The sequence below is a fragment of the Providencia sp. 2.29 genome, from assembly GCF_015832305.1.
Lineage (GTDB): Bacteria > Pseudomonadota > Gammaproteobacteria > Enterobacterales > Enterobacteriaceae > Providencia > Providencia stuartii.
Window position 1 is genome coordinate 57,672 of sequence record NZ_CP065420.1, and the last position, 57,671, is coordinate 115,342.

At 43.0% G+C, this 57,671-nt stretch carries 46 protein-coding genes, 2 tRNA genes and 3 rRNA genes (1 of these 51 only partly in view); 25 read left to right on the forward strand and 26 right to left on the reverse strand.

The window, feature by feature from the left end:
- The 3 genes from mnmG to asnC form a co-directional block, all read right to left on the reverse strand.
- Positions 1-1,584, reverse strand: the 5' portion of a protein-coding gene (gene mnmG, locus I3B46_RS00225) for a tRNA uridine-5-carboxymethylaminomethyl(34) synthesis enzyme MnmG (protein ID WP_004923968.1). Its footprint begins 306 nt before the window's first position; only the first 1,584 of its 1,890 coding nucleotides appear in the window; it begins with the start codon at positions 1,582-1,584; the stop codon falls past the left edge of the window.
- Positions 1,585-1,968: 384 nt separating this feature from the next.
- On the reverse strand, positions 1,969-2,403 hold the full coding sequence (mioC, locus tag I3B46_RS00230) for an FMN-binding protein MioC (RefSeq protein WP_104873098.1): 435 nt from the start codon (positions 2,401-2,403) through the stop codon (positions 1,969-1,971).
- Positions 2,404-2,494: 91 nt separating this feature from the next.
- The gene (asnC, locus tag I3B46_RS00235) at positions 2,495-2,956 is read right to left on the reverse strand and encodes a transcriptional regulator AsnC (RefSeq protein WP_004923964.1); all 462 of its coding nucleotides are present in this window, start codon (positions 2,954-2,956) and stop codon (positions 2,495-2,497) included.
- 161 nt (positions 2,957-3,117) lie between these two features.
- On the opposite strand from asnC, the gene asnA reads away from it, so the two are divergent.
- A complete protein-coding gene (gene asnA, locus I3B46_RS00240) occupies positions 3,118-4,110 on the forward strand; it encodes an aspartate--ammonia ligase (protein ID WP_004923963.1) in 993 nt (330 codons plus the stop codon).
- Here the strand turns inward: asnA and viaA are convergent, their stop codons facing one another.
- Together viaA and ravA are read right to left on the reverse strand one after the other, a co-directional pair.
- On the reverse strand, positions 4,111-5,568 hold the full coding sequence (gene viaA / locus I3B46_RS00245; protein WP_004923962.1) for an ATPase RavA stimulator ViaA: 1,458 nt from the start codon (positions 5,566-5,568) through the stop codon (positions 4,111-4,113).
- Between the two features lie 2 nt (positions 5,569-5,570).
- Positions 5,571-7,085 carry an ATPase RavA gene (ravA, locus tag I3B46_RS00250; protein WP_004923961.1) on the reverse strand — a complete coding sequence of 505 codons (1,515 nt, stop codon included), beginning with the start codon at positions 7,083-7,085 and terminating at the stop codon, positions 5,571-5,573.
- A gap of 280 nt (positions 7,086-7,365) precedes the next feature.
- Here ravA and rbsD point away from each other — a divergent pair, with 280 nt between their 5' ends.
- From rbsD to rbsR, 6 genes are all read left to right on the forward strand, one after another.
- Positions 7,366-7,785, forward strand: coding sequence for a D-ribose pyranase (gene rbsD / locus I3B46_RS00255; RefSeq protein WP_004923960.1), 420 nt, complete (start codon positions 7,366-7,368; stop codon positions 7,783-7,785).
- 7 nt (positions 7,786-7,792) lie between these two features.
- Positions 7,793-9,307: a ribose ABC transporter ATP-binding protein RbsA gene (gene rbsA, locus I3B46_RS00260; protein ID WP_060560762.1), complete on the forward strand. Its 1,515-nt coding sequence runs from the start codon at positions 7,793-7,795 to the stop codon at positions 9,305-9,307.
- Entirely contained in the window at positions 9,304-10,266 is a 963-nt protein-coding gene (rbsC, locus tag I3B46_RS00265; protein ID WP_004923956.1) for a ribose ABC transporter permease, read from the forward strand. Before rbsA ends, rbsC begins: the two co-directional genes overlap by 4 nt.
- 24 nt (positions 10,267-10,290) lie before the next feature.
- Entirely contained in the window at positions 10,291-11,181 is an 891-nt protein-coding gene (rbsB, locus tag I3B46_RS00270; RefSeq protein WP_014657139.1) for a ribose ABC transporter substrate-binding protein RbsB, read from the forward strand.
- A gap of 81 nt (positions 11,182-11,262) precedes the next feature.
- Entirely contained in the window at positions 11,263-12,192 is a 930-nt protein-coding gene (gene rbsK / locus I3B46_RS00275) for a ribokinase (RefSeq protein WP_004923951.1), read from the forward strand.
- A gap of 3 nt (positions 12,193-12,195) precedes the next feature.
- On the forward strand, positions 12,196-13,197 hold the full coding sequence (rbsR, locus tag I3B46_RS00280) for a ribose operon transcriptional repressor RbsR (RefSeq protein WP_014657138.1): 1,002 nt from the start codon (positions 12,196-12,198) through the stop codon (positions 13,195-13,197).
- On the opposite strand, the gene mdtD is transcribed toward rbsR, so the two are convergent.
- Together mdtD and I3B46_RS00290 are read right to left on the reverse strand one after the other, a co-directional pair.
- Complete coding sequence (gene mdtD, locus I3B46_RS00285; RefSeq protein WP_004923945.1) at positions 13,194-14,600, reverse strand: multidrug transporter subunit MdtD; 1,407 nt, start codon at positions 14,598-14,600, stop codon at positions 13,194-13,196. The two genes, rbsR and mdtD, sit on opposite strands and share 4 nt — an antisense overlap.
- Before the next feature lie 49 nt (positions 14,601-14,649).
- A complete protein-coding gene (locus I3B46_RS00290; protein ID WP_004923944.1) occupies positions 14,650-15,348 on the reverse strand; it encodes a FadR/GntR family transcriptional regulator in 699 nt (232 codons plus the stop codon).
- A gap of 513 nt (positions 15,349-15,861) precedes the next feature.
- Here I3B46_RS00290 and I3B46_RS00295 point away from each other — a divergent pair.
- The 6 genes from I3B46_RS00295 (at position 15,862) to I3B46_RS00320 (ending at position 22,205) form a co-directional block, all read left to right on the forward strand.
- Positions 15,862-17,401, forward strand: a 16S ribosomal RNA gene (locus I3B46_RS00295).
- 64 nt (positions 17,402-17,465) lie between these two features.
- A tRNA-Ile gene (locus tag I3B46_RS00300) sits at positions 17,466-17,542 on the forward strand.
- A gap of 180 nt (positions 17,543-17,722) precedes the next feature.
- Positions 17,723-17,798, forward strand: a tRNA-Ala gene (locus tag I3B46_RS00305).
- Positions 17,799-18,123: 325 nt separating this feature from the next.
- A 23S ribosomal RNA gene (locus tag I3B46_RS00310) occupies positions 18,124-21,135 on the forward strand.
- A 130-nt stretch (positions 21,136-21,265) separates the two neighbouring features.
- Positions 21,266-21,381 (forward strand): 5S ribosomal RNA (gene rrf, locus I3B46_RS00315).
- The 16S, 23S and 5S rRNA genes sit together here with 2 tRNA genes alongside, the layout of an rRNA operon.
- Before the next feature lie 395 nt (positions 21,382-21,776).
- A complete protein-coding gene (locus I3B46_RS00320) occupies positions 21,777-22,205 on the forward strand; it encodes a hypothetical protein (protein ID WP_014657136.1) in 429 nt (142 codons plus the stop codon).
- A 78-nt stretch (positions 22,206-22,283) separates the two neighbouring features.
- On the opposite strand, the gene actP is transcribed toward I3B46_RS00320, so the two are convergent.
- From actP to acs, 3 genes are all read right to left on the reverse strand, one after another.
- Positions 22,284-23,933, reverse strand: a complete 1,650-nt coding sequence (gene actP / locus I3B46_RS00325) for a cation/acetate symporter ActP (RefSeq protein WP_004916106.1) — start codon at positions 23,931-23,933, stop codon at positions 22,284-22,286.
- Positions 23,930-24,241, reverse strand: a complete 312-nt coding sequence (locus I3B46_RS00330) for a DUF485 domain-containing protein (protein ID WP_004916081.1) — start codon at positions 24,239-24,241, stop codon at positions 23,930-23,932. Before I3B46_RS00330 ends, actP begins: the two co-directional genes overlap by 4 nt.
- A gap of 67 nt (positions 24,242-24,308) precedes the next feature.
- The gene (gene acs, locus I3B46_RS00335; RefSeq protein WP_004916080.1) at positions 24,309-26,264 is read right to left on the reverse strand and encodes an acetate--CoA ligase; all 1,956 of its coding nucleotides are present in this window, start codon (positions 26,262-26,264) and stop codon (positions 24,309-24,311) included.
- 423 nt (positions 26,265-26,687) lie between these two features.
- Here acs and sodA point away from each other — a divergent pair, with 423 nt between their 5' ends.
- The 4 genes from sodA to yiiM all read left to right on the forward strand — a co-directional run bounded on the left by sodA (position 26,688) and on the right by yiiM (position 31,434).
- Positions 26,688-27,314: a superoxide dismutase [Mn] gene (gene sodA / locus I3B46_RS00340; RefSeq protein WP_014657135.1), complete on the forward strand. Its 627-nt coding sequence runs from the start codon at positions 26,688-26,690 to the stop codon at positions 27,312-27,314.
- A gap of 207 nt (positions 27,315-27,521) precedes the next feature.
- Complete coding sequence (locus tag I3B46_RS00345; RefSeq protein ID WP_014657134.1) at positions 27,522-29,219, forward strand: Hsp70 family protein; 1,698 nt, start codon at positions 27,522-27,524, stop codon at positions 29,217-29,219.
- Complete coding sequence (locus I3B46_RS00350) at positions 29,219-30,682, forward strand: J domain-containing protein (RefSeq protein ID WP_053110897.1); 1,464 nt, start codon at positions 29,219-29,221, stop codon at positions 30,680-30,682. The genes I3B46_RS00345 and I3B46_RS00350 overlap by 1 nt, the downstream gene beginning before the upstream one ends.
- Positions 30,683-30,753: 71 nt before the next feature.
- On the forward strand, positions 30,754-31,434 hold the full coding sequence (gene yiiM / locus I3B46_RS00355; RefSeq protein ID WP_004916078.1) for a 6-hydroxyaminopurine reductase: 681 nt from the start codon (positions 30,754-30,756) through the stop codon (positions 31,432-31,434).
- Positions 31,435-31,439: 5 nt separating this feature from the next.
- Here yiiM and I3B46_RS00360 read toward each other — a convergent pair whose 3' ends face one another.
- Complete coding sequence (locus tag I3B46_RS00360) at positions 31,440-33,071, reverse strand: ATP-binding cassette domain-containing protein (RefSeq protein WP_053110896.1); 1,632 nt, start codon at positions 33,069-33,071, stop codon at positions 31,440-31,442.
- Positions 33,068-34,750, reverse strand: a complete 1,683-nt coding sequence (locus I3B46_RS00365) for an ABC transporter ATP-binding protein (RefSeq protein ID WP_163761877.1) — start codon at positions 34,748-34,750, stop codon at positions 33,068-33,070. The genes I3B46_RS00360 and I3B46_RS00365 overlap by 4 nt, the downstream gene beginning before the upstream one ends.
- A 186-nt stretch (positions 34,751-34,936) precedes the next feature.
- Between I3B46_RS00365 and I3B46_RS00370 the strand changes: the two genes are divergently transcribed.
- Positions 34,937-35,848, forward strand: coding sequence for a LysR substrate-binding domain-containing protein (locus I3B46_RS00370; RefSeq protein WP_004916076.1), 912 nt, complete (start codon positions 34,937-34,939; stop codon positions 35,846-35,848).
- Positions 35,849-35,904: 56 nt separating this feature from the next.
- On the opposite strand, the gene I3B46_RS00375 is transcribed toward I3B46_RS00370, so the two are convergent.
- The gene (locus I3B46_RS00375) at positions 35,905-36,780 is read right to left on the reverse strand and encodes a pirin family protein (RefSeq protein ID WP_004916075.1); all 876 of its coding nucleotides are present in this window, start codon (positions 36,778-36,780) and stop codon (positions 35,905-35,907) included.
- A 266-nt stretch (positions 36,781-37,046) separates the two neighbouring features.
- Between I3B46_RS00375 and I3B46_RS00380 the strand changes: the two genes are divergently transcribed.
- The 3 genes from I3B46_RS00380 (at position 37,047) to I3B46_RS00390 (ending at position 39,619) form a co-directional block, all read left to right on the forward strand.
- Positions 37,047-37,724, forward strand: coding sequence for a hydrolase (locus I3B46_RS00380; RefSeq protein ID WP_004916074.1), 678 nt, complete (start codon positions 37,047-37,049; stop codon positions 37,722-37,724).
- A 97-nt stretch (positions 37,725-37,821) separates the two neighbouring features.
- Positions 37,822-38,388 carry a YceI family protein gene (locus I3B46_RS00385; RefSeq protein WP_004916073.1) on the forward strand — a complete coding sequence of 189 codons (567 nt, stop codon included), beginning with the start codon at positions 37,822-37,824 and terminating at the stop codon, positions 38,386-38,388.
- Between the two features lie 52 nt (positions 38,389-38,440).
- Positions 38,441-39,619, forward strand: coding sequence for a lactate oxidase (locus I3B46_RS00390; RefSeq protein ID WP_196993210.1), 1,179 nt, complete (start codon positions 38,441-38,443; stop codon positions 39,617-39,619).
- Positions 39,620-39,676: 57 nt separating this feature from the next.
- On the opposite strand, the gene I3B46_RS00395 is transcribed toward I3B46_RS00390, so the two are convergent.
- The 12 genes from I3B46_RS00395 to pilM all read right to left on the reverse strand — a co-directional run bounded on the left by I3B46_RS00395 (position 39,677) and on the right by pilM (position 50,330).
- Positions 39,677-40,414 carry a 3-oxoacyl-ACP reductase family protein gene (locus tag I3B46_RS00395; protein WP_004916069.1) on the reverse strand — a complete coding sequence of 246 codons (738 nt, stop codon included), beginning with the start codon at positions 40,412-40,414 and terminating at the stop codon, positions 39,677-39,679.
- A 174-nt stretch (positions 40,415-40,588) separates the two neighbouring features.
- Positions 40,589-41,632, reverse strand: coding sequence for a tryptophan--tRNA ligase (trpS, locus tag I3B46_RS00400; protein ID WP_004916068.1), 1,044 nt, complete (start codon positions 41,630-41,632; stop codon positions 40,589-40,591).
- 19 nt (positions 41,633-41,651) lie between these two features.
- Complete coding sequence (locus I3B46_RS00405) at positions 41,652-42,344, reverse strand: phosphoglycolate phosphatase (protein ID WP_104873096.1); 693 nt, start codon at positions 42,342-42,344, stop codon at positions 41,652-41,654.
- On the reverse strand, positions 42,341-43,015 hold the full coding sequence (gene rpe / locus I3B46_RS00410) for a ribulose-phosphate 3-epimerase (RefSeq protein ID WP_004916064.1): 675 nt from the start codon (positions 43,013-43,015) through the stop codon (positions 42,341-42,343). Before rpe ends, I3B46_RS00405 begins: the two co-directional genes overlap by 4 nt.
- 34 nt (positions 43,016-43,049) lie before the next feature.
- Positions 43,050-43,934 carry an adenine-specific DNA-methyltransferase gene (dam, locus tag I3B46_RS00415; RefSeq protein ID WP_004916061.1) on the reverse strand — a complete coding sequence of 295 codons (885 nt, stop codon included), beginning with the start codon at positions 43,932-43,934 and terminating at the stop codon, positions 43,050-43,052.
- Between the two features lie 80 nt (positions 43,935-44,014).
- Positions 44,015-44,920 carry an SPOR domain-containing protein gene (locus tag I3B46_RS00420; RefSeq protein WP_014657126.1) on the reverse strand — a complete coding sequence of 302 codons (906 nt, stop codon included), beginning with the start codon at positions 44,918-44,920 and terminating at the stop codon, positions 44,015-44,017.
- A gap of 319 nt (positions 44,921-45,239) precedes the next feature.
- Positions 45,240-46,334 carry a 3-dehydroquinate synthase gene (gene aroB, locus I3B46_RS00425; protein ID WP_004916059.1) on the reverse strand — a complete coding sequence of 365 codons (1,095 nt, stop codon included), beginning with the start codon at positions 46,332-46,334 and terminating at the stop codon, positions 45,240-45,242.
- Positions 46,335-46,368: 34 nt separating this feature from the next.
- Positions 46,369-46,890 carry a shikimate kinase AroK gene (gene aroK / locus I3B46_RS00430; protein ID WP_004916057.1) on the reverse strand — a complete coding sequence of 174 codons (522 nt, stop codon included), beginning with the start codon at positions 46,888-46,890 and terminating at the stop codon, positions 46,369-46,371.
- A gap of 503 nt (positions 46,891-47,393) precedes the next feature.
- Positions 47,394-48,431 carry a secretin N-terminal domain-containing protein gene (locus tag I3B46_RS00435; protein ID WP_014657124.1) on the reverse strand — a complete coding sequence of 346 codons (1,038 nt, stop codon included), beginning with the start codon at positions 48,429-48,431 and terminating at the stop codon, positions 47,394-47,396.
- The gene (locus I3B46_RS00440) at positions 48,421-48,969 is read right to left on the reverse strand and encodes a hypothetical protein (RefSeq protein WP_004916055.1); all 549 of its coding nucleotides are present in this window, start codon (positions 48,967-48,969) and stop codon (positions 48,421-48,423) included. The genes I3B46_RS00435 and I3B46_RS00440 overlap by 11 nt, the downstream gene beginning before the upstream one ends.
- Entirely contained in the window at positions 48,962-49,501 is a 540-nt protein-coding gene (locus I3B46_RS00445) for a PilN domain-containing protein (protein WP_040132636.1), read from the reverse strand. Before I3B46_RS00445 ends, I3B46_RS00440 begins: the two co-directional genes overlap by 8 nt.
- On the reverse strand, positions 49,488-50,330 hold the full coding sequence (pilM, locus tag I3B46_RS00450; protein WP_040132637.1) for a pilus assembly protein PilM: 843 nt from the start codon (positions 50,328-50,330) through the stop codon (positions 49,488-49,490). Before pilM ends, I3B46_RS00445 begins: the two co-directional genes overlap by 14 nt.
- A 116-nt stretch (positions 50,331-50,446) precedes the next feature.
- Here pilM and mrcA point away from each other — a divergent pair, with 116 nt between their 5' ends.
- A complete protein-coding gene (gene mrcA / locus I3B46_RS00455) occupies positions 50,447-52,978 on the forward strand; it encodes a peptidoglycan glycosyltransferase/peptidoglycan DD-transpeptidase MrcA (protein WP_014657121.1) in 2,532 nt (843 codons plus the stop codon).
- Positions 52,979-53,106: 128 nt separating this feature from the next.
- Here mrcA and nudE read toward each other — a convergent pair whose 3' ends face one another.
- Positions 53,107-53,658, reverse strand: coding sequence for an ADP compounds hydrolase NudE (gene nudE / locus I3B46_RS00460; protein ID WP_004916049.1), 552 nt, complete (start codon positions 53,656-53,658; stop codon positions 53,107-53,109).
- A 421-nt stretch (positions 53,659-54,079) separates the two neighbouring features.
- Here nudE and I3B46_RS00465 point away from each other — a divergent pair, with 421 nt between their 5' ends.
- The 3 genes from I3B46_RS00465 to hslO all read left to right on the forward strand — a co-directional run bounded on the left by I3B46_RS00465 (position 54,080) and on the right by hslO (position 57,590).
- Entirely contained in the window at positions 54,080-56,173 is a 2,094-nt protein-coding gene (locus I3B46_RS00465) for an IgaA/UmoB family intracellular growth attenuator (RefSeq protein WP_163761879.1), read from the forward strand.
- 51 nt (positions 56,174-56,224) lie between these two features.
- A complete protein-coding gene (gene hslR, locus I3B46_RS00470; RefSeq protein WP_004916047.1) occupies positions 56,225-56,632 on the forward strand; it encodes a ribosome-associated heat shock protein Hsp15 in 408 nt (135 codons plus the stop codon).
- Positions 56,633-56,717: 85 nt separating this feature from the next.
- Entirely contained in the window at positions 56,718-57,590 is an 873-nt protein-coding gene (hslO, locus tag I3B46_RS00475) for an Hsp33 family molecular chaperone HslO (protein ID WP_004916045.1), read from the forward strand.
- The last annotated feature ends 81 nt before the right edge of the window (positions 57,591-57,671 follow it).

Here is a 57,671-nt window from a genome sequence, read left to right on the forward strand (position 1 = left end):
ACGGCTTAGTGAAATTAATGTTTGGTAATCCATTTCAGGGCGACGTAATAAGTCTTCCCCGTTCGCTTCTTTAGAAAGCGGAACTGACAGTATCTGATTGATTTCATCATGACCTTCAGATTTTGGATGAACCCAAATATCTTTTAGGCGTTGACGCTCTTTCTCAATCAACTCAACTTTGTTGTTAAAGTGAGCCCAACGGACATCATCGACTAATCCTAACTCACGACCTTTTTCTGTTAAGCGCAAGTCAGCATTGTCCTCACGTAACATTAATCGATATTCTGCACGAGAAGTAAACATACGGTAAGGCTCTTTTGTTCCTAGGGTGCAAAGGTCATCCACCAGCACTCCCATGTAAGCTTGGTCACGACGAGGGAACCAACCTTCTAAATCAAAAGCATATTGAGCCGCATTTAAGCCAGCTAGCAACCCTTGCGCACCAGCTTCTTCATAACCTGTAGTTCCGTTAATTTGACCAGCAAAGAACAAACCATTAATAAACTTACTTTCAAGTGTTTGTTTTAGGTCTCTAGGGTCAAAGAAATCATACTCAATAGCGTAACCCGGACGTACGATCCTTGCATTTTCCATCCCTTTCATTGAGTGGACAATTTGCATCTGTACATCAAATGGTAGGCTGGTGGAGATCCCATTAGGGTATATTTCATTGCTCGTTAACCCTTCAGGTTCTAAAAAGATCTGGTGAGCGTCACGATCGGCAAAGCGCATGACTTTATCTTCGATCGATGGGCAATAACGAGGACCGATCCCTTCAATGATCCCAGCATACATTGGGCTACGATCAAGGTTATTTCTAATCACATCATGGGTTTTTTCATTCGTATGAGTGATATAGCAAGGCATCTGTTGTGGATGTTGATCCTGTGATCCTAAAAAGGAGAATACAGGCATTGGATCATCACCAAGCTGTTGAGCTAATTGGCTAAAATCTATTGTTCTAGCATCAATTCTTGGTGGTGTACCCGTTTTTAAACGATTAACACGTAAAGGTAATTCTCTTAGGCGCTGTGACAGTGAAACAGATGGGGGATCCCCTGCTCGTCCACCACTGTAATTTTCTAAACCAATGTGGATTTTTCCATCAAGGAAAGTACCGACTGTCAACACAACTGCTTTGGCTTTAAATTTCAGCCCCATACGGGTTACCGCACCAGTAACCGTGTTATTTTCCACAATTAAGTCTTCCACGGGTTGTTGGAAGATCATGAGATTTGGTTGATTTTCTAAAGCCGTTCTTACCGCTTGGCGATAAAGGACGCGGTCTGCTTGTGCTCGAGTTGCACGAACAGCTGGCCCTTTACTGGCATTGAGGGTTCTAAATTGAATACCCGCTTTGTCTGTCGCGATAGCCATTAGGCCACCAAGGGCATCAATTTCTTTTACCAGATGCCCCTTACCGATCCCACCGATGGCTGGGTTGCAAGACATCTGGCCCAATGTATCAATATTGTGAGTCAGTAATAGGGTTTGACGCCCCATACGTGCAGCTGCCATTGCTGCTTCAGTACCGGCATGACCACCACCAATTACGATGACGTCAAATTGCTCTGGATAAAACATGTGTGAACCTTAACGTTAGAAAAATGCTGAGTGTTGCATTCGAGGAGAGAATTCTACTCAAGTTTTAAGGATAGACCAAGCTAAGTTGATCCGAGCCTTATTATATAAAGATCTTTTTATTTAAAGATCTCTTTATTAGATCTTTTATTAGGATCATCGATATCTGTGGATAACTGACTTTTCACTTTAAAGATCATAAAAGTGTAAAGGATCATATACTGTGAATGATCCGTGATCCTTTTGCGTATAAGCTGGGATCTAAAAGGGGGGTTATGCACAGGCACCCGACCCTTTAAAACTTATACTATGGATAACTACGGGTTAATACCGCGATCTTACCAGAGTTATCCACATCTGTTCGTTGTTATTTTGAACAAACTAGAGTTAGTTTGCCCAAATTTTAACCCATTCCCCTGCCGGATCTTCCGGTATTTCGTGTTGCTGTACATCGATTTCTAGTGGCTCACCGATCCTTTTCGCCCCATGATCGACTAATAGGCGACTTAATTTATGGATCGCACCACAGAAAGTGTCATATTCAGAACTACCGATACCTACACTACCAAACAGCACCTGACTAAGATCAGGGGATTGGCTTTCAATTTGTTCAGCTAGAGGTTGAATATTTTCAGGAAGATCGCCTGCCCCATGAGTGGAACTCACCACCAGCCATAAACCTTCACGTGGAAGTGAGTCAAGATCAGGCCCATGCTGCACTTCTGTTTCATAACCAAGTTCTTCTAAGATCTCAGCCATATGTTCTGCAACATACTCAGCACTGCCCATTGTGCTGCCACTAATTAGGGTTACTTTTGTCATGGTGATTCCTGATAGCAATATTAGGGCGTTATTGTACGCTGTGAATGAGCTGGGATCTACCTGTGGATAATGTGGTTATATAAATTTTTTTCTATGGGGTGATTGTTCTCATGATCGGGTTCTGTAGCGAGATCAGCGTTTCTGTCGATTGAATTTCATCGATAGTTTGAATTTTGTTGATAAGTACGTCTTGGAGGGCATCAATAGATCGGCACATCACCTTAATAAAAATACTGTACTGCCCAGTCGTATAGTAGACCTCAACTACTTCTTCTAGGGCGTCTAATTTTTTGAGGGCGGTGTGATAATCTTTAGCACTTTTCAAAATAATGCCAATAAAGCAGCACACATCAAAACCGAGTTGTTTCGGGCTGATATCAATACGTGTTCCTGTAATGATCCCTGCCTGCTTCATTTTTTCTACACGGACGTGAATAGTACCTGGGCTAACGGAGAATTTTTTAGCAAGTTCAGCATAAGCTGTACGTGCATTGCGCATTAATTCGTGAAGTATGTCACGATCGAGATTATCGATTTGATAATTTTCAGGCATTATTACCTCCTTAATTTAACGGATTCTCATTTTTATACCCATTTTTTTAGATAAAATAAATGGGAAAGTGTTTTTTTAATGAAGTATATTGAATTCCACCCCTGTTTTGTTGCTTAATCTACACATCGGCTAACGCAGCTAACAAATTATGGGTAAATAAAATGGACAAATCATTCATCGAACAACAGCAGCAAATCAGCTTTGTTAAATCTTATTTTTCACGTTTACTTGAAAAAGAGCTTGGCTTAATTGAAGTTCAAGGTCCTATCTTAAGCCGTTTAGGTGATGGAACTCAGGATAACTTGTCAGGCCATGAAAAAGCGGTTCAAGTAAAAGTAAAATCAATTCCTGACGCAACCTTTGAAGTGGTTCACTCCTTGGCTAAATGGAAACGTAAGACATTAGGCCGTTTCGATTTTAAACAAGGTCAAGGCCTTTATACTCATATGAAAGCGTTACGTCCGGACGAAGATCGCTTAACACCAATCCACTCTGTTTACGTTGATCAGTGGGATTGGGAAAAAGTGATGGCAGATGAGGAGCGTACACTTCCTTATCTGAAGCAGACAGTGGGTAAAATCTATCAGGCAATAAAACAAACAGAAGCCGCAATTAGCAGCGAATTTGGGCTGGCACCGTTCCTGCCAGACCAAATTCACTTTATCCACAGTGAAGAACTGCTACAACGCTATCCTGATTTAGATGCAAAAGGCCGTGAACGTGCGATTGCTAAAGAATTAGGCGCTGTTTTCCTTATCGGTATCGGTGGGAAGCTATCAAACGGTGAAGCGCATGATGTGCGTGCACCAGACTACGATGACTGGACAACTGAAAACGAAGATGGCTTTAAAGGCTTAAACGGTGACATCATTGTGTGGAACCCAGTGTTGCAAGACGCATTTGAAATCTCGTCAATGGGGATCCGTGTTAGCCCTGAGTGCTTGACTCGTCAGCTAAGCTTAACAGGCGATGAAAAGCGCATGGAGCTAGAATGGCACCAAGCATTAGTCGAAGGCAAAATGCCACAGACTATCGGCGGCGGTATTGGTCAGTCACGTTTAGTGATGTTACTGCTCCAACGTCAGCACATTGGCCAAGTTCAATGTGGTGTTTGGTCTCCAGAAACTCGTGAATCTGTTGCGGGTATGCTGTAGTTAGCGACTAAAGCGGCGCAATAACCTGCTTTTTAATCCGGTATCAAAGCGCCAGATATGATCAAATATCTTCATGATGCCGGGTTTCCCATAATTTGAAACAGATACCGCATGGAAGCGGTATTTCCCTACCTGCTGAAGGGATCTTATCTTTTTGATTAATTCGTCAGGCAAACGTTGAGAAACAAAATCGGAAATCACCACCGCGTCAGCATCTGACCATGTCGGGGTTTCGAGTTTTTTGACCGTTTCTTGCAAACAGTTAGCTAAATCTGTTCCTCCACGAAATGTTTGGTGTAAAAAACGAATACACTGCTCTAAACCATCCACGGAGAGTAAATCATAATGGACGAGTTCAGTAGAAAATAACATGATGTGACATGAACGGTTATCTGCCAGTGCAATTTTTAATAATGCGAGGCAAAATGCTTTTGCACATCGCTCATTTATTCCCCCCATAGAGCCTGAAGTGTCAATACAGACAATAAAAGGCCCTCTAGGTTGCTCTTCATGATGATGGTGAGTTACGGGGCGCAATACTCGTCTTTCTTGCCAACTTTCTCCTTGGAGACGATAAGTGATTAACTGCTTTTCAAGCAGTTTTCGATAGAACTCAAACTCAATTTCTTCAAGCCCTAACATCGCTAATTCGGTAGGTAATAGTCGTAATACGTCATCACTTTGGCTTAATCCATCAACTTGCTCTGGTATTGTTTCAGGGACTTTCTCGAAGATAGTCATTGGCTCTAGCAGCACGCTATCTTCAGGCAGGGTGCGAGCAGATTGGCTGCGGCCTAATAATTGAGCTATCTTTTCCAATTCAGGTTGTTGACGTAAAAAATCACTATATTGATTCAATAACTTATCATTATAGGCTGATGCTGTATTTAGCCCTTTACTTAAATCCCATAACCGGCCAGCAGCCCGCTCATTTTCGCCTAAAATCTCTTCGAGATTACCGCTTAACGCGAGCCGTTGTTGTAGTTCAGCGAGTAACTGCTCTTTTTCTTGCTCTAATAACTCCTTATGTAAAGTTGTCACCTGCAATATCAAACTGATCCGCCAGCGTTGGATAAATAAACTTTGCCTAGCGCTTTTATTCTCTATTTTACCTGAACTTAATTTGCAGGCTTCGGCATAAAAAGGAGAGTCTATGGCTTTTAGTGTTTCAATAATCTCGGGTAATTGATTAAAAAATAACTCAGTCGCTTGACCAAGAGACTGTTGATAAAGTTGAAACTCCTCAGCGAGTTGAGCAGGCACTAAGGCATCTTGCAGCTTTTGTTTAAGATCTTTTTTCCATTCCGATAAATCTTTTAACAGGGCTTTTTTAAGTCGAGGGTGTTTTTCAAAGAAAACGGCGAGTTGAGGTGTGGCAAGAAGAGAGATAATAATCTCTTCTATAAGCTGGCTTTCATTAACGGAAAGCAATAAGTCTAGCGTGGCTAAACTCAGCATAGTTAATCCGCCATTTTTCCTGTTATTTGATTACGTAACTGAGTGAGCTTTTCAGTTAACTTCATAAAGCTTCCTTCGATTCCTGCCAGCCAGCTTGATTCAATAAATAAATTGGGCTGTTGTTGTTCAAATTGATAACGCGCCGATTGAATATCTTGTTGGATCTTATCAAGCTTTTCTAACCATTGTGTGTTATCCGTTTTATCGACGGTGGTGGTGGATTCTTGTAAATAAAGAGTGGAAGCTTGGTGACTCACATCTAATAGCTGAATCTGATTTAAGTTATTAATTTCAGCAGCAATTTCTTGTGCAAAACCAATACCATTGAGGTGAGCTGATAGAGTAGTACCTTTCGTTAGAAAATGAGTCAGTAACTTTTTATCCGTGGTAATAAACGTTACTTTTATATCATGTAACTGTAGTGGCTTATGCAAAAATAGCGTTAAACGCCCCTCTTTGATATTTTCTGGAAGAGTGTACGTTGGCTTACGAGCAAACATTGGCGTATTTTTATTGACCTTAAAAGCATTTTGATTGTTTTGATCTTGGGTTGATGAGGTCCACTCTTGGTAGAGCATTTCTATTTCACGAGAGAGTTTTCTCTGTTGCCAGCCATCTTCTTCTAATATGGACTTGAGTAATTGAGGTAAGGCATTCATCGATTGCATGTCATGCCATAAACAATCTTTTAATAGGATGATATCAAGGGGTGAAATGGTATTTCGCCCATTAAAAAACGCACTGGCTTGTAATAAATAGACCGCTTTTTTCCAGCGTCTATCCGAGACATAAAGGTGTTTATCGGTGGCATCCAGTTGCTGGCGGAGTTGATAAATAAGTTCAAAACAGTGATCGGGCAGCGTAATTTTAGGGATTTGCTGTTGCCACTCTTTATATTCATCATCACTGATTTTTAAGTGTTCAGGAACCAGTGACTCATCTTGGGGGGATTTACCTGTCAGCAACGCTCGGAAGTTTTGTTTTTCTTGTACTTTATCGAGCCAAATACGGATAAGCATTCGGTCAAATAGCGCTTCCAAGCTATTGTCTGCATCAGGAAGCTCGTTAGATGCGGTGACTAATAAACGCATAGGAATAGCACTTTCACCATCCCCATTACGGAATTTCCGTTCATTGATAGCGGTGAGTAGGGTATTTAAGATAGCGGGGCCAGCTTTCCAAATTTCATCAAGAAAAACCACCTCAGCATCAGGTAAATAGCCTTTTGTTAGTCGTTGATAGCGCCCTTCATCTTTTAAAGCTTGGATGGATAATGGCCCAAAAATTTCCTCTGGTGTGGAAAAACGGGTCATTAAATATTCGAACGCATTCGCGTGGCGAAACGCATACTTCATGCGGCGTGCAATTAAGCTTTTAGCGATACCTGGAGGCCCTAAAAGAAAGACACTTTCACCACTTAATGTGGCCAATAAACATAAACGAATTGCTTGCTGGCGTTCATACAAACCACTTTCAAGGTAATTGCTAAGTTGGGCGATTCTTTCCGCTAACTGCATATTCGTTCCTTTTATTATTTATGTCATTTATTGCTAGGTTATCCATCGAGGTGCCAATTTTGCAACGAATTTTGTCATTTTTCTTTGATTTAGACTCACTATCAACAAAAACGATTCAGCTATAACTAATTCAATACTTTCATCTTTTCTTCTCTTTTTGGCGTTAACGAAACGTTTCGATGGTGATCACAAATCTTAGCCAACAACATTGTGTTGTTCATTTTCTTATCTATGATTAGATTTAGCGAAACGTTTCGCTCATAAGGAAACGGCGGGAACAATGAAAAAAGGTATTTTGCTTAATTCCAATATTACATCCGTGATAGCAAAGTTAGGTCATACCGACCATATCACAATTGCTGATGCTGGGTTACCTATACCACAGCAGGTTGAACGTATTGATTTAGCTATTACACAAGGTTTGCCCGATTTGATGTCGGTATTGAGTGTCATTACTCAAGAGATGCAGATTGAAAAGGCAATTTTGGCTGGCGAGATCACGACCGTTAATCCTGAAATGGAACATGCGATATTGGCACATTTGCAGGCATTAGAGCTTGCCCAAGGAAAACCAATAACAGTGGAATATTGTAGTCATGAAAGCTTTAAAAAAATGACTCATGACAGCAAAGCGGTGATTAGAACAGGGGAGTGTTCACCTTTTGCTAATGTGATCCTTTGTTCTGGTGTGACGTTTTGAGGTGTGTATGCAGCCTTTATTAGAGCTTATTGGCATTGAAAAGTCTTTTCCCGGAGTAAAAGCACTAAACGGTGCTGCACTTAAAGTTTACCCAGGAAAAGTGATGGCGCTAGTCGGTGAAAATGGTGCGGGTAAATCCACCATGATGAAAGTGCTTACAGGTATCTATAGTAAAGATGCTGGCGCTATCCGTTATTTAGGGAAAGAAGTGGTCTTTCATGGCCCTAAAAATTCACAAGAAGCAGGGATTGGTATTATTCATCAAGAGCTTAATTTGATCCCTGAACTGACAATTGCTGAAAATATTTTCCTTGGTCGCGAATTTGTTAATAAATTCGGCAAAATCGACTGGAAAACCATGTTCAGTGAATCCGATAAGCTACTAAAACGCCTGAACTTGGATTATGACAGCCATCAATTGATCGCTGAGCTTTCTATTGGCGAACAGCAAATGGTTGAGATAGCGAAAGTGTTAAGTTTTGAATCGCAAGTCATCATCATGGACGAACCAACGGATGCCCTCACAGATACGGAAACAGCATCACTCTTTCGAGTTATTGAAGAGCTTAAAGCGCAAGGGCGTGGAATTGTTTATATCTCTCATCGCTTAAAAGAGATTTTTGAAATCTGTGATGATGTAACCGTGTTTCGTGATGGACAATTTATCGGTGAAAAACCTGTCAAAGAATTAGAAGAAGAAACACTGATTGAAATGATGGTGGGCCGTAAATTAGAAGACCAATACCCACGTATTCATGTTCCGGTGGGAGAGGTTCGCTTACAGGTTGAAAATGTATCAGGCCCTGGTGTCGATAATGCCTGCTTTTCATTGAGAAGCGGTGAAATTCTAGGCGTTTCTGGTTTGATGGGAGCAGGGCGTACTGAATTAATGAAGATCATTTACGGCGCTGCGACAAAAAAATCAGGTGAAGTACGCCTTGATGGCAAAAGTATTTCATTAAAAACGCCACAAGATGGTTTAAATAACGGCATTGTCTATATCTCGGAAGATCGTAAACGTGACGGTTTAGTACTAGGCATGTCCGTCAAAGAGAACATGTCGTTGACAGCACTTCGTTACTTTAGTCGTGCTGGCGGCAATCTTAAACATAAAGAAGAACAACAGACGGTCGGTGACTTTATTCGCTTATTTAATATCAAAACCCCTTCCATGGATCAGATTATTGGCAACCTATCGGGAGGAAATCAGCAAAAAGTCGCGATTGCGCGTGGTTTGATGACAAGGCCTAAAGTCCTGATTTTAGATGAACCAACTCGAGGTGTGGATGTTGGGGCTAAAAAAGAGATCTATCAATTAATTAACCAATTTAAAAAAGAAGGGCTGAGCATCATCTTAGTTTCTTCTGAAATGCCAGAAGTGATTGGGATGAGTGACCGCATTCTCGTTATGCATGAAGGGCATATTAGCGGTGAGTTTTCAGCTAAACAGGCCACTCAAGAAGTCTTAATGGCTGCCGCTGTTGGCAAAAGCTACGGCTCAGTTCAGGAGTTATCAGAATGACATCGAATACCACAACCTCAAAACGTTGGTTCAGTAAAGCATGGCTAATGGAGCAAAAATCACTGATTGCATTATTAGTGTTAATTGCCATTGTTTCATCCCTTAGCCCGAATTTTTTCACCCTTAATAACCTGTTTAATATCCTGCAACAGACATCGGTTAACGCCATCATGGCTGTGGGGATGACGTTGGTGATCTTAACCTCCGGTATTGACCTATCTGTTGGTTCATTACTGGCTTTAACAGGGGCTGTTGCGGCATCGATGGTGGGGGCTGATGTGAATGCCTTCGTCGCTGTTGCGGGAGCATTAGCCCTTGGGGCTGCTATTGGTGCTTGTACGGGGGTGATTGTCGCCAAAGGTAAAGTTCAAGCCTTTATTGCGACATTAGTCATGATGTTGTTATTGCGGGGGGTGACACGTGTGTATACAGATGGTAGCCCGATCAATACAGGTTTCAGTGATAATGCAGATCTTTTCGGCTGGTTTGGTATTGGTCGTCCCTTCGGGATCCCGACCCCTGTTTGGTTGATGATCATTGTGTTTGCCGCGGCATGGTATCTATTACACCATACCCGTTTGGGTCGATATATCTATGCATTGGGTGGAAATGAAGCCGCGACGCGCTTATCCGGCATTAATGTCGACAGAATTAAAATTATTGTCTATGCCCTGTGTGGATTATTAGCGGCATTGGCGAGTGTTATTGAAGTTGCTCGACTGTCGTCAGCACAACCAATGGCTGGTAATGGTTATGAGCTTGACGCAATTGCCGCTGTTGTTCTTGGCGGTACAAGTCTGGCTGGTGGTAAAGGACGCATTGTTGGAACTTTGATTGGTGCTCTTATCTTAGGTTTTCTCAATAATGGCTTAAACTTACTAGGTATATCATCAAACTATCAAATGATTGTAAAAGCGGTTGTCATCTTACTTGCCGTACTCGTTGATAATAAAAAGTAACTTATACCCTACAGGAATACGATTATGAAAATGAAAAAACTCGCAACCTTGCTATCAGCCGTCGCTTTAAGTGCTACTGTGAGTGTTAATGCGATGGCGAAAGAGAGTATCGCTCTGGTTATTTCCACACTGAACAACCCGTTCTTTGTGACAATGAAAGATAGTGCTCAAAAAGAAGCCGATAAATTAGGTTACGAACTAATAGTACTCGACTCTCAAGATAACCCTGCTAAAGAGCTAGCTAACGTTCAAGATTTAACTGTTCGTGGCACTAAACTCATGTTGATTAACCCGACCGATTCAGATGCGGTTGGGAATGCCATTATCATGGCCAATAAAGCAAAAATTCCTGTTATCACCCTAGACCGCGCAGCTAACAAAGGTGATGTAGTCAGTCATGTCGCTTCTGATAACCGAATGGGCGGTAAGATGGCGGCAGATTTTATCGCTGAAAAAACAGGTAACGACGCCAAAGTGATCCAACTCGAAGGGATCACAGGAACTTCCGCAGCTCGTGAACGCGGTGAAGGTTTTAATACCGGTGCAAAAGAGCATAAATTTAATGTATTAGCCAGCCAGCCTGCTGATTTCGATAGAACAAAAGGCTTAAACGTGATGCAAAACCTACTGACAGCGCATCCTACTGTGCAAGCGGTATTTGCTCAAAATGATGAAATGGCATTAGGGGCGCTAAGAGCGTTACAAACCGCAGGACGTGATGATGTATTAGTTGTCGGGTTCGATGGAACCAATGATGGTATTAAAGCGGTTGAAGGGGGCAAACTAGGCGCAACAATTGCACAGCGCCCTGATCAAATTGGCATTGTAGGTGTACAAATCGCCGATAAAGTTTTGAAAGGTGAAAAGGTCGAGCCAACAGTACCTGTAGAACTAGAACTGGTTGTTAAAAAGTAATAAAGATTAACCGCCGTTATCCTTAACGGCGGTTTGCTCTATTTGCGAATAAAATAAAAAAGGCAAAAGGAAATAAATGTTATGGGCGCAGCTAAACTTGTGGTTTTAGGTAGTATCAATGCTGATCATATTCTAAACATCGGGCAATTTCCGCAACCGGGAGAAACGGTTAGAGGGAATCACTATCAGGTTGCTTTTGGTGGTAAAGGTGCGAATCAGGCGGTTGCTGCTGGACGAAGTGGTGCTGACATAACATTTATTGCTTGCGTCGGTAACGATAGCATTGGGCAAAGCATCAAAACGCAGCTCAAAAATGATCATATTGATGTTGAATGTATTGATGTCGTTGATAATGAAACAACGGGTGTTGCACTGATTTTTGTAAACCAACAAGGTGAAAACGTAATTGGTATCCATGCTGGAGCCAATGCGCATTTAACTAAAGAAAGAGTGAACCACTATCAGCAAAAAATCATTGATGCAGATGCCGTACTGATGCAATTAGAATCCCCTATTGAAGCGGTTCAGTTAGCAGCGGAAATTGCACAAAAAAACAGTACAAAAGTAATCTTAAACCCTGCACCTGCCCAAGCTCTTCCTGACTCGTTACTTGCTTTAGTCGATATTATTACGCCAAATGAAACAGAAGCGGAGCATTTGACTGGAATTACCGTCAAAGATGATCAGAGCGCACAAGCGGCAGCTCAAGTATTGCATGATAAAGGTATCAGTAAAGTCATGATTACGTTAGGGGCGAGAGGCGTTTGGTATAGTGAAAAAGGTTCAACAGGTAAAATTATCGCTGGATTTAAAGTGAAAGCCGTCGATACAATTGCGGCAGGGGATACCTTTAATGGCGCTTATGTTACCGCTTTACTTGAAGGGAAAAGTGATGCTGAGGCTATTGTTTTCGCTCATGCAGCGGCTGCAATTGCGGTAACTCGACCCGGTGCACAACCCTCTGTACCATGGCGCAATGAAATCGATGCATTTTTAACTCAACAGGAATAGCTTGTGGCAACAATGAAAGATGTTGCGCGCCTTGCTGGCGTGTCGACATCCACCGTTTCTCATGTCATCAACCAAAATCGCTATGTCAGCGAAAGTGTGACATTACGAGTCAAAAATGCGATTGAGCAGCTAAATTATGCTCCATCGGCGTTAGCTCGTAGCTTAAAAATGAATCGTACTAATACGATAGGTATGTTACTAACAACCAGTAATAACCCTTTTTATGCAGAAGTGGTTCGTGGGGTTGAGCGCAGCTGTTATGAACGTGGTTATAGTTTGATCCTCTGTAATACTGAAGGCGACCTTCAGCGGATGAATCATAGTTTAGAAACACTATTACAGAAACGCGTTGATGGTTTACTGATGATGTGTACAGAAGTTCAGGGGCCATCAAAAGAGGTTCTTTCCCGTTATCCCGCAGTGCCTACCGTGATGATGGATTGGTCTCCCTTTGAGTCTGATGGCGATATTATTCAAGATAACTCTTTTCTTGGCGGGGAGATTGCCGCACGTTATTTAATTGATGCGGGGTTCACCCAAATTGCTTGCATCGCAGGCCCCCAAGACAAATCACCAGCACGTGCGCGTTTCCAAGGTTTCATGCAGGCGATGAAGCAAGCATCGCTGAATATTCCTGATGAATATATTATTTTTAGTGATTTTGAATTTGCTGGTGGCTTTAATTCAATGAATAAACTGTTGGCGCTTGCTAACCCACCTAAAGCTATTTTTGCCGGGAATGATGCCATGGCCGTTGGCGCTTATCAGGCGATATTTCGTAAAGGACTGAAAGTACCTGATGATATCTCAATCATTGGCTACGATGATATCGACTTATCACCTTATATGATCCCGCCATTAACGACGATTCATCAACCAAAAGATGAATTGGGTAAATTGGCTGTCGACCAGCTTATTTTTCGAATGGATAACCCTGAAGCCGACGCTAACGTTTTGGTGTTGACGCCCAAACTGGTTGAGCGCCAATCCGTTAAACGAAATTAGTTCTTATCTGATGGTTTAGACTTATTTTTTATTAAGTTTTGACCATCACTTTTCTTCAACAACAAGAAGACAAATGCAGAAAGTAATGTAATGGCACCGATAGTTATAAAGGTGTAATGGAAATTATCTACAGTATTCCCATGTGGTAAGCCTTCATAGAAGCTCAATATTGCCGCACTGACTGCAATACCAAAACTGATCGATAGCTGTTGAGTCACCGCTAACATACTATTCCCCGCACTGGCATTATTATCTGTTAAATCAGCTAAGCAAATCGTATTCATCGCAGTAAATTGCGTTGACATGACCATACCAAGCACAAATAGAGGTATCACCAGTAAATAGATAGACATAGTCGGAGTCTGGAGAGAAAACTGAGCTATCATAAAACTAATAATGACCGTCACGGTAAACAGTGTTTTTCGATAACCAAAGCGAGTCAGTATCCGAGTTACTGCTGATTTTGCGATAATTGACCCTATAGCCATTGGAGCCATCATCATACCGGCGATAACCGCTTCGTAGCCAAAACCAACCTGCAACATTAATGGCATCAAAAATGGAATACTTCCTGTCCCTAATCGAGTGGCAATATTACCGCTAATACCAATACTAAAAGTACGGGTTTTAAATAAATTCAGCGGAATGATGGCATGTTTTATACGTCGAGCATGAAAAACATAAAGAAATAGGCATACAAAACCACCGAGTACGATGGATGCTGGAATGTAACCGGGCAAGGACTTGTCGCCAAAGAGATCCAGACTGACTGATAACATGACAAGACCAAAGCCAAAGAGAATAAACCCAAGAACATCAAACTTACGTTTTGGCATTTTAAAATCAGGCATTGATTTTAAGGCGTACAAGATCCCTAAAATACCAATCGGAATATTGATAATGAAGATCCAATGCCATGTGGCATAAGTCACTAATACACCGCCTAGTAAAGGGCCTAAGATAGGACCTACTAATCCAGGGATAGTAACAAAGTTTAATATTGGGAGTAATTCACTGCGTGGATAGGCACGGATCAATGCAAGGCGCGCAACAGGCATCATCATTGCCCCACCAATACCTTGGATAACGCGGGAGGTGACTAAGAATGTCAATGACGGTGATAGCGCACAAAGAAGGGAACCAAAGGAAAACAGTGAAACAGCGATAATAAAAATGCGACGAGTGCCGAACCTATCTGCAAACCATCCACTCACAGGAATTAATAATGCAACTGTTAATGTATAACTGACAATCGCAGATTGCATGGCGAGTGGTGAATGGTGGAGGCTTTTGGCGATATCAGGTAGCGCCGTGTTCAAAATGGTTGCATCAAGGGCTTGCATGAAAAATGCCATTGCGGCTATCCATGGAAGGCCTGACATGCTTTTAGCTGTTTTTAACATCGGTAACCTATTAAATAAAAAGTTAAAGCAAACATGGAAAGTTATCGTGTTAGGTCTGTTTTCCAGTAATAGTTAATAACTTATAGCAGAGATCAAACGCTTTGGCGCTATTACCTTTTATTATGGCATTTGCCAGTTGCTGATGAATGTCTACTTCAATAACGTCATTTTCTGTAATCGCATCAAAATAGAATTGATAGACAGAACGGAATAAATTGGCAAAGGAGATCAAAAATGGATTGGCACAAGCTTCATAAATCGTTAGATGAAAACGGTGATCAACATCTATCCAACGTTGCCTATCAAATTGCTTTTCTAATAATTGCATTTCATTGGCGAGTGCTTTGAGTAAATTATTTTGCTTGTCTGTGGCATGTTTTGCGGCAAGGTAGCAAGCTTGCGGTTCAATCGCGAGTCTTACAACATGAAAATGCCTAATAACGACCGTTTGTTCATCACTGCTTATCCACCATTTAAGCAGATCTTGATCCAAAAAATTCCAGTGGGATGAAGGCATAACTCTTGTGCCAATGCGAGGACGCGCAAGTAACATCCCTTTTGCTGCTAACATCTTAACCGCTTCTCTAATCGCTGTGCGGCTGGCTTGGAATTTATCAGATAACTCTATTTCACTGGGAAGAATAGAGCTTGGTAAATAAGTGCCTTTCAAAATCTCTTGGCCTAGCTGTTCGGCAATAAGATAAGAAAGGTTTTTTTGCGAAGCAGTTTGCTGCTCACTAAATTCCATAATTAGTCCCAATACATAACCTTGAGCAATTATATTACGTGAGTTGGGGGATAATTGCTGCTGAAATAATCAATTCTACCGTTGTTTTAGTTGATTTATCACCGTTTTGATGAAAAAAAGCGCGAACGAAAAGAAAATGCAAAATAAGGGTTGCTAGAATTTTCTGACTCCCTATAATGCGCATCCGTTGTCACGACAAACCACTTCGGTGGTCAGGTTAGAAAAGAAACCAGTGGCAACGAGAGGTGAAAAAAGAAAGAAAAAGTTGAAAATAATCGCTTGACTTTCTCACGAAAAAACGTAGTATACATCACCTCGCGACAACGACCTAACTGGTTAATATCGAAAGATAAAGTCGCAACGCTCTTTAACAATTTATCAGACAATCTGTGTGGGCACTCACAGGACACTATCAAAAAAATATTTGATTTTAAAGTCTTGAAGAGTGACTAACACGTTAATTCATATATGAAAGAATGTAGTCAGTTTAATTCTTTGAGCATCAAACGCTTTTAATTGAAGAGTTTGATCATGGCTCAGATTGAACGCTGGCGGCAGGCCTAACACATGCAAGTCGAGCGGTAACAGGGGGAGCTTGCTTCCCGCTGACGAGCGGCGGACGGGTGAGTAATGTATGGGGATCTGCCCGATAGAGGGGGATAACTACTGGAAACGGTGGCTAATACCGCATAATCTCTTAGGAGCAAAGCAGGGGACCTTCGGGCCTTGCGCTGTCGGATGAACCCATATGGGATTAGCTAGTAGGTAAGGTAATGGCTTACCTAGGCGACGATCCCTAGCTGGTCTGAGAGGATGATCAGCCACACTGGGACTGAGACACGGCCCAGACTCCTACGGGAGGCAGCAGTGGGGAATATTGCACAATGGGCGCAAGCCTGATGCAGCCATGCCGCGTGTATGAAGAAGGCCCTAGGGTTGTAAAGTACTTTCAGTCGGGAGGAAGGCGTTGATGTTAATACCATCAACGATTGACGTTACCGACAGAAGAAGCACCGGCTAACTCCGTGCCAGCAGCCGCGGTAATACGGAGGGTGCAAGCGTTAATCGGAATTACTGGGCGTAAAGCGCACGCAGGCGGTTAATTAAGTTAGATGTGAAATCCCCGGGCTTAACCTGGGAATGGCATCTAAGACTGGTTAGCTAGAGTCTTGTAGAGGGGGGTAGAATTCCATGTGTAGCGGTGAAATGCGTAGAGATGTGGAGGAATACCGGTGGCGAAGGCGGCCCCCTGGACAAAGACTGACGCTCAGGTGCGAAAGCGTGGGGAGCAAACAGGATTAGATACCCTGGTAGTCCACGCTGTAAACGATGTCGATTTGGAGGTTGTTCCCTAGAGGAGTGGCTTCCGGAGCTAACGCGTTAAATCGACCGCCTGGGGAGTACGGCCGCAAGGTTAAAACTCAAATGAATTGACGGGGGCCCGCACAAGCGGTGGAGCATGTGGTTTAATTCGATGCAACGCGAAGAACCTTACCTACTCTTGACATCCAGAGAATTTGGCAGAGATGCTTAAGTGCCTTCGGGAACTCTGAGACAGGTGCTGCATGGCTGTCGTCAGCTCGTGTTGTGAAATGTTGGGTTAAGTCCCGCAACGAGCGCAACCCTTATCCTTTGTTGCCAGCGATTCGGTCGGGAACTCAAAGGAGACTGCCGGTGATAAACCGGAGGAAGGTGGGGATGACGTCAAGTCATCATGGCCCTTACGAGTAGGGCTACACACGTGCTACAATGGCGTATACAAAGAGAAGCGACCTCGCGAGAGCAAGCGGAACTCATAAAGTACGTCGTAGTCCGGATTGGAGTCTGCAACTCGACTCCATGAAGTCGGAATCGCTAGTAATCGTAGATCAGAATGCTACGGTGAATACGTTCCCGGGCCTTGTACACACCGCCCGTCACACCATGGGAGTGGGTTGCAAAAGAAGTAGGTAGCTTAACCTTCGGGAGGGCGCTTACCACTTTGTGATCCATGACTGGGGTGAAGTCGTAACAAGGTAACCGTAGGGGAACCTGCGGTTGGATCACCTCCTTACCGTTGAAGTGTTTTTGTGAAGTGTTCACACAGATTGTCTGATGAAAGAGTCAACGGTATCAATAGGCTTGTAGCTCAGGTGGTTAGAGCGCACCCCTGATAAGGGTGAGGTCGGTGGTTCAAGTCCACTCAGGCCTACCAAATTTTGTTAATACGTCGTTGTGGCTCAGCTCGTTTACTTATTGTAAACGTCGCTAATCCACGCCTAGTCTAAACAAAATTAACCAACTTAAGCATAGCAAAAACGTGCTTGCCTAAGAAAAAAGATCTCCAAGTAAAGAAACTTACAAAGAGATTAATTGATACTGTTAAACCTGTTATGGGGCTATAGCTCAGCTGGGAGAGCGCCTGCCTTGCACGCAGGAGGTCAGCGGTTCGATCCCGCTTAGCTCCACCATAATATTTTTGAATTATTCAGAATAGATTAGTTTTAGTCTATTGCGAATAATTATGCTCTTTAACAATCTGGAACAAGCTGAAAATTGAAACAACGCACATTGTTTATCGCTTAAACAATGTGAGAGTCTCTCAAAATTTCAAACCTGAAATTTTCGGTCATTCAAACGAGTGGCATGAGCGAGCAGGGTGAAATTCAAGGCGGACAGCGCGCAGCAAGCGCAGCGTACAGGAGTACGTGAGCATTGCGAGCACTGCCCAACGCAGAAGTTCACCACGCACAGCCATGACAGTCAGGTGATCGTTGAAACAATTTCGGGTTGTGAGGTTAAGCGACTAAGCGTACACGGTGGATGCCTAGGCAATCAGAGGCGATGAAGGACGTGCTAATCTGCGAAAAGCGTCGGTAAGGTGATATGAACCGTTATAACCGACGATGTCCGAATGGGGAAACCCAGTGCAATTCGTTGCACTATCGTTTGATGAATCCATAGTCAAACGAGGCGAACCGGGGGAACTGAAACATCTCAGTACCCCGAGGAAAAGAAATCAACCGAGATTCCCCTAGTAGCGGCGAGCGAACGGGGAGCAGCCCAGAGTCTTAATCAGCATCAGCATCAGGAGAACGGTCTGGAAAGGCCGGCAATAAAGGGTGATAGCCCCGTATCCGAAGGTGTTGGTGTTGTGAACTCGACGAGTAGGGCGGGACACGTGTTATCCTGTCTGAATATGGGGGGACCATCCTCCAAGGCTAAATACTCCTGATTGACCGATAGTGAACCAGTACCGTGAGGGAAAGGCGAAAAGAACCCCGGCGAGGGGAGTGAAATAGAACCTGAAACCGTGTACGTACAAGCAGTGGGAGCCCCACCACTAAGCCAGTGGTGAGTCATCACAGCGTCATCCTTACTTGATGGCGGTTGGCGGAACGTCCTTTGTGACGCCCAACCCAAAAAATCAAGCAAAGGGGGCTTAGTGGTGGGGTGACTGCGTACCTTTTGTATAATGGGTCAGCGACTTATATTCTGTAGCAAGGTTAACCGAATAGGGGAGCCGTAGGGAAACCGAGTCTTAACTGGGCGAATGAGTTGCAGGGTATAGACCCGAAACCCGGTGATCTAGCCATGGGCAGGTTGAAGGTTGGGTAACACTAACTGGAGGACCGAACCGACTAATGTTGAAAAATTAGCGGATGACTTGTGGCTGGGGGTGAAAGGCCAATCAAACCGGGAGATAGCTGGTTCTCCCCGAAAGCTATTTAGGTAGCGCCTCGTGAACTCATCTTCGGGGGTAGAGCACTGTTTCGGCTAGGGGGTCATCCCGACTTACCAACCCGATGCAAACTACGAATACCGAAGAATGTTATCACGGGAGACACACGGCGGGTGCTAACGTTCGTCGTGAAGAGGGAAACAACCCAGACCGCCAGCTAAGGTCCCAAAGTCATGGTTAAGTGGGAAACGAAGTGGGAAGGCTCAGACAGCCAGGATGTTGGCTTAGAAGCAGCCATCATTTAAAGAAAGCGTAATAGCTCACTGGTCGAGTCGGCCTGCGCGGAAGATGTAACGGGGCTAAACCATGCACCGAAGCTGCGGCAGCGACATGTAAATGTTGTTGGGTAGGGGAGCGTTCTGTAAGCCTGTGAAGGTGTGCTGCGAGGCATGCTGGAGGTATCAGAAGTGCGAATGCTGACATAAGTAACGATAATGCGGGTGAAAAACCCGCACGCCGGAAGACCAAGGGTTCCTGTCCAACGTTAATCGGGGCAGGGTGAGTCGACCCCTAAGGCGAGGCAGAAATGCGTAGTCGATGGGAAACAGGTTAATATTCCTGTACTGGTGATAATTGCGATGGGGGGACGGAGAAGGCTAGGCTGGCCGGGCGACGGTTGTCCCGGTTTAAGGATGTAGGTGGGTGAATTAGGCAAATCCGGTTCGCTATACACTGAGGTCTGATGACGAGTCACTACGGTGGCGAAGTAGCTCATGCCCCGCTTCCAGGAAAAGCCTCTAAGCTCTAGATTATCATTAATCGTACCCCAAACCGACACAGGTGGTCAGGTAGAGAATACTCAGGCGCTTGAGAGAACTCGGGTGAAGGAACTAGGCAAAATGGTGCCGTAACTTCGGGAGAAGGCACGCTGGCATTAGGTGAAGTGGTTTACCCATGGAGCTGAAGCCAGTCGCAGATACCAGCTGGCTGCAACTGTTTATTAAAAACACAGCACTGTGCAAACACGAAAGTGGACGTATACGGTGTGACGCCTGCCCGGTGCTGGAAGGTTAATTGATGGGGTTATCCGTAAGGAGAAGCTCTTGATCGAAGCCCCAGTAAACGGCGGCCGTAACTATAACGGTCCTAAGGTAGCGAAATTCCTTGTCGGGTAAGTTCCGACCTGCACGAATGGCGTAATGATGGCCAGGCTGTCTCCACCCGAGACTCAGTGAAATTGAACTCGCTGTGAAGATGCAGTGTACCCGCGGCAAGACGGAAAGACCCCGTGAACCTTTACTATAGCTTGACACTGAACATTGAGCCTTGATGTGTAGGATAGGTGGGAGGCTTTGAAGTGTGGACGCCAGTCTGCATGGAGCCAACCTTGAAATACCACCCTTTAATGTTTGATGTTCTAACGTAGCCCCATAATCTGGGGTGCGGACAGTGTCTGGTGGGTAGTTTGACTGGGGCGGTCTCCTCCCAAAGCGTAACGGAGGAGCACGAAGGTTGGCTAAGCATGGTCGGACATCATGCGGTTAGTGCAAAGGCATAAGCCAGCTTGACTGCGAGAGTGACGGCTCGAGCAGGTACGAAAGTAGGTCTTAGTGATCCGGTGGTTCTGAATGGAAGGGCCATCGCTCAACGGATAAAAGGTACTCCGGGGATAACAGGCTGATACCGCCCAAGAGTTCATATCGACGGCGGTGTTTGGCACCTCGATGTCGGCTCATCACATCCTGGGGCTGAAGTAGGTCCCAAGGGTATGGCTGTTCGCCATTTAAAGTGGTACGCGAGCTGGGTTTAGAACGTCGTGAGACAGTTCGGTCCCTATCTGCCGTGGGCGTTGGAAGATTGAAAGGGGCTGCTCCTAGTACGAGAGGACCGGAGTGGACGCACCGCTGGTGTTCGGGTTGTCATGCCAATGGCACTGCCCGGTAGCTAAGTGCGGAAGAGATAACCGCTGAAAGCATCTAAGCGGGAAACTTGCCTTGAGATGAGTCTTCCCTGACTCTTTAAGGGTCCTAAAGGAACGTTTAAGACGAAGACGTTGATAGGCTGGGTGTGTAAGCGTAGCGATACGTTGAGCTAACCAGTACTAATGAACCGTGAGGCTTAACCTGACAACACCGAAGGTGTTTTAGAGAGACGATTGTTGAAGTGCACGAGATAGAGTGGTGCGAGAAATCAGCTTGTTCAAGATTGCAGTTCTGGTTTGCGGTGTCGACGCAAACGGGAACGAAACCGAATTTGTCTGGCGGCAATAGCGCGGTGGTCCCACCTGACCCCATGCCGAACTCAGCAGTGAAACGCCGTAGCGCCGATGGTAGTGTGGGGTCTCCCCATGTGAGAGTAGGGAACTGCCAGACATCAAATCAGTGAGAAAGCCACCCATCGGGTGGCTTTTTTGCGTTTGGGAAAAAGGTAATGAGTATCGATAAGCAAGCTTTATAACTTTAATAATTAATTTTTTATAAATTAATTTGTTTAAATGTTAAATAAAATCCGTTTAAGTTAGATCATTTTTCAACTTTACTTTTAATATCAATAGATAGGCCATAAACACGGTTTTGTGATCATCGGGTTTGTTGTTCTATATCTTCTATTTACCTACTCTTCTTAAGATACTTTCCCATTAAAATAGATAACAAATGTTAAATTGATGTTGCAAAAAGTTAAACATATACTATCAATAAGTAACTTAATTAGTTGTTATGAATGATTTTTACACACGATAATGCGCTTGTTTATCAAGGTGAATATAATGAAGAATATAAAATCTGTTAATAGCCAAATATTTAGGGATATTGTTGCCGTTAATAAGCAAAAGGAACACGAATTCAACAATGGTCAAGATGGGGCAATTATCTTATCTCTGCTGGTGATGTTTTTTACGCCTTTCTTACTACTGAATGAGGCTCGCCAGCTTCTACACATAGATTACAGTTTTGCTGCTATGGCTGGTATAGCAGTGGTTAGTTTTGTATTGGCGGCGATCCTCTATAAGGCATTTAATATTAGCCAGAAATTTGCGAACAAAGAAATATCGTTAAATATATTATTATCAATGTATGTACCTAATAACAAATCTGAGTTTGAGAACTTTAAAGTCGAAGTAAAAAACCAACCAGCACGCTTTTTTGAGTTAGTTGATGAGTGGGTAAACACTGAAAAAATGACTTATGCGAGGTAACGTGGTTTTATACAGATTAAAAAAGCGGCTTATTAAGAGCCGCTTTTTTATGTTTCTTTCTAGAGGTAATATTAAGGGTTAGTGAGATTTACCTTGCTCAATACCTAAGCCAATTTGTGAACGTACAAATTGCTCTCTAAAGCGTTCTCTCTCGAATTTGCCTCTTTCTGAGTTATCTGTGATAGAGAATAACCAAGAAGCGACAAATGCCACTATCATCGAGAAGAATGCAGGATACTCATAAGGATAGATAGGTTTCTCATGATGTAAGATGCTTACCCAAATAGTTGGCCCTAATATCATCAGCACAACGGCGGTAATAAGTCCTAACCATCCGCCTGCTAAGGCACCACGTGTTGTTAATTTCTTCCAATACATCGATAACAGGATGATAGGGAAGTTACAGCTTGCAGCGATAGAGAATGCGAGGCCTACCATGAAGGCGATATTTTGGTTTTCGAACAAAATACCTAACCCGATAGCAACAAAGCCTAAGATCACTACCGTAATTTTGGATACACGTAACTCCTCTTTTTCATTTGCCTTACCGTCTTTGATTGCCATGGCATAAAGGTCATGGGAAACCGCTGAGGCGCCGGCGAGTGTTAGCCCCGCAACAACAGCTAATATCGTGGCGAAAGCAACAGCAGAAATAAAGCCAAGGAAGAAGTTCCCTCCGACGGCATCTGCAAGGTGTACGGCGGCCATGTTTGTTCCACCGATCAATTTGCCTGCTGCATCTTTAAAGTCAGGGTTTGCACTAACAAGAACAATCGCACCAAAACCGATAATGAAAGTTAAAATATAGAAGTAGCCAATGAAACCTGTTGCATAGAACACACTCTTACGAGCTTCTTTCGCGTCACTGACCGTAAAGAAACGCATAATGATATGAGGTAGCCCTGCTGTACCAAACATCAGCGCTAGCCCAAGTGATAAAGCCGATATAGGATCTGAAACTAATCCTCCTGGGCTCATAATGGCAATGCCATTTTTATGTACTTCGACGGCTTCTTTAAATAGGGTATTGAAATTGAAACCAACATGTTTCATGACCATTACGGCCATAAATGTTGCGCCTGCTAATAAGAGAATTGCTTTGATGATTTGTACCCATGTAGTGGCTAACATTCCACCAAATAGGACGTATAACACCATCAAAATACCTACAATTACGACGGCAACATGGTAATTAAGACCAAACAGTAGTTCGATCAACTTCCCTGCACCAACCATTTGTGCAATGAGGTAGAGTGCAACGACAACAAGAGAGCCAACGGCAGACAGTATCCGTATTGGTCTTTGTTTTAATCGATATGACGCAACATCGGCGAAGGTATAACGACCGAGGTTACGTAAGCGTTCAGCAATTAAGAAAAGAATAATAGGCCAGCCAATTAAGAAGCCGATAGAGTAGATCAAGCCATCATAACCGGAGGTGTAAACCAGTGCTGAAATACCTAAGAATGAGGCTGCGGACATAAAGTCACCCGCAATGGCCATCCCATTTTGAAAACCTGTAATTTTACCGCCTGCGGTGTAGTAGTCTGAGCGAGAACGTGTTCTTTTAGATGCCCAATAAGTAATATAGAGAGTAAACCCGACGAATAACAAGAACATGATAATGGCTTGAATATTCACAGGTTGCCGCTCGACATCCCCTGTCAGTGCATCAGAAAATGCGGCTGAAGAGGCGAAAAGTAAGATGAGAGGAAGGAGTTTTATCATTTTTGCACCTCTTTTAAGATTTCAGCCGTTAAACGGTCGTATTCACCATTTGCCCGAATAACATATAGGCCAGTTAATAAGAAAGAGATGACAATCAATCCTACACCAATAGGTATACCTCGTGTGATATAGGATCCTTCACTAATCGGCGTTCCAAGCCAACTTGGGTTAAAAGCAATAAGAAAGATAAAACCGACATACAATATTAATGTGATAGCTGACAACAACCATGAAAATCGACCGCGTTTCCTTACCAATTCTTTAAAGCGAGGGTTATTCTCTACCTCTTGATAAGCAGTAGCATTCATCAGAGTTCTCCTCTGTTATCGTCTTATTGGAATGTATGTAAGGTCGCCATAAAGGCGACCTTCAGGCTTATGACATACTCATTGATTGTTTTTCTTCGAGTAGTTTTTCGACAACGCCAGGATCTGCCAGTGTGGAAGTATCTCCTAAGTTACTAGTATCTCCTGAGGCAATTTTACGTAGGATACGGCGCATGATCTTACCGGAGCGGGTTTTAGGTAAAGAGTCCGTCCAGTGTAGAACATCAGGTGTTGCAATTGGACCGATTTCTTTTCGAACCCAATTACGAACTTCGGTATATAGCTCAGGTGAAGGCTCTTCCCCCGAAATTAAGGTGACATAAGCATAGATAGCTTGCCCCTTAATATTATGAGGAATACCAACAACGGCTGCTTCTGCAATTTTTGGGTGTGCAACTAATGCAGATTCAATTTCAGCAGTACCTAGGCGGTGACCGGAAATATTTAATACATCATCAACACGGCCCGTGATCCAGAAATAGCCATCTTCATCGCGGCGAGCACCATCGCCACTGAAATACATACCTTTAAAAGTAGAAAAGTAGGTTTGCTCAAAACGCTCGTGGTCACCAAATAAGGTACGTGCTTGACCAGGCCATGAATCAACAATGACGAGGTTACCCTCTGTTGCACCTTCTAATGGTTCCCCAAGATTATCAACAAGAGCAGGACGAACCCCGAAGAAAGGTAACGTTGCTGAGCCTGGTTTTAGCATGGTCGCTCCCGGCAGCGGAGTGATCATAAAGCCGCCAGTTTCTGTTTGCCACCATGTATCAACAATTGGGCAACGACTATCACCAATCTTCTTATAGAACCATTCCCATGCTTCAGGGTTGATAGGTTCACCAACGGATCCTAGGATACGCAACGAGCTACGGTTGGTGCCTTCAATGGCTTTATCACCTTCAGCCATTAGGGCGCGGATAGCAGTCGGCGCGGTATACAGGATATTAACTTGGTGCTTATCAACCACTTGGCTCATGCGATTGACCGCAGGGTAGTTAGGCACGCCTTCAAACATCAATGTTTTGGCACCATTAGATAGAGGGCCATATAACAAATAGCTGTGACCCGTTACCCAGCCAACATCGGCAGTACACCAATACACTTCACCGGGATGGTAGTCGAAAGTATATTTAAAGGTGAGTGTTGCATAGACTAAATAACCGCCAGTAGTATGCAGTACACCTTTTGGTTTACCTGTTGAGCCTGAAGTATACAGAATGAATAATGGGTCTTCTGCGTTCATTTCTTCAGGTGGGCAGTCGGCGCTGACGCCATCAATCACATCGTGCCACCATAGGTCACGCCCTTCTACCCAGCTTGGAACATTCCCAGTACGACGGTAGACAATGACATTCTTAACGGTGGTGACATTGGCATTGGTTAATGCGTCATCAACGTTTTTCTTGAGAGGTATTGAGCGGCCAGCACGTAGGCCTTCATCGGCTGTAATAATCAGTTTTGCTTTACAGTCGATAACACGACCCGATACCGCTTCTGGAGAGAAGCCAGCAAAGATAACAGTATGAATCGCCCCAATGCGAGCACAAGCTAACATTGCGACGGCAGCTTCAACCACCATTGGCATGTAAATCGCGACAACATCGCCTTTACGAATACCATGTTGTTTTAATACGTTAGCGAACTGACTAACATCATGATGCAGTTCACGGTAAGTGACATTTTTTGATTGAGAAGGGTCATCACCTTCCCATATGATTGCGGTTTGATCGCCCTTATCTGCCAGATGACGATCTAAACAGTTAGCGCTTAAGTTAAGGGTGCCATCTTCAAACCAGCGAATGCTGATATGGCCAGGATCGAAGGAGGTGTTTTTTACTCGGGTATACGGCTTAATCCAATCAACAACCTTTCCTTTCTCCCCCCAAAACGTTTCAGGGTCTTGAATAGAGAGTTGATACTCATTGTTGTACTGTTGCTCGTTTATCAGGGCATTTTCTGCAATTTCAGCAGTAACGGGATGCTTAGTTATTTGAGTCATATTTTTATCTCCTTGCAGATGTTAATACTATGTCAAAAAATGGTTAACTAAAGCAGGAAATATAAATTTGTTTTTCTTTTGAGCGGGAGATCACGTATTAATTGTAATGGATTTAACAGGATTATCATTTGATGCGAAATCGTCAATTAGATTAATCATCTGATTATCTGTATAAGGGTAGAATTAAAGAAAAACAAAGCAGGGCGATATTGGTATTAGTTGCTAAATAAATCAACAATGATAGTTGATGAGAAAGACCATATAAATATCATGGGTTTGATAATGATTTTCATTAACAGTAAAATAACTATAATTGATACCGACTCACAAGGTGTGAAGTTTCTGAAGTGTATACCCTATGTGTCTTGGCATTGAGTGAGAGATATAGAGGTATATGTCAATAAGTCACTGGAGACAAATACAATGAGCTATACATTACCTGCTTTACCTTATGCTTATGATGCGCTGGAACCTCATTTCGATAAGCAAACAATGGAAATCCATCACACCAAGCATCATCAAACCTACGTTAACAACACTAACACTGCGTTAGAAAAATTACCTGAACTGGCTAACCTAGACATTGATGATCTGATCCAACAATTGGATAAAGTTCCTGCTGATCAACGTACTTTTGTTCGTAACAATGCTGGTGGTCACTCAAACCACAGCCTGTTCTGGAAAGGCCTAAAATTAGGTACTGAACTAAGCGGTGATCTGAAAGCAGCTATCGAGCGTGATTTTGGTAGTGTTGACGCTTTCAAAGAACAATTTGAGAAAGCAGCAGCTTCTCGTTTTGGTTCTGGCTGGGCATGGCTAGTTCTAAAAGATGACGGTAAGCTAGCGGTTGTTTCTACAGCTAACCAAGACAGCCCTCTGATGGGTGAAGCGATTTCTGGTACTTCAGGTTACCCAATTATTGGCCTTGATGTTTGGGAACACGCTTATTATCTGAAATATCAAAACCGTCGTCCTGACTACATCAAAGCATTCTGGTCAGTCGTTAACTGGGATGAAGCTGCAAAACGTTTTGCAGAAAAAACTAAATAATTCATTAAATTAAATGATAATTAGATGGGCGTAACCCTTTTGGGGTTGCGCTTTTTTTATGCCTCTCTTTTTCTTTTTTCTATTAATCTCAGCTTTGTCTCGTTTTAATATCTTGTGTTTTGTTCATAATGTGTCTCATAAGTACAAAAAACAGATTGATATTCTATCCAGTAATAATTCAATAAAGTGAATGATAAGGGAGATAATATGGCGGCTGACATGGTTATGGGGATTGATCTTGGGACCAGTAATAGTGCAGTGAGTTTATGGATTGAAGGGCGAGCGGTATTAGTACCCAATAAACAAGGTGATGTTTTAACGCCATCTGTTGTTGCTCTTGATGATGATGACCAGATCTTGGTCGGAAAATTCGCTCGTGAACGTCTACAGAGTCACCCCCATTTAACCCAAGCCAGCTTTAAGCGCTTTATGGGCACGGACGCAACGTTATCATTAGGCTCTCTGACTTTTCGGGCTGAGGAGCTTTCTGCTTTATTATTACGGCAATTAAAAGAGGATGTTGAAGCTTGGCTTGGTTACCCCGTTAAAGATGCAGTGATCACGGTTCCTGCTTATTTTAATGATGTTCAGCGTCGGGCGGTTAAAACAGCGGGACAACTCGCTGGGCTAAATGTTTTAAGGTTATTGAATGAACCTACTGCGGCATCGTTGGCCTTTGGGTTACTCGAAAACAAAGAACACAAATACCTAACCTTTGACCTTGGTGGGGGAACGTTTGATGTTTCGATAATTGATATGTTTGAAGGCGTTATTGAGGTTTGCGCGAGTAGTGGCGATGTCCGTTTAGGCGGTGATGATTTCAGTGAAGCTATTTATCTGTGGATGTTAAAGCAGCATCCTGAACTGAAAGAAGCCCAAGCAGATATTCGCGCGGAATTACTCAAACAAGCAGAAACATTAAAAATCGCATTAGGTCAAAGCAATGAAGCGACGGCTTCGCTACGGTGGAATGATCAGGATTGGCATTGGACAATGACAGATCAGGAGCTAGCTTCTTGTTGTCAATCTTTATTAGCACGATTGCAACAACCTATTTTGCAGGCTTTGCATGATTCTCGTTTTACTCTTAATGATTTGGACGACATCTTATTAGTTGGTGGTGCAACACGAATGCCACTTATCCGACAAACGGTAGCGCGTCTGTTTGGACGTTTTCCTCGCCATGACCTTAATCCAGATGAAGCCGTTGCATTAGGTGCAGGGGTTCAAGCGGGTATGGTGATGGCAGATACAGCCCTTGATGATGTTATTTTAACCGACGTAATGCCATTTTCTTTGGGGATTGAAACCTCAAAAAGAAACGGAACCCATTATGATTCGGGTTATTTTTTACCTTTAATTGAGCGAAATACCTTTTTACCTGTGAGCAAGATGCAAACGGTCAGCACGATTGAAGATAACCAAAAAATGATTTTATTAAAGATTTATCAGGGGGAAGCGCGTCGCGTCCAAGATAACGTATTTTTGGGGGAGATGGCGATTGATATCCCTCAGAAGCCTGCTGGAGAAGTGGATATTGATGTCCGGTTTACCTATACCGTTGATGGATTACTAGAAGTTGAGTGTCGTTATCAAGGTAACCCTGAGGTGTTTCGGCTAGTGATAGAGAAAGTTCCGGGGCAAATGAATGAAGCGCAAATCGAACAAAGCTTATTAAAAATTGCTGATTTAAAACAGCATCCGAGGGATAGAAAAGAGAATCGCGTGTTATTGTCACGCTGTGCTCGGTTATATGAGTTTTTACTGGGTGAGGATCGCTATTGGATGGATCAAGTCACAACGGAGTTTGAAAGAGCGCTCGATAGCCAAGATCCACGCCGTATTGCGGCCATTCGTCAACAAGTGGAACAATTTTTGAGTCGCTATGAGGGAGACTCGCATTAATGAGTATATGGCAAACATTGGGAATCACTCAAACAAACGATGAAAAGGAAATTCGGCGTGCTTATGCGCGGCAGGTAAAAAAATATCGACCCGATAGCCACCCTGAAGAGTATCAACAATTACGTGAAGCTTTTGAGGAGGCAAAAAGATATGCCGCTTACGCTATTTATGATGATGAATCTGCCGATGATGAATATGTTGAAGAGCAGGCGAATATAGACGTTGATGTGCCTCATTTAGAAAGCCTCTTACACCAAGAGGCTGTTAATGAAGAAGCCGTTAATGATGATCAACAACAGCAAGAGCTGTCTGAAATTCAGATTACTTACCCATTTTCAGATGTGTTGTTAGATGATTATCAACCATCGATTAATGAATTACCGGTTGTTGAAACAGCTTATACCCAAGAGTTAATTGATTGGCTCGCGAAGCTGTTTATTATTGATGAAAACGCGGCAAAACGTGAATTAGTCGAATTGTGGGAAAACGTCTCTCAAAAAGGCAGTTTGCAGACACATCAGCAATTTCATCAAGATTTTGCGTGGGCATTATCAGAGCAAGAAGGTTTAACCGAAGCTGTTGTGGAACATGTTTCGTCTCTATTAGGCTGGCGGCTTGATGAATATAACTCAGAGCAAATTATCCCGTTTTATATTCAAAACGCATTAACTGAACAGCTACGCCAGACTGAGGTGGCTCGAGCATGGAAGCAGTGTCAGATTGATGCTGTCCATGGAGACTATATCGTTTCTCAATCTTTACGTGTACTGACGAGTAAAAATGAGAAAGTTTCTTATAAAGTTCGCTTGATACCTGGATTGATCCCTCAAATCGCTGAGCAAGTGAAACAACGAACCAGTGAATACCCAGAGCTAAAGGATAAATTTAACCCTGCTATTTTATCTTTCATACAGCAGCCTAGGCTAGCGTTCAACTGGCGCGGGGTCTTCTTATGTATTTTTTGGGGATTGTTATTGAACATGGTTGCTACTCAGCCTGATGTTAATAGCGGCGTGGCAATAGTTGCTGGTGTGATTATTTTATTCTATTTATTTTTCAATGACCTGATTATGTTTGGGCTTCATTCTAGGAAAAAAGCATTCACTGTATTTTTGGTCAGTGAATTTTTTATAACGTTATTCGTTATCCTGATCTTTTTTCTTGGTCTGTCTGAGGTACTCTTATTCTTTATCACTGGCTTGGATATTGGGCCTGCACATGGTGCACAAGCGATGGTGATTTTTATTCTTATGTGGCTTTTTTGGTATGCATGGCCGAAAGATAAACCTAGTATACGCAGACCGGGCATAATGATGTATCGGGTGTTTGCGAGTCCATGGAAATTTTTGGAGTACTTTAAGTTTTCATGGTTTTCACTCGTTTGGTTAGTTATTATCTATTTGATTTATTATAGTGCTATGCATAACTTATTGAAGTATTTTACAGAATTTCTAGTAAATTGAACTCTGATGCTCGTTCAACGTGATAATGATGAGTTCATTGAATTTAAAGCCACGATAAAGGTGTAATCGCAATGCAAATTCATCCTCAAGTCTATATCGGCGAAGTCAAAGCCACATTAGATTGTGGTCAGAGCGCTATTCATAAGCGTCAAGTGGATGGGCCGTTGCCATTAGGGCAATTAGGGCTTGAGGGAGATGAGCAAGCTGAAAAACGCTTTCATGGTGGCCCTGATCGGGCGCTATGCCATTATCCGGCAGAGCACTATCAATTCTGGGCTAATGCTTATCCTGAACTTGAATCTCTTTTTACGCCACCAGCGTTTGGTGAAAATATCTCGACTCAAGGTATGACAGAAGAGAATGTCTTTATTGGTGATATTTATGCTTGGGGTGATGCTCGTATTCAAGTCACCCAACCACGCTCGCCATGCTATAAGCTCAATGGCCTGACAGGCGTTGAAAACTTTGCTCAAATAATGCAAGAAAATGGTCGTTGTGGTTGGTTGTATCGAGTGATAAAGACGGGGTCAGTCAGTGCCGCAACACCGATCACCCTTTTAAGTCGTAATAGCGATATTTCTGTTCAAGAAGCGATTATGATCGCTTTTCATGCCCCATTCGATGAAGAGTTATATCAACGTTTGCTAGGAGCCGCGGGGCTGTCTGCAAGTTGGAGCCTGACGATGCAAAATAGGCTTGAGCATCGCCGTATTGAAGAGTTCAGCCATCGCTTATTTGGTAAGCGAGGCTGATATTCTTAAAGGCTGCCGCTGATAAATTGTTGATACCAAGGCTCACGGGCTAATAATTCTGCATGTGTTCCTTGGTCAACGATTTCGCCAGATGCCATCACAATAATATGATCGGCTTGGCTGGCAAGCATCGGTTGGTGAGTCACAACAATACGTGTCTGCTGGTTGGCAGTGAGTAGCTGTTCAATAACAGCGGCAGTATTGATGTAATCAAGGCTAGCTGTCGGCTCATCCATCAAAATAATATCAGGACGGCTTAATAGTAGTCTTGCAATACACAAACGTTGCCTTTGTCCACCAGAGAAAATTTGCCCGCCAGCACCTACATCTCCATCTAGTAAAGTATGATCTGCATCGATATTGAGTTGTTGAAGCATGGCGATGATTGATGGATCATCGATCTCTTCTGAACTGGCAGTCATATTTTGCCGTAAACTGCCTTTAAACAGCCGGTTATCTTGAAATAATATGCCTCGCTTACTACAGAGCACTGCTTGCGATAATTGAGCGATATCTTTATTGCCATACCGCACTACGCCTTGTGAAGGGTCTTGCAAGCGCGCCAACAAATTCAATAACGTGCTTTTTCCAGCGCCAGACGCCCCCACAATGGCCGTGAATGTATTTGCTTTAAAAGTTAAGTCGAGCGGTTTTAATAGGACTTTCCCCTCCTCTGTACGCTGAGATAAGGCGTTACAGCTCACGGTATTTTCAGATGGGGTTTGAGATGAACGAACAAAATTAAGCTCAGGTGTTTCCAGTGCTTGGGTTATCTGATTGAGCGATTTTTTAGCTTGGCGTAATGCTTGGTCTAAATGGGAAAGCAACCAGAGTGGCTCAATAAAACGCGCTAATAACAGCATGGCGGCTAACCACATAGGTAGGGTAAGTGTTTCACGATTGACCGCCAATAAGCCGAAAGTTAATAAGCCGATAAAGGTTACTTGAATAGCGAATGAAAACAGCAAATGAAAAGGCAAGCTACGGCGTTGAAGTTGTTTTTGTGTCTGATATTGCTGAGTCAGGCTCTGCTCTAAACCTTGTTGCTGCTGTTGACTGACACCCGCTCTGCGAAGCAGCGGTTGATGTGTGGCAAAGTGGCCTAATTCATCGATAACCTTCTGCTGTGAGGCGTGTACTTGCTTTTCGGCGAATGACACGTGTTTGGCGGAAAAACGTAAAATAAGTAATAACATGAAGCCAATCATTAGCAGGATGCTTCCTAGCCAAAAGTTCAGAATCAATGCCCCTAAGATCACGGTTAAAGGGGTGACAATACCGCTAATGATTGGGTGTAATAAGTGAGCAGGAATGGACATCACATGGGAAATTGGCCCAGAAACTAAACTTGTCGCACTCGGGATTGGTTTTAATGAGACAGGTAGATGGCGTATTAATGCATTGGTGAGCGTGCGCATAACAATGCCACCTGCAAGGTAGCCTTTCTGAGTGGCGATAAAAATAACGGTTAATGACACTAAGCTACTCACCAGTAGCCAAATCAGCGCACTTATATCGTCGGAGCCCCAATTGATGATCACAGGAACGAGTAGCAACCCGCTGATACCATCTAAGATAGCAGCGAATATCATCCATAATAGCGCACGACGGACGGTACTTAAGAACAGACGGATCATGCGGCGTCCTCCAATGCACTTAGTAATTGTTGATATTGGGGAGTATGTTCAGATAACTGTAGGTGTGTACCTTGAGCAATTATTTGTCCTTCTTCCAGTAAGATCACCGTATCTGCATGGCATAAATAGCTCAGATCATGGGTGACCAAGACTCGTGTACGCTGCTCTTGGTTTAAAAGCTGGAAAAATAATTCGGCATTTTGCGGATCTAATGCAGATGTTGGCTCATCAAACAACAAAATAGGGGCTTTAGAGAGCAGCACGCGAGCGATGGCTAAACGTTGAGCTTCACCACCTGATAAGGTGATATCATGACCGACTAAACTGTCTAGCCCCTTTGGTAATTGCTGGAGCCGTGTTAGTAGATTTAATTTTTCAAGGTAGTCAGTGATTTCGACCGCTGTCGCATCGGGGGCAAATAGCTGTAGATTTTCTTTCAGCGAACACGGAATAGGTTGAGTATTCTGCATCACGATAGATACTTGCTGGTTTAACCCTGCTAATGAGAATTGAGGTAGGGGCGTCGTATTAAAGTATAACTCGCCACGAGTTGGGTCGAGGAACCGTGCCATCAATTGTAAAAGTGTACTTTTTCCTGCTCCCGATGCACCAACAATAGCGACAAGCTGACCGGGTTGAATGGTTAAGTTGATGTTAGAGAGTAAAGTTTTATCCTGTACACAATAATCCACATCGTGAATATGAACGGCACAAGGCGCTCCTTGCAGTGATTTATCACCATACTGCATTTCTGTTTGCTCAAGAAAATGGCGAATACGCTCTGAAGCGGCGACTGCATGGTTGAGGGCATCGGCACCGTGCCCCATGGCAGCGATTGGAGCGGTAATGCTATGCATCAAAAGAATAAACAACACCATTTGCGACAGTGACACCGAGGTCGGCACTACCAACGACCCAATAATCACCCATAACGTCAGTAATGTGGTACTCATTCCAATTTGAGTCAGTGAACTGAATGCGCCGATTTTGTTAATCCAGCGATTAAAGGCCACGAGAAAAGCGGAGAGTGCTTGTGTCACAGCAAGTTGAATGGCGCGGTTTGGAAACTGTCTTGCAAGTAATGGGTTATCGGCAAACTCTGCATATTGAGCATATAAATTCCCCATCGTCTGGTCACGAGCAGTGAATAGCGATTGATAACGTGGTGAGCGTAGCTGGCGGAAAAGGTAAATGGTGATGATTAAAGGAAGTAGGCAAAAAATCATTAATGCCCAGTTGGTCCATAATAAGATCAGCGTTGCAGTTATTGGAACGACAAACAGTTGAGCCAAGTCGGCAGGTGCATGGGCGGTGAGTTGATGCAGCAAGCGCACATCGCGATCAACAATTTTTTGGATCCCTTCTTTACCTGAATAAACAAATTCACTCAAAGGAAGTCGATTGAGTTTATTGAGTATTTTTAGCCTTAATTGATAGCACAATTGGTTATCCGTTTGATGGGTTAGGTATAGGGCAAGTGTTTGACAAACGAGCCATACGACTCCGCTAATAAATGCAATAATGACCCAAGTGTTCCCTTGTTCAACAGGGGATAAGGCGATTTGGCTAATTGCAACCCAAGGGATCAGGGAGCTAATGCCAGCGATAGCTTGTAAAATAACAGCAAATATTAAAACAAAACGATAAGGGCGTAACAATGCCCAAAGTGCGCGGTACATAGAAACCTCCATAGCCGGGTAGTTACTTTAATTGATTTCCTTGTTTAACTGGCAATGAGTTGTTTCGATACCGAAACTATTTGTTTGGCTAACGGGTCTTATTGACGGGGTAAATGGCGTAATTTAAGCAGACTTATTATCGATTTTCAGTAATATAAATAGGTTTTAGTAAAAAGGGGAATAGGGATGCGGTACGATTTAAATGACCTCTACTACTATGTCAAAGTAGTCGAGCATGGCGGGTTTTCACAAGCAGGTCTTGCTTTGGGGATCCCGAAATCTAAACTTAGCCGCCGTATTGCTGATCTTGAGCAGAAACTCAATGTTTCCTTAATTTATCGTTCAACACGCCAGTTCCATGTGACTGAAATCGGCCAAACCTTTTATCAACAATGCAAAAATGTTGTCGATGAAGCGAAAATTGCTGAGGAGCTGATCTGCTCTGTACAAACTGACCCGAAAGGGATCATTAAATTGTCTTGTCCTGTCGCTTTACTTCAAGTGTATCTGCAAGATTTATTAGTCGATTTTATGGTGAAGTATCCGGAGATCGATGTACAAATCTTAGCAGTTAATCGGCCCGTTGATGTGATCAGTGAAGGGTTAGATATGGCGCTGCGAGTGCGTTCGCTGCCGTTAGATGATTCGGGTTTAATGATGAAAGTATTGGGTTATTCACGGCGGGTTTTGGTCGCTAGCCCGTTGTTATTTAAAGGCGGAGAGCCGCTGCAACAACCCGAAGAGTTAGTGAATTACCCAATATTGGCAAATACCGAACATTCCCAAAATTATACGGTGACACTGAAAAACAGTGAGGACTTAAGCTTCACTCAGCACTTTATCCCCAAATTAGCAACAACCGATATTTTGACCTTGTATAAAGCCGCATTAAAGGGAATTGGTATTGCTCGATTGCCTTATGGTGTGGTGGAAAAAGACTTAAGTTCAGGGGCATTGATTGAGATATTACCTGAATGGCGTTTTCCTGAAGATATTATTCATGCGGTTTACCCATCAAGAAAAGGTTTATTGCCATCAGTACAACTATTATTAAATTATTTGGCTGAGAATATTTCACCAACTGTTAAATCATCATAATCCATCACCGTAAAAAGATAACTCCTCAATAGTCACCCTATCGAGGAGTTATTATCTTATTGATTTTGAGGGATTCGGCCAAATTTACCACGATTAAAATCATTAACCGCTTCGATAATTTCTTTATCGCTATTCATCACAAAGGGACCATAGCCGACAACGGGTTCATCAATGGGCTCACCGCTTAAGAAGAGTACAACAGCATCTTCCGTGGCTTCCATAACAATATTACTGTCACTACTATCAAGGATGAGCAGCTCTCCCTCATTTAAACTAGCGTGACCATCAACAATTAACGAGCCATGTAACATCACTAAACCAACATTACGGCCGGCTTTAGTTTGTAACCCTACTGTTTTACCTTTTTTCAGTTTGAGATCCCAAACATCTAAAGGGGTAAATGTACGTGCAGCACCATTATTTCCTAGATAGTTACCTGCAATGACGCGTAAATAGCCTGCATCATTAGGTAAAGCAATATTCGGAATATGGCTACTTTTTAGCAGTTGGTATCCCGGAGACGCCAATTTATCTTTAGCCGGTAAGTTGACCCACAGTTGCACCATATCTAAGGTGCCGCCATTTTTCATAAAATCATCGGATTGGTATTCTTGATGTAAAATACCGGATGCCGCAGTCATCCACTGAACATCTCCTGGACCAATCACGCCCCCTTCACCTGTAGAATCATGATGTGCAACCTCACCATCATAGACGATAGTTACCGTTTCGAACCCTTTGTGCGGATGCTCTCCAACACCACGGTTCTCAGCATCTGAGCTTGGGAAGGTAAAAGGCCCCGCTCTATCAAGTAAAAGAAATGGGTTGAGATATTTCCCGTGGTTGTTATAGCTAAATAATGAGCGAACAGGGAAGCCATCTCCAACCCAATGACTGCGAGGTGCGTTATAAATACCAATGATCTTTTTCATGGTTATGCTCCTAAAATAGATTCTGATGTATTTATCATAGGGGCACGATTTCGTTATCAGTAGTGGTAAAAATAGGTTTCATTGTTTCATTACTAGAACAATAGTTCTGGTTTCCATTATCCTATTTTTAGAACAGTGTTTACTAAAAACCGGACTACTCAACAAAAAATCGATGAATTAATGTAAATAACAAGAGAGCGGGGCAACGATTGTTCTATTTCTCGTTTAAAAGCATTTCATTATTTTATTGATTGAGAGGTTTCATTATGAGTAATCCGGCAAACTTCAATGGACAGCGTCCTGTTATTAATCCAGATGATGCAGTGATGTTATTGATAGACCATCAAAGTGGTTTGTTCCAAACTGTCGGTGATATGCCAATGACAGAGCTGCGAGCGCGTGCTGCTGTTCTCGCAAAAATAGCTTCATTGGCAAAAATGCCTGTCATCACAACAGCATCTGTACCACAAGGCCCGAATGGCCCTCTGATCCCTGAAATTCACCAAAATGCGCCACATGCACAATATATTGCACGTCGCGGTGAAATCAACGCATGGGATAACCCTGAATTTGTTGAAGCAGTTAAAGCAACGGGTAAAAAACAACTGATTATCGCGGGCACGATAACCAGTGTTTGCATGGCTTTCCCTGCTATTAGTGCGGTAGCTGACGGTTACCAAGTTTTTGTCGTCATTGATGCATCTGGTACTTATAGCAAAATGGCACAAGAAATCACCTTAGCACGCATGGTCCAAGCTGGTGTGGTACCAATGGATACAGCCGCGGTCGCGTCTGAAATTCAGAAAACGTGGAATCGTGAAGATGCGGCAGAATGGGCACAAGCTTACACGCAAATTTTCCCTGCATATCAACTGCTCATTGAAAGCTATATGAAAGCTCAAGATGTTTTGAAAAACAATGAGCAATTAGATTCAGAACGCTAAGCCTTATTTTTAACTCGAATTATCCGTAGCCTTTACTAAAAGTAGAGGCTACCTATCTGTATTAATTTAGATAAAACAAATAATTAGGATGTATTCCATGAAAAAGATTGTATTGCCATTATTGGCTTCACTATTGGTAGCCGGTACTGCTCAAGCCGCAAATTATCAGTTAGATCCAACCCATACTAAAGCGGTTTTCTATATTGATCACTTTAATACATCGACCAATAGCGGTGGTTTCTACAACATTCGTGGTGATATGAGCTATTCCCCAGAAAAAAACAAGGGAAGCATTAATGTCAAAATCCCAGCGGAGACATTAAATACCGGTCTAACAGCGTTTGATAACCATATTAAGAGCGCCGATATGTTAGATGTAGCGAAATACCCAACCATCGAATTTAAATCAACTAAATGGAACTTTGCGGATAATAAACCTGTTTCTATTGATGGCATTTTAACCATGAAAGGACAGTCTCATCCCGTTCAGTTGAAAACAACGAAATTCGGCTGTTATTTCAGTCCTATTTTTAAAGCGGATGTTTGTGGTGGTGACTTTGAAACGACCATTGACCGTACAAAATGGGGGGTGGATTTCCTTGCAAAAGAGGGAATGGCAAAAGAGGTAGTGATAAAAATACAAGCGGAAGCTATCAAACAATAAGTTGAGGAGGTGGAGTATGTTACACAGAGCAAAAAAACAGCCCATCGCGGTGATGTCATCGGCGATACTGGCTTTGACCTTATCCGTTGGGGCTGCACAAGCCGCGGATTATCAAGCGAGTACCAAAGAAGGACCGATTAAAATTATCAATTTAGATGAGCTAGAAGACCAAGTTGCGAAAAACATGGAAAAAGGGGCTTTTGGCTATATTCGAGGTGGGGCCGAAGATGAGCTGAACTTAGATAAAAATACGCGTAGCTTTGATAGAAAATACATTATGCCGCGGGTAATGCAGGGGATTGAAATTAAAGATATTGACTTATCAACCCAATTTTTAGGGATTGATTTAAAAACGCCAATTATTCAAGCCCCAATGGCAGCTCAAGGTTTGGCCCATCAAGACGGTGAAATTGCGACAGCCAAAGGGATGGCGAAAGCTGGCTCAATTTTTTCATTAAGTACTTATGGTAACAAGACTATTGAAGAAGTCGCCGAAGTTTCAGGGGAAAGCCCATTCTTCTTCCAACTTTATATGAGCAAGAATAATGCTTTCAATGAGTTTACCTTGAAACGAGCTAAAGAGAGTGGTGCTAAAGCGATTATTTTAACGGTGGATTCGCCTGTTGGTGGCTATCGCGAAGATGATATTCGCAATAACTTCCAATTCCCACTTGGTTTTGCCAATTTAGAACTGTTCGCTAAACAAAATGATGATGGCTCTAAAACAGGTAAAGGGGCTGGGATCAGCGAAATTTATGCTCAAGCTAAACAAGCCTTTACCCCAGCAGATATTGCTTACGTGAAAAAACTATCGGGTTTGCCTGTGATAGTGAAAGGGATCCAATCACCTGAAGATGCAGATAGAGTGATCAAGGCTGGTGCAGATGCGATTTGGGTATCTAACCATGGTGGGCGACAATTAGATAGCGGCCCAGCTTCTTTTGATGTTTTGCCTTCCATTGCAAAAGTGGTCAACAAACGTGTTCCTATTGTTTTTGATAGTGGTGTTCGCCGTGGCTCCCATGTGTTTAAAGCGCTAGCAAGTGGTGCTGATGTTGTCGCGGTGGGTCGTCCAATTTTATATGGATTAAATTTAGGGGGCGCGGAAGGGGTGAATTCCATTATTCAGCAACTGAATAAAGAATTATCCATTAATATGATGTTGGGTGGCGCGAAAAATATTGAAAGTGTAAAAGCAACGAAGCTTTATACCGATATGGATTTTCAATAAATTTCATTAAGTGAAAAAACGGGAGATGCCTCCCGTTTTTTTATGCTATTAAGATAATTAGATGCTAAATCCACCATCAATATTTAAGCTTGCACCTGTGATATAAGCAGCGGCAGGGCTGGCTAAATAAACGACAAAACTGGCTATTTCATCGGCGCTGGCATAACGTTTTAATGCCATGATCTGTTTTAAACTCTCTGCAAACTCACCTTGTTCAGGATTCATGTCCGTGTTGACAGGACCGGGCTGGATATTATTCACAGTAATGCCTCGGCTAGCGACATCACGAGCCATCCCTTTAGTAAGCCCTACGATAGCGGCTTTGCTCATCGCATAAGCACTACCGCCTTCAAATGGTACTCTTTGTGCGTTAATGCTACCAATATGAATAATGCGCCCATTATTATTCATCACTTCTAATGCAGCTTGGCTGGCAATAAATAGGCTGCGAACATTGAGGTGATAGGAGCGATCGAACGCTTCTAATGATAGGGTATCTAATGTTCCTAGCTCTAAAGTACCAACATTGTTAACTAAGATATCAAGGCTACCAAATGTATTGGCGGCTTGTGTGATGGCGGCTTTTATTTCATTTTCATCAGCGCTATTTGCTTTGATTGCCAATACGTTACCTGAAAATTGCTCAATTTCAGCCACTAAAGCTTTAGCTTTATCGTCAGAAGAGGCGTAGGTAAAAGCGACACTGGCCCCAGCTTGAGCAAATTGTTTGACGATAGCAGCACCGATACCTCTTGATCCACCTTGAACAAAAGCATATTTATTTTTGAATAACATAGATTCACCTTAACGTTATTACATATCAATGAGTGAGCTATTTGACTGAGAAAAGCACAGAGACACCAGAGAGATAAATCGATGAGGTTGTTGAAAATAATTGAAGGTGAAGAGAAAGGTGAGTTTTTAAATTAAAAGCCCTTACCTTTTAGAAGAGATAAGGGCGTGTATGAATTACAGCTGAGGGCGTTTTACAAAACCAATGGCTTCATAAACTTTATCAACGGTTTCTTGCGCGCGTGCTGCCGCTTTGGTTGCGCCTTCATCCATAATTTTGTTGAGCAGCGCTTCGTCATTACGGAATTGATGATAACGCTCTTGGAGTGTAGCCAACATGCCAGAGACGGCATCTGCCACTGCCCCTTTAAGATGACCGTACATTTGACCTTCAAATTCGGCTTCAAGCTCGGCAATCTTTTTACCCGTTACGCCAGATAAAATATCTAGCAGGTTTGAAACACCTGGTTTGTTTTCGATGTCATAACGAACACGAGGCGGCTCTTCTGAGTCAGTGACCGCACGTTTGATTTTTTTCGCTGCTGATTTTGGATCTTCAAGCAGGGCGATAACGTTATTGCGGTTATCATCAGACTTAGACATTTTCTTCATTGGATCTTGCAAAGCCATGACACGAGCGCCACCTCCAGTCGGAATAAAAGGATCTGGCACGGTAAAGATATCGCCATAAATCGCGTTAAAACGCTGTGCAATATCACGGCTTAACTCAAGATGCTGTTTTTGGTCGATACCAACAGGAACTTGGTTAGTTTGATAAAGTAAAATATCGGCAGCCATTAATACAGGATAATCAAATAAACCAGCGTTAATGTTTTCTGCATGACGCGCTGATTTATCTTTAAATTGTGTCATACGGCTTAGTTCGCCGAAGTAAGTGTAACAGTTTAGCGCCCAGCTAAGTTGCGCATGTTGCGGCACATGGGATTGAACAAAAATAGTGCTTTTATTCGGGTCAATGCCACAAGCGAGGTAGAGTGCTAAGGTATCGAGGGTTCTTTTGCGTAGCTCGTCAGGGTCTTGACGTACAGTGATCGCATGTTGGTCAACGATACAATAGATGCAGTCGTAATCATCTTGCATTTGTACCCACTGACGTAGCGCACCCATGTAGTTACCGATGGTCAATTCACCGGAAGGCTGCGCGCCGCTGAATACGATAGGTTTTTGGGTTTGCTTTTGTTTTTCAGTGGGTTCACTCATTTCTTTTTATATCCTTTAATTATTTTGTGTCAGATAAACCGATGGTAGGCAGGATATCTGAAAAGTGTGTTAATACACAGTCAGGCTCACTCAGAGCGATTGATTCACCATAGTTATAACCGTAAGTTAGGCCAACGCTAGGGCATTGTGCGCTTTTTGCCGCAATAATATCATTACGGGAATCACCGACAAAAAGCAATTCCTCTTTACGTAAACCAAGCTTGCCCATGGTGAGATACAGTGGCGCTGGGTGTGGCTTTTTCTCTTTCACATCATCGCCGCCAAGCACTAACGAAAAATAGCGATCAATGGCTAATTTTTCCAGTAATGGCGCGATAAAAGGTGTGGGTTTATTGGTCACTATGGCCATAGGGATGTTATGGAATGCGAGCTTTTCTAACGTCTCTTTGACTTCTGGAAATAGTTCGCTGCCCGTTGTCACAGCGGTGGCATAGAATTTATCAAAACTGTCACGGGTCGCTTGGTGAAGCTCGGGAGTGATGGTTGCTCCCGCCCATGTTAATGCGCGTTCAATCATGACATCGGCACCGTTACCTACCCAAATTGAAACACGCTCTTTCCCTGCTGGTGGAAAACCTTGTTCTTTTAATGCGTTATCTAGCGCTTCAGCTAATCCACCGGCACTGTCAACGAGAGTACCATCTAAATCAAAGGCAATTGCTTTGATGTTTTCTAAACTCGGTTGTGTCATTGAGATACCTTTTGTAATTCCTTACGCATTTGGTCAATGACGGTTTTGTAATCAGGCTGACCAAAAATTGCAGATCCTGCAACAAAGGTGTCGGCACCAGCAGCGGCAATTTCGGCAATATTATCAACTTTAACACCGCCATCGATTTCTAAACGAATATCATAGCCACTTTCATCGATCATTTTACGGACTTGGCGCAATTTAGTCAGCGTATGTGGAATAAAGGATTGACCACCAAAGCCTGGGTTTACCGACATGAGTAGGATCATATCGACTTTATCCATCACATACTCTAGGTGGCTCAATGGTGTTGCTGGGTTGAAAACGAGGCCAGCAGTACAGCCATGTTCTTTGATTAACTGTAGTGTTCTATCGACATGTTCGCTGGCTTCAACGTGGAAGCTGATATGATTTGCGCCTGCTTTTGCAAAGTCAGGGATAATTCTGTCGACAGGTTTAACCATCAAGTGGACATCGATTGGCGCAGTAATTCCGTAGTCGCGTAGGGCTTTACAAATCGGTGCACCGAACGTGAGGTTAGGAACATAGTGGTTGTCCATAACGTCAAAATGCACGATATCCGCGCCAGCGGCTAGTACTTTTGCGGTATCTTCGCCTAAACGGGCAAAATCTGCAGATAAAATAGATGGGGCAATGAGAAAATCTTTCATTATTGTCTCCGATTATTTAAACGTCACCTGAGAGTCATTCCACGCCAGACGAGAGGCGCTTGATGTTTTTCTTATCAGCGTTTTTGGGGAGTTTTAGCGCAGGCTCCCCGTTATATAGTGCCAACAACTCATTGACTTTCGCGCGATTAAGTATGTTTCGACTGATTGTTCGACGCACTTTGACAATGTGTAATTTAGCTTGATGATACCACTCTCTTGTTGCTGGCGTGTCATGATTTGAAATCAGAACCGGAATTTTGCGATCTGAAGACAAATAATGGGCTAATCGCGCAAGATTTTGTTGTTCTTGAGCGCTAAAGGCATTGGTGTGATAGGCCGTAAAGTTCGCTGTTTCGGAAAGCGGAGCATACGGAGGGTCACAATAAACGACCGAGCCTGATTCCGCAGATAGCAGCGTACTTTCATAATCTTGGGTCACAAAGGTCGCTTTTTGCGCTTTATCGGCAAACCACAGTAGTTCTTCTTCTGGAAAGTAGGGCTTTTTATAACGACCAAAAGGCACATTAAATTCGCCGCGTGAATTATAACGACATAGCCCGTTGTAGCAGTGGCGATTTAGATATAAAAATAATACGCTACGTTTGATAGGGTCTGTAGATTGGTTAAATTCTTGACGTTTAATGTAATACTGCTCGGCGGTATTAAATTCAGGCGTAAAGATCTCGCGTACTTCTCCGATGAAAGAGTCTGTACGGTATTTTACGGTATTGTAGAGGTTAATGAGGTCGCTGTTGATATCAGCTAGGACATAAGCATCGTAGCTGGTATTTAGGAAAACAGAACCTGCTCCTACAAAGGGCTCGATCAAGCAATCACCCTGTGGAAGATGTTTTTTGATATCTTCCACTAGAGGGTATTTGCCGCCGGCCCATTTCAAAAAAGCGCGTGTTTTTTTCATGCCGTCTTATTGTTACAAACGTTTAGAGTAGTATTGGGTACTCTGTCAGGACAGCATAATGCGCCCGCTATAAAACGTTGTTATTTCTGATCCTGTTGAACTTGCTTCATATTTCTAACCCATGGTTTTTTCGCTTGAATTTCGGCTGGTAAAGTCGCAATAGCGCTTTTAGCTTCATTGACGGAGCGATAGTTGCCGTGGATCAGAACATACCAAGTTTGCCCATTACGGATTGTTTTATAAACTTTATAGTTATTGAGTTTATGTTGTTTAGCGAAAGCTTCTAGTGTATCAGAACGGCTTGCACTGCTTAATTGTAATGTGTAGTTACTCGCAGGCGCTGACATTAAGTTACCACTTTGATTTTGGTTCGCCGTGGTTGTTTTTGCTGGCTGCTTAGGTTGAGCCGGTTGTTTAGTTTCAACAGGCTTTGTTTGCGTCCTCTCTGGTTTTGCAGGCACCGTTTGTGGCTTTTGGGCCGGTGGCGTTTGTGTCACAGGAGGCGGTGCAATATTTTGTGCCGGCGTATTCGCCGTGCCTTGGTTGAGTGATTGACCTTGGTTTAGAGCATCGACAACATCACCCGGGATTTCAATCCGTTCACCATAATTATTTGTTTGTTGCTGTTGAGTACCTTGGGTAGGTACTGGGTTCACAGGCGGTACGTTTATCTCTTGTGCCTGGCCTGATGGGCTTTGATTATTGCTAAGCGATGAAGAGCTAGACAAATCGATATTACGCTCGTTTGCCGTTGTATCAGTTTGCTGCTTTTCATGCTCTGTTGGAGCTTTTAAGGCTGAGCTAATGGCGATAATCAGTAATAACAGCACCAAAACACCTACACCAATCATAATATGTTGGCGAGATATCGTGAGTTTAGGTTTTGCTGTTGATGATGGACGGCTACGACCTGCCGGTCGGTCGGATGTATCTGGCCGTAGATCATTTTGTGTATTAGGCTGATTATCTGGTTTAAATTCGTCCATTTTGCCCTCCCGAATAAATATCACCTTGTAATCGAGATAAAATTTCTCTTTTCATTACGGCCTCTTCACGAGTAAATAGTGTATACCCGCGATGTTGCAAAGGATAGTCTTATACTTGTCATATCGTCTTCATATGATTAATACGACATATGATATTGCATGTCTAAAAGTCTAAGTGTTTGAGAGTGTGTTGTAACCTGAAACTTTAGGCATAGCTTATAATTTAACGATTTTAAGACATATCTGCCAGAAACATTTTAAAACCTCAAATTATCTGGATGGTTTTATCTGTTTCTGGCTGATAATCACACAAGATGGCTTAGGTTTCGGGTAAACAGGACGATATCGCATCTCGTACTGTTTGTGTTTCAATATCTGAGCGCATTTCTGCATGGCCGATTGTGGTAGGTAAGATAAGATGGAGTTTCCCGCCCATGACCTTTTTATCCCGCATCATATGAGGTAAATAGTCATCCGGTTTCATTTGCTCAGGACCCGTCACAGGTAGCTCAGCGCGTTCTAACAAGGCGATAATTCGCTGAGTTTGGTGTGCGGTGAATGTGCCTATGCGTTCTGCCGTTTTAGCCGCCATCACCATACCTGCTGCAACGGCTTCACCGTGCAGCCAAACGCCATAGCCCATATGGGCTTCAATAGCATGACCAAAAGTATGGCCAAGGTTAAGTAGCGCCCTTAAGCCGCTAGTCTCTTTCTCATCAGCCGCGACGACCTGTGCTTTTAATTCACAGCAGCGACGGATGCAGTAAGCCATGGCTTGATTATCAAGAGCCATTAGAGCGTCGATATTCGCTTCTAGCCAGCTGAAAAACTCCCCATCAAGGATGATGCCATACTTGATGACCTCAGCAAGACCAGATGAAAGCTCTCTTTTCGGTAACGTTTTTAAGCAATCAAGGTCGATGATGACAGAGGCGGGCTGATAAAATGCCCCGATCATATTTTTGCCTAATGGATGGTTTACCGCGGTTTTGCCGCCTACGGATGAATCTACTTGTGATAACAAGGTGGTTGGTACTTGGATAAAACGAACCCCACGTTGATAACTTGCTGCGGCGAAACCTGTTAGGTCACCGATAACACCCCCACCAAGTGCTATGAGGGTGGTATCGCGATTATGGCGTTTTTCGAGTAAGGCAGTGAAAACATCGTTCATAATGAACAAGGATTTATACTGTTCCCCATCCGGTAAAATGATTGAATCTACTGTTACCCCTGCTGCTTCAAGAGCACGCGTCACTTTCTCAAGATAGATAGGCGCAAGTGTCTCGTTGGTCACCAACATAGCTCGTTGACCCGCTTTGAGTGGCCAAAAAGCATCTGGTTGGTTATAAAGACCCGGAGCAATTGTGATTGGATAACTGCGTTCATCCAGAGTAACAGTGACTTTTTCCATCTTGCTTTACCTTGTTGCCATGAGTAATGTTAAGTTAGTTTTTTTCTAACAGCTCAATGATTTGGCTTGCGACAACTTTGGCACTTTGCTCATCAGTATGAATGGTGATATCAGCAATTTCTTCATACATCGGGTTGCGTTCAGATGCCAATTTTTCAAGAACTTCACGAGCCGGTTCATCCACTTGTAATAGTGGCCGTTTTTTATCACGTTGAGTTCGAGACAACTGTTTCTCGATAGTGGTTTCGAGATACACAACAACACCACGAGCAGATAGGCGATTGCGAGTTTCTTTCGATTTTACTGAACCGCCACCCGTTGCCAGTACGATGCCTTGTTTTTCGGTAAGCTCATTGATGATTTTTTCTTCGCGCTCGCGGAAGCCTTCCTCGCCTTCTAGGTCAAAGACCCAGCCTACATCTGCACCTGTACGTTTTTCAATCTCGTGATCAGAGTCGAAAAACTCCATATTAAGCTGTTGAGCCAATTGACGACCAATAGTGCTTTTGCCGGCACCCATCGGTCCAACCAGAAAGATATTGCGTTTCTCTGCCATGTTTTTTGGTATTACTACGATTATTCGTTAATGATAACCCGCCCCGCCAATCGAATTAGCGACGGGACCTAAACTGAAACCTCATGAGTGATAAGTGAGATCAGATAAGAAAATTATCTCAATACATCAACCTGAATTGCAACTATATAAATGTGGCACTGAGCGAACAAAGTGCCACATTTGTGTTACTGGTTTCTTTTATTATGCCGTCTATTTTGCCTAACGTTTTGTTCAACATGAGTTTTAACAGTATTGCCACTGCATATAAAAGCAGAGGAACGTGTTAATTTATAGAGCAAATTGATTGCGGCTATTTTATAAGCGGCTGATAGCTTGTTCTTTAATCTACTGATAGTTAGAACACTCAATGGGTAACCTTGTATGCTAAAACGACGTCAGCGTCAAATTTATCCGGTAAGTTTATGGCATAAAAAATAATTTTCTCCGCTCACATTTCCTTTATATTCATTCAACTACTTGAAGTATCAATATTATTTTTTTATCTAAATATTGATCAGCTTTGGTGTGATAAAAACCACAAGAACTCTACGGTCAATATGTTCACCTGTATTGGTAAATAACTTTCCCAAAAGGGGAATGTTGGAAAGAAAAGGTAGGCCTGTTTCTGTTTTTTCTTGCTTCTGTTGAAAAATGCCGCCGAGTATCAATGTTTCATTGTTGCGTATCGTGACAGAGGTAGCGATTTCTTGCTTATTGATCGCTAAATAGTGTTCATCACTGGTGGTAATCGCTTTATCAGGGGAGTTATGACTGATTTTCAGTAGTAGCTCAACGTGATCTCCGCGTGAGAGAGTTGGCGTGACCTCCATTCCTAATACCGCATCTTTAAACTGAACGTGTGTTTTCTTTTCTGTGCTAGTGACATAGGGGATTTCAGACCCTTGCTGAATACTGGCGGGGTGTTTGTGTGAAGCCATCAAACGAGGGCTTGCGATAATAGAGAGCAAATTTTCTTTTTCTAAAGCATTAAGTTTAAGTTCTAACAGCCCTTCGCCCAGCCGAAGTAAATTAAACTGACCTGATGAAGAGTCATAGCGGTTATAACGCTGGTAGCGGCTATTATTGGGGCTACCCGATAACATTCCCCACTCCAAGCCTAACTCTTGCAGGGCTGTCCGGCTGCTGCTGATAATGTGTGCGGTAATTTGGACTTGCTGTTTAGGAACATCAAGTTGCTTTAACCACTCTTCAATCAGCTGTAAGCGGGTTTTTGTCTCTTTTATCACTAAACTATTTGTTGCAAAGTGGCTGATGGCGGTAGCTTGGCTCGATAATAAAGCATTTTCAGGGTGTTTTAACTGTTCGAGGGCATCTGTTGCACTTATGGATGTGAGTTTAAAGATTTTTTCGATGAATGGATTCTCGACGGGTTGATGAGAGGGAGTTGGTGAGGGAGAGGCGAGCTTTTGGTGAGTTTCATCTAAAGGCAGAGGGATGAAGGGGTCGCGCATCTCTTGAGCGATCACGTTTAAGGGAATAGTAAAAACAATGATTACAGCTAAAAACAGTTTATTGTTCATTAATATCATCCTTGATAAATGAGAGGGTGAATGTGGCTGTTAACTCGCCATTGCGAGGCGAAAAACGTACCTCAGAAATGAGACCTGTTTGGTATGATGCGGGCGTGATAATGGCATGGATGAAGCGGTAAATTTGCGGGTAATCACCTTGAACTTCAACCTGATAACGCTGCTCATTGGCCGCTACAGCCGCCGAGGGTTGTAAACGGTTAAGTACGACCTTTGTTTGGGTAACCATGTGTTGTATATGAGCCACAAATTGTGTTGCGTTTTGTTTTGATAATGTTAATTCTTGCTCCAGAGCCACCATTTGTTGCTCAAGTTGATGGAGTGAAGGAAGTTGTGTTAGTGCCTGCGTATATTGTTGTGATTGAGAGGCGATATGCTGAGTTTTATTTTTAAGTTCAGTCAGTTGAGACTCCACTTCCTGCCAATAAAAAAAGGTGTAAGCCAGTAAGATAGCAATCGTAGCAACCCAAAGAGGGATAGTTTGTTGCCAAAAAGGGCGATACCAAAACCCAGAGGCATTATCATTCATTCGTCTCCTCCTGATAGTGTGCACTTACATGCAAGTAGTTAACCTGACGAGTTTTCCCCATTTTTATGAGTTGTACTTGATGCAATAACGGGTTGCTTTCTAAGCGAGTGATCAATTGGCTAATATCGTGAAAATCATAGCTAACAGCAGCTATTTCTAGGTTATTACCAGTGAGTGAAACCTTCGCGAGCCAGCTTTTTTGCGGTGTAAGTTCAGGCAGCTTATAAAGAAGATTTAACCGAGTTCGGTTACTTTGTGCTTGCCGATTAAGGTGTTGTCGGTGCGTTTGCCATTCAGCGAGCTTGGCTTGTTTTTCGTTAATCACCTTTATCTGTTGCTGCTTTTGCGCGACATGTTGTTCGAGTTGCATTTTGGTGATCTGCCACTGTGTTTGTTCGAACTGCTGTTGTGAAGAATTGTAGATAACCACGATCGCGACTAGACAACTTTGCAGAATAAATAGCGCGAAACACCGCCGTTTATTGCGAGTAATACGCTGTTGCCGCCAAGGTAAAAAATTAACTTGATACATGGTCACGATCCTTATCGCGTAACGCTAAACCTGTTGCAACCACAAAATCACCGAGTTGGTGAGGGAGCTTAACGGTATGGTTATGAAAGGCTTGCAATAGGCTCCATGAATGTACCGCCTGAGACTTATGGTGATCACCGATATAATAGAGAGGCAATTTTAGTGGCCCATTGTTTTCATTGAGTAGAGCGATAATTTGTGGAAGAGTGGTGATGTCATTTTCTTGGATTTGATTATAAGTTGCAGGTTGACTGACGGGGCCAGTCCATAGCCACTCCCCTTGGCGATAATGTATTAGCCAACTCTCATCGGGTAACCCAGCATAGCGTGCAATGTAACGTAAGACACAAGGGGCGACATCAATTGCGGTTAACAAGAAGCCACTGTCATGTAATAAATTTTGCCAAAACACGATCTCTGACTTACGTACCCCGTTTAGGTAGGCTCGATTGTCTATCACACGATAATCGATCACCAAATCTTCTGAACTTAGTGGAAACAATTTTTCGGCGCAGCTTTGTAAGTACCAACCTAGCTCAGGTTGCTTTAAAGTCACTTGTTCAGGTAAAGTCACTTGCTGTTTTAATGTTCTCAGAGCAGAAAATGCCATTGAGACCTGACAATTTTTAGGTAATTTCCGACGCCATTGTATTAAAATTTTCAGTAGCATCTCGTATCTATCATGTTCAGATTGGCTGGTGATTTCGTTTGGAATATTATGTTGCCAACACTCGCATAAGTACCGCCGTTTGCGGTTTTGTTTTGTGGCAACAAGTTGAATTGAGGCTTGGCAAAGGTCTATTCCGATGTTCCATTTTTGTGAATACATAGATAATTTCCTTATCATCAACAAATAAATTACGATTTCTATTGAGCTGTATAAGCTTTATACTACGCGCCAGCTATATCTAAACCCTCCTGTCTGTTGAGTATGGGAATTATCCGGTGAAGTTCGTAAAATATTTTTTTATTATTGTTATTTGTTGCATTTTTTTGGGAACCGCCTCGATTTTTGGCATGTACAAATATGTCGAAAATGAGTTACCTGACGTCGCAACAATGAAAGACATCCGCCTACAAACGCCGATGCAAATCTTCAGTGCTGATGGTGAATTAATTGCACAATATGGTGAAAAACGCCGTATTCCGCTGCCATTAGCTGATATCCCACCCCTGATGATCAAGGCCTTTATTGCAACGGAAGATAGCCGTTTTTATGAGCATCATGGTATCGACCCTGTGGGTATTTTCCGTGCCGTTACGGTAATGGCATCTTCGGGTCGTGCTTCCCAAGGGGCGAGTACAATCACCCAGCAATTAGCCAGAAACTTTTACTTAAGCCCAGAAAGAACCATAATGCGTAAGGTAAAAGAGGTCTTTCTTGCGGTGAGAATTGAGCAGTTATTCACCAAAAATGAGATCATGGAACTGTACCTCAATAAAATTTACCTTGGTAACCGTGCATATGGGGTTGGCGCAGCCGCGTATGTGTATTTTGGTAAAACGGTTAATGAATTAACGCTCAGTGAAATGGCGATGATCGCGGGTTTACCAAAAGCACCTTCGACATCAAACCCTTTATTCTCTTATGAAAAAGCGATTAGCCGTCGTAATGTGGTGCTTGGGCGTATGCTAGAAGAAAAATACATCACCCAAGCTGAATATGAACAAGCAAAAAATGAGCGAATTGAAGCGTCTTATCACGCACCGAAAATTGATTTCTCAGCACCTTACCTCGCCGAAATGGCACGCCAAACATTGTATGAGCAACATGGTGAAGATGCTTATACTGACGGTTACAAAGTCTACACAACGGTTATTCGCAAAGACCAACTCGCAGCCACTGATGCGGTACGCAATAATTTAATTGATTATGATGTCCGTCATGGTTATCGCGGGCCAGCAGACGTGTTGTGGACAGCAGGAGAGCCTGCCTGGACGACAGAAAAAATTATCGAAAAACTTAAAAAATCCCCTGTTTATGGGCCATTATTACCTGCTGTTGTCCTTTCCTCAACGGACAGCGAAGCGACGGTACAATTGGCCGATGGCTCAACAGAGAAAATCACTTTAGCGGGTGTGCGTTGGGCGCGTAAATTCATTTCCGATACCCAGCAAGGTGCCATGCCAAGTAAAGTGAATGCGGTGATGAAAGCAGGTGAGCAAGTTTGGATCCGCAAAGTAAAAGATATTTGGTGGCTGGGACAGGTTCCTGAAGTTAACGGGGCTTTTGTGGCATTGAACCCAAATAATGGTGCGATTATCGCCTTAGTGGGTGGCTTTGACTTTAATATGAGTGAGTTTAACCGCGTCACTCAGTCATTACGCCAAGTTGGCTCGAATATCAAACCTTTCTTGTATACAGCAGCGATGGATAAAGGCTTGACGTTGGCATCACTGTTAAATGATGTTCCTATCAGTCGTTGGGATGCGGGAGCAGGGTCAGATTGGCGGCCGAAAAACTCACCACCTCGTTATGCAGGCCCTATCCGCTTAAGACAAGGGTTAGGTGAATCAAAGAACGTGGTTATGGTACGCGCCATGAGAGCGATGGGGGTTGACTATGCAGCCGATTACCTCACACGTTTTGGCTTCCCTGCGGAAAATATCAATCGGACTGAAGCCTTAGCGCTCGGTGCGCCATCATTTACGCCAATGCAGATGGTGCGAGGCTATGCGGTGATGGTGAATGGTGGTTATCTGATTGACCCTTACTATATCCAAAAAATTGAGAATGCAGAGGGTGAGGTGCTTTTTGAAGCTAATCCAAGAATAGCTTGCCCTGATTGTACTGATATTCCAGTGATTTATGGAAATACGGAGCGTACGATCGCCCTTAAAGGCGTTGATGACGAGTCGACAGAAGAAATTACTCAATCAGATGATAAACCAACGGAGCAAGAGCCAACGATGGAAGTGACATCTGCGGCACCAAAAGAAGCGACACCTCAAGATATGTATGCGCCTCATGTTATCAGCACACCTTTAGCGTTCTTAATTAGGGATGCAATGATGACGAATATCTATGGTGAACCAGGTTGGTTAGGTACTGGCTGGCGTGCAGCGAGAGATCTAGGTGGTCGCCGTGATATTGGTGGTAAAACAGGCACAACGAATAGCTCGAAAGATGCTTGGTTCTCCGGTTACGGCCCTGATGTTGTCGCCTCGGCTTGGATTGGTTTTGATGATAATAGGCGTACCTTAGGGCGCACTGCAATCAGCGGTGGTGAAGCGGGGGCGAAAAGCGCTCAACCAATATGGGATGACTTTATGAAGTCAATCTTAGAAGGTGTACCGGTTACGATGATGAAGCCACCGAAAGGGATCATTGCTGTTTCTATTGATAGTCGGACGGGTAAGCTAGGCAATTCTCGTAAAGAGTATTTTATTGAGGGTACTGAGCCTAAAGAGCATGCTATTCAAGAGGTTGGAACGACTATCTTTGAAGAGGGCGGCGAGAGCCAAGAACTGTTCTAATGTGTTTGGCTCCCTGTTCAAAGGGGAGCTAACAAGAGAGTAAATGTTAAATAGGAAAATCGTTGTATTGATTTTCCTATTTATTTTTAACGCAAAAATTAATCGGTGATCTATTTGGAAAAATGGCGCTAATTGTATTTTTTTAAATAACGCTCAAGATAGAATAAGGCACTGATATTACGCGCTTCATTGAAATCAGGGTGTTCAAGTAACTCCATCATGCGTGCAATTGGCCATCTAACCTGTTGTAAAGGCTCTGGTTCATCCCCTTCTAGCTTTTCATGGTAGAGGTCGCTTGCGATGAGAATATTCATCTTACTAGAGAAGTAAGAGGGTGACATGGTGAGTTTCGCCACTTGTGTGATGTGATTGGCACCAAAACCGATTTCTTCTTTTAACTCGCGTTGTGCTGCTTCTATTGGGGTTTCACCGGGATCGATAGCGCCTTTAGGGAACCCTAATTCGTAATCTTCAATACCGACAGCGTATTCACGGATTAGGATCAAACTATCATTGATGATAGGAACAATGAGTACGGCCTCACGTTTCCCTGGACGCATCCTTTCATAAATGCGTTTTTCGCCGTTGCTAAACTCGAGGTCAACAGATTGGATACTGAATAACTTGGAATGAGCAACATCCTGAATATTCAAGATTTTTGGCTTTTTAAGCTCAGTCATAACAATTCCCGAATAGGGTGAGTGAATAAAAATATCAGCGACGCTACAATGTCGCTATTACACTGTTGTTAACTATGACCCATATCAAAAAAAATTGATAGAGATTATCGGGTTGATAAAATGCTGTTAGTATACCTATCGCACTTCTAGTTGTGTGAGAGGTATGATAATAAGGTACAGTGCTTCGTCTCTTAGGTTTTTATATTAAAATGGCGTACTTAGCATGTATACAAACATACAACTTGAATTATTTTATGTATATATGAAGTGTATAAAAAGAGCACAGATTAATAAATAAAATTTTTTAATTACAACATATTGTAAATTAACATAAAAACTAAAAATAGAATAGGAATTGGCTTATATAGCGATAGCGCCGTGATTGCTATGCTTTTCTTGATATTATTTCACTGGGGAAAAAATGCTTACTTACGTCATTATAATGGCTATTTTTATAATTAGCCTAACTATAATGGCTTCCTTTCTGTATTTCAGGCGGGGGCGGAATTCTGGTGTCTATCAGATCCCTTCTCAAGCTGAGCCATCTTACCGGATGATGATAGATAACGACTATCAAATCATCTCTCAGTACTTACGTACCAACCCTTTTCCTTCCCAAAGCGCTGAGCAAACACCGTGGCAATTGAAGAAAAATGCCGTGATCGCAACGGTGTGTAATTCAGTCACTCGATTTAATTTGCGGCAAGAGCAAGCGAATAGTTGGCGTTATTTTATTGATACCATTGAAGTTAAACTTCCCCACCAGCTTGAACCTTATTTACAGCAAAAAAATGTGATGGAGTTAGTTGAAACTAACCATCTACCATTAATTATTTCTCTAAATAATTTCTCGTTAAAAGATTTTAATTATGAGTGGACCTCTGATGATATTCAGGAAATTGTTACCCCTGAAGCGGCAATTCATGAAAGAGGAGAACCTAATGTTCAAGTATTGCGTGTTCGCAAAGAAACTATTGAGGAGCATCGGCTAAATCATTCCTCTGGTTGGCTAGGCACTTTACTGATTTGTTTGAGCTTTTTACTTGGGTATTTAGCACTAATTGCCATTCCTTTTTTGCAGTCATGGGGGTTTGTCGGAGCCTTTTTCTGTTTTGTTGCGGGCCTATTGGCTCTCTTTCGCTTACGTGTCTTCCCTAAGAAATTACAAGATGTGCAGTGCGTTTTTGGGCAACCGAAACGGTGGGAACTGTATGGGGAATTAGATAAAAGGCAATCATCGACCGTCTCTATAGGGGGGATCGATCTCTATTACCCTTCCCATTGGGAACCTTATATCCACCATGAGTTAAACAAAGCGACTCAGATAGACATGTACCCGTCAGGGCAGGTTTTGCGGCATGGGCAATTTCTATCATTGCACGAAGAGGAGCGCTATTACCCTTATCGGCGATATAAAAAAAATCTCCTGATACTCGCAACTGGTTTACTGGTTTTATTTTTGATGTTTTCCTATCAATCCATGTGCTTACCCATCAAACTCGGGTTTGCATGGCTTGAGGGCGCTGAAAAGATCAAGGTCATGAATGTGGCTGAACTGGAAACGCGAAAATTAAAAGTTGGTGATAGTTTAAGTGCGAAAGGGGTTGGGATGTGCTATCGGCCGCCTAATCTGTCTGATACGAATCATGCTCAGTTTGCGCCTTTTGATTGTTCAGGTGTGTATTGGAACAATATGAATTTGACGCCAGACCCGGAATCTGAAGTGATAGAGCGCGCAATTAGGCTACTTAATACAGTGCAAAAGCAGTTACACCCTGAAAAAAACAGTGTTGGGGTTAACCCGCGCTTACAGCGTGATATTATGAAATCAGGGATGAATATTATTTTTGATTTCTCTGAAATAATATTGAAAACCAACGAGTTATGTTACCAAGAACATGCCTGCTCTAAGCTGAAAAGTGCGCTAACCAATTTAGGCAGCACCGATGATTGGGGAACACTTGTTGTTAAAGCGTCCACAGGGAAATTAAGTGGCGCTCATGTTTTATTACGCGCAGGTAGTGCCGAGGCCTTGGAAAAGCTAGTTGAAGTCACCACATATGAATTTATCAAAGTCGAAGTTGAAAAAGAGGCTGCAAAACTGAATAGCCCTCCACCGGGTGGCGTGCTACTGATCAGTGATGAAAATAAAGCGCTCGTCGATTTTATCGTGGGGAGCACATTCAATGATATGACGCCTTTGCAACGCTGGGTGGAGCTTAAACGGATAGCGGGCTTGCTTATCAACACCCCGTTTGATGTCGAAGGTATTATCACGGATTTGTCGACGGATGCGAACGGGACATTACATATCACCCTTCATAGCAAACCGGATGAGAAGGTATTGTCGCAATATGTGATCAGTTCCTTATTCACTCTCTTTCTCGGCATTGGCGTGTTATTAAATGGTACTTTAGTCATATTCCGTATCATGAATAATAAAAAGCGATTACGTAATATTAAACGATATTATGATAAGTGCTTTGAGGCAGACAATCCCTCCAATCAAAGTTAGTTTCTAAATGATGGAGGCCTCATTTTAAAGATTGGCACTGAGGATAACATCATGAAACAATCACCTACAGAACAAGTTCGCCTAGATAAATGGTTATGGGCAGCGCGTTTTTACAAAACACGCTCGATAGCTCGCGATATGATTGATGGCGGAAAAGTTCATTACAACGGGCAAAGGACCAAGCCCGGTAAAATTGTTGAACTGAATGCGTTAATCAGGCTAAGGCAAGGTAATGATGAACGGACTGTCGAAGTATTGGAAGTGAGTGGTCAGCGCAGAGGCGCGCCAGAAGCCCAATTACTTTATCGTGAAACCCCCGAGAGCCAAGAGCAGCGTGAAAAATTGGCCCAAGCTCGGAAGATGAACGCATTAACGATGCCGCATCCAGAACGGCGACCCGATAAAAAAGAGCGTCGAACCCTGCTAAAATTTAAGCAGACAAATTCCCATGACGTGTAACCGTTGATGTTATTCGTATTTAAAAACATTTTAATCAAGGTGAGAGGTTTTTAACGAGGCCTCTCATAAGCAATAGAGAGAAATTATGGCTAAACAAGACCTACTCCACCGTTTCCTTTTTGAACAGCATGCTGTACGTGGAGAGATGATCACTGTCGATGAGACATTTCAGCAGATCCTGAACAATCATGACTACCCAGATGCCGTTAAAGGACTATTAGGTGAATTGCTTGTTGCTACCAGCCTGCTTACCGCAACATTGAAATTTGACGGTGATATTACTGTACAAATCCAAGGTGATGGCCCAGTGAATTTGGCTGTTATTAATGGCAATAACTTACAACAAATGCGGGGTGTTGCGCGTGTTGATGGCCCCGTGGTTGCTGGGAGCACACTAAAGCAGATGATTGGTAATGGCTATATGGTCATTACTATCACACCCAATCAAGGGGAGCGTTATCAAGGGATTGTTGCAATCGAAGGTGAAACGCTAGAAGAGTGCATTGATGCTTACTTTATGCAGTCAGAACAGTTACCAACGCGCTTGTTTATTCGCGTTGGTGAATCACAAGGTAAAGCGATTGCCGGCGGCATGTTACTGCAAGTACTCCCTGCTGCGGATGAAGGTAGCCATGATATCTTTGATCACTTAGTGCAGTTGACCGCGACCATTAAAGGCGAAGAGTTGAGTGAGCTGGATGTCAAAGAGGTGCTACATCGTTTATATCATGAAGAAGATGTTACGCTATACGACCCACAATCCGTTGAATTTCGTTGCACTTGCTCACGGGAGCGTTGTGAAAGCACATTAATGACTTTACCTGAAGAAGATGTTATCGATATATTGCAAAAAGATGGAAAAATTGATATGGAGTGTGAATATTGTGGCTCACACTACGTATTTATTGAATCCGATATTCAAGGGTTGAAAAATGAGCAAAATCAGCAACTTCACTGATACGATTTAGCAACCTAATTATGTGACGAGGGTGCAATTTTGCACCCTTTTTTTATAATTTTAAAGGCTTATTACGTGCTC

Bases quoted from the DNA above. Each gene is read 5' to 3' on its own strand.
- mioC (WP_104873098.1), bottom strand. From the start codon at position 2,403: ATGACAAAAGTAACCCTAATTAGTGGCAGCACAATGGGCAGTGCTGAG.
- asnC (WP_004923964.1), bottom strand. From the start codon at position 2,956: ATGCCTGAAAATTATCAAATCGATAATCTCGATCGTGACATACTTCAC.
- asnA (WP_004923963.1), top strand. From the start codon at position 3,118: ATGGACAAATCATTCATCGAACAACAGCAGCAAATCAGCTTTGTTAAA.
- viaA (WP_004923962.1), bottom strand. From the start codon at position 5,568: ATGCTGAGTTTAGCCACGCTAGACTTATTGCTTTCCGTTAATGAAAGC.
- ravA (WP_004923961.1), bottom strand. From the start codon at position 7,085: ATGCAGTTAGCGGAAAGAATCGCCCAACTTAGCAATTACCTTGAAAGT.
- rbsD (WP_004923960.1), top strand. From the start codon at position 7,366: ATGAAAAAAGGTATTTTGCTTAATTCCAATATTACATCCGTGATAGCA.
- rbsA (WP_060560762.1), top strand. From the start codon at position 7,793: ATGCAGCCTTTATTAGAGCTTATTGGCATTGAAAAGTCTTTTCCCGGA.
- rbsC (WP_004923956.1), top strand. From the start codon at position 9,304: ATGACATCGAATACCACAACCTCAAAACGTTGGTTCAGTAAAGCATGG.
- rbsB (WP_014657139.1), top strand. From the start codon at position 10,291: ATGAAAATGAAAAAACTCGCAACCTTGCTATCAGCCGTCGCTTTAAGT.
- rbsK (WP_004923951.1), top strand. From the start codon at position 11,263: ATGGGCGCAGCTAAACTTGTGGTTTTAGGTAGTATCAATGCTGATCAT.
- mdtD (WP_004923945.1), bottom strand. From the start codon at position 14,600: ATGTTAAAAACAGCTAAAAGCATGTCAGGCCTTCCATGGATAGCCGCA.
- I3B46_RS00290 (WP_004923944.1), bottom strand. From the start codon at position 15,348: ATGGAATTTAGTGAGCAGCAAACTGCTTCGCAAAAAAACCTTTCTTAT.
- I3B46_RS00320 (WP_014657136.1), top strand. From the start codon at position 21,777: ATGAAGAATATAAAATCTGTTAATAGCCAAATATTTAGGGATATTGTT.
- actP (WP_004916106.1), bottom strand. From the start codon at position 23,933: ATGATAAAACTCCTTCCTCTCATCTTACTTTTCGCCTCTTCAGCCGCA.
- I3B46_RS00330 (WP_004916081.1), bottom strand. From the start codon at position 24,241: ATGAATGCTACTGCTTATCAAGAGGTAGAGAATAACCCTCGCTTTAAA.
- acs (WP_004916080.1), bottom strand. From the start codon at position 26,264: ATGACTCAAATAACTAAGCATCCCGTTACTGCTGAAATTGCAGAAAAT.
- sodA (WP_014657135.1), top strand. From the start codon at position 26,688: ATGAGCTATACATTACCTGCTTTACCTTATGCTTATGATGCGCTGGAA.
- I3B46_RS00345 (WP_014657134.1), top strand. From the start codon at position 27,522: ATGGCGGCTGACATGGTTATGGGGATTGATCTTGGGACCAGTAATAGT.
- I3B46_RS00350 (WP_053110897.1), top strand. From the start codon at position 29,219: ATGAGTATATGGCAAACATTGGGAATCACTCAAACAAACGATGAAAAG.
- yiiM (WP_004916078.1), top strand. From the start codon at position 30,754: ATGCAAATTCATCCTCAAGTCTATATCGGCGAAGTCAAAGCCACATTA.
- I3B46_RS00360 (WP_053110896.1), bottom strand. From the start codon at position 33,071: ATGATCCGTCTGTTCTTAAGTACCGTCCGTCGTGCGCTATTATGGATG.
- I3B46_RS00365 (WP_163761877.1), bottom strand. From the start codon at position 34,750: ATGTACCGCGCACTTTGGGCATTGTTACGCCCTTATCGTTTTGTTTTA.
- I3B46_RS00370 (WP_004916076.1), top strand. From the start codon at position 34,937: ATGCGGTACGATTTAAATGACCTCTACTACTATGTCAAAGTAGTCGAG.
- I3B46_RS00375 (WP_004916075.1), bottom strand. From the start codon at position 36,780: ATGAAAAAGATCATTGGTATTTATAACGCACCTCGCAGTCATTGGGTT.
- I3B46_RS00380 (WP_004916074.1), top strand. From the start codon at position 37,047: ATGAGTAATCCGGCAAACTTCAATGGACAGCGTCCTGTTATTAATCCA.
- I3B46_RS00385 (WP_004916073.1), top strand. From the start codon at position 37,822: ATGAAAAAGATTGTATTGCCATTATTGGCTTCACTATTGGTAGCCGGT.
- I3B46_RS00390 (WP_196993210.1), top strand. From the start codon at position 38,441: ATGTCATCGGCGATACTGGCTTTGACCTTATCCGTTGGGGCTGCACAA.
- I3B46_RS00395 (WP_004916069.1), bottom strand. From the start codon at position 40,414: ATGTTATTCAAAAATAAATATGCTTTTGTTCAAGGTGGATCAAGAGGT.
- trpS (WP_004916068.1), bottom strand. From the start codon at position 41,632: ATGAGTGAACCCACTGAAAAACAAAAGCAAACCCAAAAACCTATCGTA.
- I3B46_RS00405 (WP_104873096.1), bottom strand. From the start codon at position 42,344: ATGACACAACCGAGTTTAGAAAACATCAAAGCAATTGCCTTTGATTTA.
- rpe (WP_004916064.1), bottom strand. From the start codon at position 43,015: ATGAAAGATTTTCTCATTGCCCCATCTATTTTATCTGCAGATTTTGCC.
- dam (WP_004916061.1), bottom strand. From the start codon at position 43,934: ATGAAAAAAACACGCGCTTTTTTGAAATGGGCCGGCGGCAAATACCCT.
- I3B46_RS00420 (WP_014657126.1), bottom strand. From the start codon at position 44,920: ATGGACGAATTTAAACCAGATAATCAGCCTAATACACAAAATGATCTA.
- aroB (WP_004916059.1), bottom strand. From the start codon at position 46,334: ATGGAAAAAGTCACTGTTACTCTGGATGAACGCAGTTATCCAATCACA.
- aroK (WP_004916057.1), bottom strand. From the start codon at position 46,890: ATGGCAGAGAAACGCAATATCTTTCTGGTTGGACCGATGGGTGCCGGC.
- I3B46_RS00435 (WP_014657124.1), bottom strand. From the start codon at position 48,431: ATGAACAATAAACTGTTTTTAGCTGTAATCATTGTTTTTACTATTCCC.
- I3B46_RS00440 (WP_004916055.1), bottom strand. From the start codon at position 48,969: ATGAATGATAATGCCTCTGGGTTTTGGTATCGCCCTTTTTGGCAACAA.
- I3B46_RS00445 (WP_040132636.1), bottom strand. From the start codon at position 49,501: ATGTATCAAGTTAATTTTTTACCTTGGCGGCAACAGCGTATTACTCGC.
- pilM (WP_040132637.1), bottom strand. From the start codon at position 50,330: ATGTATTCACAAAAATGGAACATCGGAATAGACCTTTGCCAAGCCTCA.
- nudE (WP_004916049.1), bottom strand. From the start codon at position 53,658: ATGACTGAGCTTAAAAAGCCAAAAATCTTGAATATTCAGGATGTTGCT.
- I3B46_RS00465 (WP_163761879.1), top strand. From the start codon at position 54,080: ATGCTTACTTACGTCATTATAATGGCTATTTTTATAATTAGCCTAACT.
- hslR (WP_004916047.1), top strand. From the start codon at position 56,225: ATGAAACAATCACCTACAGAACAAGTTCGCCTAGATAAATGGTTATGG.
- hslO (WP_004916045.1), top strand. From the start codon at position 56,718: ATGGCTAAACAAGACCTACTCCACCGTTTCCTTTTTGAACAGCATGCT.